This is a genomic window from Thiocystis violacea, assembly GCF_016583575.1.
Classification (GTDB): Bacteria; Pseudomonadota; Gammaproteobacteria; order Chromatiales; family Chromatiaceae; genus Thiocystis; species Thiocystis violacea.
Map to the genome: position 1 here is coordinate 1 of NZ_NRRG01000003.1, position 57671 is coordinate 57671.

50 protein-coding genes and 1 other RNA gene (1 of these 51 running past the window's edge) are annotated in these 57671 nt (G+C 64.6%); 32 read left to right on the top strand and 19 right to left on the bottom strand.

Annotated elements, in window-relative coordinates; translation table 11 throughout:
- The 3 genes from ftsY to ftsX all read left to right on the top strand — a co-directional run.
- Nucleotides 1-1104: signal recognition particle-docking protein FtsY (gene ftsY, locus CKO27_RS02320; RefSeq protein ID WP_242470685.1), on the top strand; the 1104-nt coding region annotated here is incomplete at its 5' end.
- 12 nt (nt 1105-1116) lie between these two features.
- Nucleotides 1117-1785, top strand: coding sequence for a cell division ATP-binding protein FtsE (ftsE, locus tag CKO27_RS02325; protein ID WP_200373268.1), 669 nt, complete (start codon nt 1117-1119; stop codon nt 1783-1785).
- Nucleotides 1786-1788: 3 nt separating this feature from the next.
- Nucleotides 1789-2754, top strand: a complete 966-nt coding sequence (gene ftsX / locus CKO27_RS02330; protein ID WP_200373269.1) for a permease-like cell division protein FtsX — start codon at nt 1789-1791, stop codon at nt 2752-2754.
- A gap of 24 nt (nt 2755-2778) precedes the next feature.
- On the opposite strand, the gene CKO27_RS02335 is transcribed toward ftsX, so the two are convergent.
- The 3 genes from CKO27_RS02335 to CKO27_RS02345 all read right to left on the bottom strand — a co-directional run bounded on the left by CKO27_RS02335 (nt 2779) and on the right by CKO27_RS02345 (nt 5289).
- Nucleotides 2779-3582, bottom strand: coding sequence for an endonuclease/exonuclease/phosphatase family protein (locus CKO27_RS02335; protein ID WP_200373270.1), 804 nt, complete (start codon nt 3580-3582; stop codon nt 2779-2781).
- A gap of 154 nt (nt 3583-3736) precedes the next feature.
- Nucleotides 3737-4360, bottom strand: a complete 624-nt coding sequence (locus CKO27_RS02340; protein WP_420825810.1) for a D-sedoheptulose-7-phosphate isomerase — start codon at nt 4358-4360, stop codon at nt 3737-3739.
- Nucleotides 4351-5289 carry a YkgJ family cysteine cluster protein gene (locus CKO27_RS02345; RefSeq protein ID WP_200373271.1) on the bottom strand — a complete coding sequence of 313 codons (939 nt, stop codon included), beginning with the start codon at nt 5287-5289 and terminating at the stop codon, nt 4351-4353. Before CKO27_RS02345 ends, CKO27_RS02340 begins: the two co-directional genes overlap by 10 nt.
- An 823-nt stretch (nt 5290-6112) precedes the next feature.
- On the opposite strand from CKO27_RS02345, the gene CKO27_RS02350 reads away from it, so the two are divergent.
- Complete coding sequence (locus tag CKO27_RS02350; RefSeq protein ID WP_200373272.1) at nt 6113-7321, top strand: porin; 1209 nt, start codon at nt 6113-6115, stop codon at nt 7319-7321.
- Nucleotides 7322-7429: 108 nt separating this feature from the next.
- Here the strand turns inward: CKO27_RS02350 and rpiA are convergent, their stop codons facing one another.
- The 5 genes from rpiA to CKO27_RS24375 form a co-directional block, all read right to left on the bottom strand.
- Nucleotides 7430-8089: a ribose-5-phosphate isomerase RpiA gene (gene rpiA, locus CKO27_RS02355; protein ID WP_200373273.1), complete on the bottom strand. Its 660-nt coding sequence runs from the start codon at nt 8087-8089 to the stop codon at nt 7430-7432.
- A 37-nt stretch (nt 8090-8126) separates the two neighbouring features.
- A complete protein-coding gene (locus tag CKO27_RS02360; RefSeq protein ID WP_200373274.1) occupies nt 8127-8762 on the bottom strand; it encodes a 5-formyltetrahydrofolate cyclo-ligase in 636 nt (211 codons plus the stop codon).
- 14 nt (nt 8763-8776) lie between these two features.
- A non-coding RNA gene (gene ssrS / locus CKO27_RS02365) (6S RNA) lies at nt 8777-8962 on the bottom strand.
- A gap of 15 nt (nt 8963-8977) precedes the next feature.
- A complete protein-coding gene (locus CKO27_RS02370; protein WP_200373275.1) occupies nt 8978-9352 on the bottom strand; it encodes a cell division protein ZapA in 375 nt (124 codons plus the stop codon).
- Nucleotides 9349-9558, bottom strand: a complete 210-nt coding sequence (locus tag CKO27_RS24375) for a TIGR02449 family protein (RefSeq protein ID WP_242470686.1) — start codon at nt 9556-9558, stop codon at nt 9349-9351. The genes CKO27_RS02370 and CKO27_RS24375 overlap by 4 nt, the downstream gene beginning before the upstream one ends.
- Nucleotides 9559-9661: 103 nt before the next feature.
- Here CKO27_RS24375 and CKO27_RS02380 point away from each other — a divergent pair, with 103 nt between their 5' ends.
- From CKO27_RS02380 to yihA, 9 genes are all read left to right on the top strand, one after another.
- The gene (locus tag CKO27_RS02380) at nt 9662-10237 is read left to right on the top strand and encodes a UPF0149 family protein (protein ID WP_200373277.1); all 576 of its coding nucleotides are present in this window, start codon (nt 9662-9664) and stop codon (nt 10235-10237) included.
- Nucleotides 10234-11538, top strand: coding sequence for a Xaa-Pro aminopeptidase (pepP, locus tag CKO27_RS02385; RefSeq protein WP_200373278.1), 1305 nt, complete (start codon nt 10234-10236; stop codon nt 11536-11538). Before CKO27_RS02380 ends, pepP begins: the two co-directional genes overlap by 4 nt.
- A gap of 60 nt (nt 11539-11598) precedes the next feature.
- Nucleotides 11599-12834 carry a 2-octaprenyl-6-methoxyphenyl hydroxylase gene (ubiH, locus tag CKO27_RS02390; protein WP_200373279.1) on the top strand — a complete coding sequence of 412 codons (1236 nt, stop codon included), beginning with the start codon at nt 11599-11601 and terminating at the stop codon, nt 12832-12834.
- The gene (locus CKO27_RS02395) at nt 12824-14041 is read left to right on the top strand and encodes a UbiH/UbiF/VisC/COQ6 family ubiquinone biosynthesis hydroxylase (protein WP_200373280.1); all 1218 of its coding nucleotides are present in this window, start codon (nt 12824-12826) and stop codon (nt 14039-14041) included. Before ubiH ends, CKO27_RS02395 begins: the two co-directional genes overlap by 11 nt.
- A gap of 137 nt (nt 14042-14178) precedes the next feature.
- Entirely contained in the window at nt 14179-14535 is a 357-nt protein-coding gene (locus CKO27_RS02400) for a hypothetical protein (RefSeq protein ID WP_200373281.1), read from the top strand.
- 97 nt (nt 14536-14632) lie between these two features.
- Nucleotides 14633-15886: a diphosphate--fructose-6-phosphate 1-phosphotransferase gene (locus CKO27_RS02405; RefSeq protein ID WP_200373282.1), complete on the top strand. Its 1254-nt coding sequence runs from the start codon at nt 14633-14635 to the stop codon at nt 15884-15886.
- A gap of 242 nt (nt 15887-16128) precedes the next feature.
- A complete protein-coding gene (gene ppa / locus CKO27_RS02410; RefSeq protein WP_200373283.1) occupies nt 16129-16677 on the top strand; it encodes an inorganic diphosphatase in 549 nt (182 codons plus the stop codon).
- The gene (moaC, locus tag CKO27_RS02415; RefSeq protein ID WP_420825811.1) at nt 16677-17168 is read left to right on the top strand and encodes a cyclic pyranopterin monophosphate synthase MoaC; all 492 of its coding nucleotides are present in this window, start codon (nt 16677-16679) and stop codon (nt 17166-17168) included. The genes ppa and moaC overlap by 1 nt, the downstream gene beginning before the upstream one ends.
- A gap of 1 nt (nt 17169) precedes the next feature.
- Nucleotides 17170-17835: a ribosome biogenesis GTP-binding protein YihA/YsxC gene (yihA, locus tag CKO27_RS02420; protein ID WP_200373284.1), complete on the top strand. Its 666-nt coding sequence runs from the start codon at nt 17170-17172 to the stop codon at nt 17833-17835.
- Between the two features lie 57 nt (nt 17836-17892).
- On the opposite strand, the gene CKO27_RS02425 is transcribed toward yihA, so the two are convergent.
- Nucleotides 17893-18687, bottom strand: coding sequence for a hypothetical protein (locus CKO27_RS02425; RefSeq protein WP_200373285.1), 795 nt, complete (start codon nt 18685-18687; stop codon nt 17893-17895).
- Between the two features lie 308 nt (nt 18688-18995).
- Here CKO27_RS02425 and hslV point away from each other — a divergent pair, with 308 nt between their 5' ends.
- From hslV to CKO27_RS02460, 7 genes are all read left to right on the top strand, one after another.
- Nucleotides 18996-19550 carry an ATP-dependent protease subunit HslV gene (gene hslV / locus CKO27_RS02430; protein WP_200373286.1) on the top strand — a complete coding sequence of 185 codons (555 nt, stop codon included), beginning with the start codon at nt 18996-18998 and terminating at the stop codon, nt 19548-19550.
- A 195-nt stretch (nt 19551-19745) separates the two neighbouring features.
- Complete coding sequence (hslU, locus tag CKO27_RS02435) at nt 19746-21077, top strand: ATP-dependent protease ATPase subunit HslU (RefSeq protein ID WP_200373287.1); 1332 nt, start codon at nt 19746-19748, stop codon at nt 21075-21077.
- Nucleotides 21078-21435: 358 nt separating this feature from the next.
- On the top strand, nt 21436-21798 hold the full coding sequence (locus CKO27_RS02440; protein ID WP_200373288.1) for a gamma-butyrobetaine hydroxylase family protein: 363 nt from the start codon (nt 21436-21438) through the stop codon (nt 21796-21798).
- Between the two features lie 126 nt (nt 21799-21924).
- A complete protein-coding gene (gene ubiE / locus CKO27_RS02445; RefSeq protein WP_200373289.1) occupies nt 21925-22674 on the top strand; it encodes a bifunctional demethylmenaquinone methyltransferase/2-methoxy-6-polyprenyl-1,4-benzoquinol methylase UbiE in 750 nt (249 codons plus the stop codon).
- A complete protein-coding gene (locus CKO27_RS02450) occupies nt 22671-23312 on the top strand; it encodes an SCP2 sterol-binding domain-containing protein (protein ID WP_200373290.1) in 642 nt (213 codons plus the stop codon). Before ubiE ends, CKO27_RS02450 begins: the two co-directional genes overlap by 4 nt.
- Nucleotides 23309-24952, top strand: coding sequence for a ubiquinone biosynthesis regulatory protein kinase UbiB (ubiB, locus tag CKO27_RS02455; RefSeq protein WP_200373291.1), 1644 nt, complete (start codon nt 23309-23311; stop codon nt 24950-24952). Before CKO27_RS02450 ends, ubiB begins: the two co-directional genes overlap by 4 nt.
- 81 nt (nt 24953-25033) lie before the next feature.
- Nucleotides 25034-26476: a putative nucleotidyltransferase substrate binding domain-containing protein gene (locus tag CKO27_RS02460; protein ID WP_200373292.1), complete on the top strand. Its 1443-nt coding sequence runs from the start codon at nt 25034-25036 to the stop codon at nt 26474-26476.
- A gap of 149 nt (nt 26477-26625) precedes the next feature.
- Here CKO27_RS02460 and CKO27_RS02465 read toward each other — a convergent pair whose 3' ends face one another.
- The 8 genes from CKO27_RS02465 to CKO27_RS02500 all read right to left on the bottom strand — a co-directional run bounded on the left by CKO27_RS02465 (nt 26626) and on the right by CKO27_RS02500 (nt 42539).
- Nucleotides 26626-29208 (bottom strand): DNA phosphorothioation-associated putative methyltransferase, encoded by a 2583-nt coding sequence (locus CKO27_RS02465; RefSeq protein WP_200373293.1) that lies wholly within the window; start codon nt 29206-29208, stop codon nt 26626-26628.
- 44 nt (nt 29209-29252) lie between these two features.
- Nucleotides 29253-30068 carry a DUF4435 domain-containing protein gene (locus CKO27_RS02470; RefSeq protein WP_200373294.1) on the bottom strand — a complete coding sequence of 272 codons (816 nt, stop codon included), beginning with the start codon at nt 30066-30068 and terminating at the stop codon, nt 29253-29255.
- A 69-nt stretch (nt 30069-30137) separates the two neighbouring features.
- Nucleotides 30138-31325: a hypothetical protein gene (locus CKO27_RS02475; protein WP_200373295.1), complete on the bottom strand. Its 1188-nt coding sequence runs from the start codon at nt 31323-31325 to the stop codon at nt 30138-30140.
- On the bottom strand, nt 31322-32839 hold the full coding sequence (locus tag CKO27_RS02480; protein ID WP_200373296.1) for an FtsK/SpoIIIE domain-containing protein: 1518 nt from the start codon (nt 32837-32839) through the stop codon (nt 31322-31324). The genes CKO27_RS02475 and CKO27_RS02480 overlap by 4 nt, the downstream gene beginning before the upstream one ends.
- Entirely contained in the window at nt 32832-34883 is a 2052-nt protein-coding gene (locus tag CKO27_RS02485; protein ID WP_200373297.1) for an AAA family ATPase, read from the bottom strand. The genes CKO27_RS02480 and CKO27_RS02485 overlap by 8 nt, the downstream gene beginning before the upstream one ends.
- On the bottom strand, nt 34880-36211 hold the full coding sequence (gene dndC, locus CKO27_RS02490) for a DNA phosphorothioation system sulfurtransferase DndC (protein ID WP_207280562.1): 1332 nt from the start codon (nt 36209-36211) through the stop codon (nt 34880-34882). Before dndC ends, CKO27_RS02485 begins: the two co-directional genes overlap by 4 nt.
- 274 nt (nt 36212-36485) lie before the next feature.
- On the bottom strand, nt 36486-36908 hold the full coding sequence (locus tag CKO27_RS02495; RefSeq protein ID WP_200373298.1) for an aminotransferase class V-fold PLP-dependent enzyme: 423 nt from the start codon (nt 36906-36908) through the stop codon (nt 36486-36488).
- 123 nt (nt 36909-37031) lie between these two features.
- Nucleotides 37032-42539, bottom strand: coding sequence for an alpha-2-macroglobulin family protein (locus CKO27_RS02500; RefSeq protein ID WP_200373299.1), 5508 nt, complete (start codon nt 42537-42539; stop codon nt 37032-37034).
- Nucleotides 42540-42837: 298 nt separating this feature from the next.
- On the opposite strand from CKO27_RS02500, the gene CKO27_RS02505 reads away from it, so the two are divergent.
- The gene (locus CKO27_RS02505) at nt 42838-43437 is read left to right on the top strand and encodes a hypothetical protein (protein ID WP_338115846.1); all 600 of its coding nucleotides are present in this window, start codon (nt 42838-42840) and stop codon (nt 43435-43437) included.
- A 181-nt stretch (nt 43438-43618) separates the two neighbouring features.
- Here the strand turns inward: CKO27_RS02505 and CKO27_RS02510 are convergent, their stop codons facing one another.
- Nucleotides 43619-44533, bottom strand: a complete 915-nt coding sequence (locus tag CKO27_RS02510; protein ID WP_200373300.1) for a sulfite exporter TauE/SafE family protein — start codon at nt 44531-44533, stop codon at nt 43619-43621.
- A gap of 197 nt (nt 44534-44730) precedes the next feature.
- On the opposite strand from CKO27_RS02510, the gene CKO27_RS02515 reads away from it, so the two are divergent.
- Together CKO27_RS02515 and CKO27_RS02520 are read left to right on the top strand one after the other, a co-directional pair.
- Nucleotides 44731-46272: a sigma-54-dependent Fis family transcriptional regulator gene (locus CKO27_RS02515; RefSeq protein ID WP_200373301.1), complete on the top strand. Its 1542-nt coding sequence runs from the start codon at nt 44731-44733 to the stop codon at nt 46270-46272.
- Between the two features lie 49 nt (nt 46273-46321).
- Nucleotides 46322-46762, top strand: coding sequence for an acyl-CoA thioesterase (locus tag CKO27_RS02520; protein ID WP_200373302.1), 441 nt, complete (start codon nt 46322-46324; stop codon nt 46760-46762).
- Nucleotides 46763-46805: 43 nt separating this feature from the next.
- On the opposite strand, the gene CKO27_RS02525 is transcribed toward CKO27_RS02520, so the two are convergent.
- Nucleotides 46806-47159 carry an acyl-CoA thioesterase gene (locus CKO27_RS02525; RefSeq protein WP_200373303.1) on the bottom strand — a complete coding sequence of 118 codons (354 nt, stop codon included), beginning with the start codon at nt 47157-47159 and terminating at the stop codon, nt 46806-46808.
- Between the two features lie 249 nt (nt 47160-47408).
- Between CKO27_RS02525 and CKO27_RS02530 the strand changes: the two genes are divergently transcribed.
- The 9 genes from CKO27_RS02530 to CKO27_RS02570 all read left to right on the top strand — a co-directional run.
- Nucleotides 47409-49241 (top strand): sodium:solute symporter family protein, encoded by a 1833-nt coding sequence (locus CKO27_RS02530; RefSeq protein WP_200373304.1) that lies wholly within the window; start codon nt 47409-47411, stop codon nt 49239-49241.
- A gap of 6 nt (nt 49242-49247) precedes the next feature.
- On the top strand, nt 49248-49418 hold the full coding sequence (locus CKO27_RS02535; protein WP_200373305.1) for a symporter small accessory protein: 171 nt from the start codon (nt 49248-49250) through the stop codon (nt 49416-49418).
- Nucleotides 49408-50787 carry an alginate export family protein gene (locus CKO27_RS02540; RefSeq protein WP_200373306.1) on the top strand — a complete coding sequence of 460 codons (1380 nt, stop codon included), beginning with the start codon at nt 49408-49410 and terminating at the stop codon, nt 50785-50787. The genes CKO27_RS02535 and CKO27_RS02540 overlap by 11 nt, the downstream gene beginning before the upstream one ends.
- Before the next feature lie 726 nt (nt 50788-51513).
- Complete coding sequence (locus tag CKO27_RS02545) at nt 51514-52050, top strand: VPLPA-CTERM sorting domain-containing protein (protein ID WP_200373307.1); 537 nt, start codon at nt 51514-51516, stop codon at nt 52048-52050.
- Between the two features lie 484 nt (nt 52051-52534).
- Entirely contained in the window at nt 52535-54163 is a 1629-nt protein-coding gene (locus CKO27_RS02550; protein WP_200373308.1) for a thiamine pyrophosphate-dependent enzyme, read from the top strand.
- Between the two features lie 52 nt (nt 54164-54215).
- Nucleotides 54216-54707 (top strand): 2-oxoacid:acceptor oxidoreductase family protein, encoded by a 492-nt coding sequence (locus CKO27_RS02555; protein ID WP_200373309.1) that lies wholly within the window; start codon nt 54216-54218, stop codon nt 54705-54707.
- A 12-nt stretch (nt 54708-54719) separates the two neighbouring features.
- Nucleotides 54720-55598 carry a DUF4351 domain-containing protein gene (locus CKO27_RS02560; RefSeq protein WP_200373310.1) on the top strand — a complete coding sequence of 293 codons (879 nt, stop codon included), beginning with the start codon at nt 54720-54722 and terminating at the stop codon, nt 55596-55598.
- A 52-nt stretch (nt 55599-55650) separates the two neighbouring features.
- Nucleotides 55651-56991, top strand: coding sequence for a phenylacetate--CoA ligase family protein (locus CKO27_RS02565; RefSeq protein WP_200373311.1), 1341 nt, complete (start codon nt 55651-55653; stop codon nt 56989-56991).
- 291 nt (nt 56992-57282) lie between these two features.
- Nucleotides 57283-57671: the 5' portion of an amino acid-binding protein gene (locus CKO27_RS02570; protein WP_200373312.1), read on the top strand. 49 nt of this gene lie beyond the right edge of the window; only the first 389 of its 438 coding nucleotides appear in the window; its start codon is at nt 57283-57285; its stop codon lies off the right edge, out of view.

Here is a 57671-nt window from a genome sequence, read left to right on the forward strand (position 1 = left end):
CCCGCGCCCCCGGCGGAAATCGACGCACCGCGACCAGCCGCCCCGGAGCCGACGGCCGAGACGCGCGCCGGTCTCGTCGAGCCGTCCGCGCCACCGGCGACCGGGAAGCCCGGACCGATCCAGACCCAGGAACGGCCGGTCGCCAGGACACCCGCGCCGGAGGAACCCGGCCTGGACGACGTCCCCGGACGCGGCGTCCTCGGCCGGCTGCGCGAGCGGCTCTCGCGCACACGCACCCAACTCGGCGGGGGGCTCGGCAATCTCTTCCTGGGGCGCAAGCGCATCGACGACGAGCTGATGGAGGAACTTGAAACGCTCCTCATCACCGCCGACGTTGGGATCGAGGCCAGCACCCGCATCATCTCGGATCTGACCGAGCGCGTGAAGCGCAAATCGCTGGCCGATCCACAGGCGCTGCGCATGGCCCTCAAGGTCGAGCTGCGCGACATCCTGCGAACCGCCGACGGGCCGGTCCGGCAACCGACGCCCGGCCGCCCCCAAGTGGTGCTCATGGTCGGCATCAACGGGGCCGGCAAGACCACCACCATCGGCAAACTGGCCAAACGCCTCCAGGACGAGGGCAACAGCGTCATGCTGGCCGCCGGCGACACCTTCCGCGCCGCCGCCGTGGAACAACTGGAGACCTGGGGCGAGCGCAACCGTATCCCGGTCATCGCGCAGCAGTCCGGCGCGGATTCGGCCTCGGTCATCTTCGACGCCCTGCAAGCGGCGACCGCGCGCGGCATCGACGTCCTGATCGCCGACACCGCCGGACGCCTGCACACCAAGACCAATCTGATGGAGGAACTCGCCAAGGTCGCGCGGGTGCTGAAAAAGATCGACCCCGAGGCGCCCCACGAGGTGATGCTGGTGGTGGACGCGACCACCGGCCAGAACGCGCTCAATCAGGCCGAGCACTTCCACCGTGCCGTGGGCCTCACGGGCATCACGCTCACCAAGCTGGACGGCACCGCCAAGGGCGGCATCCTGTTCGCCATCGCCGAGCGGGTCAAGGTGCCGATCCGCTTCATCGGCGTCGGTGAGTCCATCGAGGATCTGCGCGCCTTCGATCCCGATGAATTCGTCGAGGCCCTGCTTGGCTAGGAGCACCCGCCAGTGATTCAGTTCCAACACGTCTTCAAACGCTATCCAGAGCGTGGCGAGGCCCTCGGCGGCATCAATTTCGAGGTCCAGACCGGCGAGCTGGTGTTCCTGACCGGTCACTCGGGGGCCGGAAAGAGCACCCTGCTGCGTCTGATCGGACTGCTGGAGCGCCCCTCGCGCGGTCAGGTCGTGGTCAACGGACGCAACCTGCTCACCCTGCCACGGAACCAGATTCCCTACCATCGTCGCCAGGTCGGCATGATCTTTCAGGATCATCGCCTGTTGCAGGATCGCAGCGTCTTCGACAACGTCGCCCTGCCGCTGGTCGTCACGGGTCTGGGTCAGAAGGAGATCGGACGCCGGGTGCGCGCGGCGCTCGATCAGGTGGGTCTGCTCAAGCGCGAACGGGCGACGCCGGTCGCCCTCTCGGGTGGCGAGCAGCAGCGCGTCGGCATCGCCCGCGCCGTGGTCGGACGCCCGCCCGTGCTCCTGGCCGACGAGCCGACCGGCAACCTGGACCCGGACCTCTCGCGCGAGATCTTCGAACTGTTCGAGCGGTTCCAGTATGTCGGCGTCACGCTGATGATCGCCACCCATGACCTCGCCCTGGTCAACAGCATGCGTCACCGCACCCTGACCCTGGACGACGGGCGACTGATCAACGACACGGGATCCTGGTAATCCATGGCGAGGCCACCCATGCGCAAGGCGCGCACACCAAAACTGGTCGAACTGCCGGGAATCTGGCTCGGCCAGCACATCCAGACCATCGTCGCGACCCTGGGCCGACTGATGGACTCGCCGCTGCCTTCCAGCATGACTATGGCCGTGATCGGTATCTCGCTCGCCCTGCCGGCGGCGCTCTTCGTGATGACGGAGAATCTGCGGACCATGGCCGGCGGATGGGATCAAACCGCGGCGATCTCGCTATTCCTCAAGTTCGAGATCGACGACCAGGAGGCCGGGCGGGTCGCCGACGAGGTCAAGACCTGGAGCGAAATCACGCGCGTGCACCTGATCACGCGCGAGCAGGCCCTGGCGGAATTCCGCGACCTCGGCGGCTTCGAGGAATCGCTGGATAAGATCACCAAGAATCCACTGCCGGTGGTGCTCACCATCTACCCCGGCCCCGCCCACTCCAGCCCCGAACAACTGGAGGCGCTGCAAGGCAAGCTCATGAAGCGGCCCGAGGCGGACTTCGCGCGCATGGATACGCTCTGGCTGCAACGCTTCCAGGCCATCCTGGACTTGATCCAGAGCGGCTCGCTGCTGCTTGGCGTACTGCTGGGGATCGGCGTGCTGCTGATCATCGGCAATACCATTCGGCTCGAAATCCTCAACCGCCGCGTCGAGATCGAGATCATGGAACTGGTCGGCGCCACGGCGGCCTTCATCCGTCGCCCCTTTCTCTACACCGGGGCTTGGTACGGACTGCTCGGCGGACTCACGGCCTGGCTGCTGGTGACCCTGGCGACCCTGTTGCTGCAACAGCCCGTCTCGCGCCTCGCCAGTCTTTACCGAAGCGAATTCCAACTCTCCGGACTCGGATTCGCCGCCACCGGCCTCCTATTGGCCTCCAGCATCCTGCTTGGATTGATCGGGAGCCTGCTGGCCGTCAACCGCCACCTTCGCGGAGCGGAGCCGGGCTAGATCAGCGGGCGCCGGAGCCGGACGTCAAGCCAGGCTGGAACGTGGGGACAGGCCCGCCGAAGGCATCCAGGATTCGAGGAAGCGAACCCCGTCCGGCAGCTCGATGCGCATGCTGATCGGCAGATGATCGGAGAGCGCGTAGTCGACCACACGCGCCGACACTACATTGAGCGGTCGCGAGACCAGGATGTGGTCGAGATTGTGTCGCGGACGCCAGCTCGGAAAGGTCTTGAGCTCGCAATCCAGACCGCGCATTTCCGAGCGTCGGACCATGTTGCGCAGACCCTTGGAATCACAGCCGCAGTTGAAATCCCCCATCAGGACCAGATAGGGATGCCCGCGGGCGAGCAGCGCCAGATAGTCGAGCTGACGGCGCCGGGCGCGCCAGCCGAGGGCCAGATGCAGGATGGCGACGGCCAGCACCGCCCCGTCGGTGAGTGGAAATTCCGCGACGACCGCGCCCCGGCCCGGCAGCCCCGGCAGACGATGCTCGGTCACCCGCGCCGGCCGCAAACGGCTCAGCAGGCCGTTGCTGTGCTGAGCGAAGGGCCCCAGGTTGCGGTTGATCTGCCGATACCAGTACGGAAAGGCGCCCTGACGGGCGAGATACTGGATCTGGTCGACATAGGAACTGCGCAGACTTCCGGCATCCACTTCCTGCAGACCGACGACATCGAACTGGCGCAGCAGTTGAGCGATGCGCGCCAGGTTGATCAGGCGCTCCGGGTGAGGCAGCAGATGTTTCCAGCTATTGGTGAGATAGTCGCTGTACTGGCGCGAATGGATCCCCGCCTGCACGTTATAGCTCAGTAGATTCAGTTCTCGCATGATCGCCGCGTGATCAGCATTCGAGAGGCCATCCGAAGAGTGTGAGCGACCCTAGCACAGGGCCGACACCGGACCAAGCCGAAATCCGGCGGGCGCCGCTCGCCACCACCCCGCCCGGATACGACGACGCGCGATGGCGGCTCCGAGCCCGGAGTCATCCCATCTCGCGGGGACTCGCCGCGCTCGCGAGGGCCTCCACGACCTCGCACAGGAAATGCCCCAGCACCAGATGGATCTCCTGAATCCGGGGCGTCTCGCGCGAGGGAACCGCCAGGACGATGTCCGCGTTCGCGGGCCGCTCCGGATGCGCGGCGCCGGTCAGGAGCACCGTCAGGACGCCGCGCCCGGCGGCGGTCTCCAGCGCCCGCCGCACATTGGGCGAGCGGCCACTGGTCGACAGCGCCCAGAGCACGTCGCCCGGACGGGCCAGGGCGGCCAACTGACGGGCGAAGATCTCGTCGAACGAGAAGTCATTGGCCACGGCCGAGGTGGCGGCGGCATCGAAGCCCAGGACCATGGCCGGAAGCGGTCGACGGGTCTTATCGAGAAAGGGACCGATCAGCTCGCCGCTCAGATGGGTCGCCTCGCCAGCGCTGCCACCGTTGCCGCAGATGAAGAGGGTTCCGCCCTGATTGAGCGCCTCGGCGGTGCGCGTCGCCGCGCTCAGGGTCGCCCCGAGCAGTTCGGTATCGGCCTGAACGGCCGCGAGCAGTTCCAGGGTCGCGCTCAGCCGCCGTGTCAGCCGGTCGGCAAGCTCGGAGGCTTGGTTCATGGGCATGTACCGCATCGCATCATGAAATCGCCTCGGGCTCCGTCGCCACCCTCGGCATACTTACGGTCCTCGGCCGCCTGGCGGCGCTCGATCTCCATTTGCTTCCTCGCCGCCCAGACCTCCTGGCGCTGGACCACGCGCTGGTCCCAGGCATCGGCGACTTCCTGAACCGAGTGCTCGCCGAACAGGACCTGGCGCAAAAAACGGTAGGAAAAAGACAGCAGCGCCTCGTCGTCCGTTTCCACCTCGGCTTGGAAATCATCCGGAAGACTGTAGGTCTGGCGGAAATTCTCGCTCAGGACGAAACGCCGAAAGGTATCGATATCATAGGATGCCATGAAAAAGAGTCGCAGGCTCGCCTGGGGCGGACGACCGACGGCGGGTCCGGCGGACTTCTTCTTCAGGACCAACTGATACCACTCGCGATTCATGGCGTCGAAGGTCTCGCAATCCTGCTCCGCTCGATACTCGGCGACGCCGATCTCGCGCGGTTCCTCGTAGCCCCTGCAGTGATCCTCCTTGACCAGGGAATAGCGCTCCTCGGCGGTGGCGGAATCCTTCTCGCGCAGCGCGAGGAGCGCCAGCGGATAGTAGCGACAGACGGTCGGGCGATCCTCGTAGACACAGCAGCCGGCGTCTCCCGCGAGCTGGAGACAGGCACCCGACTCATCGGTCTTGAGCTTGATGCCGGGAAGCCCGTCGCCGTCCATCTGAAACGGCACCGTGAAGTCACGCACGAATTCCGTCGAGGTCAACCCGAGCCGGCGCTTGAGCCGGAGGACATCGTAGGGCGCCAGCGTGACATCGGTCTGTTTGCAGCAGGCATTGAAGCAGGAAATGTCCTTGTGGCAGCGGAACTGGATCCGACTGTCCGCCCGCAACGCCTCGGGCATGACGGCGCTCCGGAAGGGAATGGCGGGCCTGGTGTCGGTCATGGCGAAACCTCGATGCCGCTCGCGGGCGCGGCCGTGAACAGGGTTGGCTAGATGCGAAGCAACGATATGGAACCGCCATCGTATCGATCCCGCGCCAAACCACGGGGGATGGGGAATACGCGGGCGGCGATTCCGGCGGACCCCGGCAAGCCGCCAAGCACACAAAGGTTTTGAGAGAGTCGCTCAGTTTAACAGAACAAATCATCCGCCCAGGCTTGCCCGCGCGCGAACGGGTGCGACCAAAAGCGAGGCGTACCGACCGTTAGCCTTAGCTTGGGATGAACGGGAGCGAACCCCAACGCCCTCGCCTGAACGCTCCGGCAGCGCCGACACTTCGCGACAACAAGCGGGCTGAATCGCCCCATCGACAGGGCCATGCCCCTTGCAAACTGTGATCGATATGCAACAAACTGAGTTTTCGGTTCGACGCGACGGCCGCCTTGAACGATCGCGCGGACCAGGACAGGGCGGGCGAGGCCGATCATTGGCCTAAATTCATTGATCTCGATCAGGTTTCCATGTATTTACCCGATCCTTGCGCGGCCGTTGCCGGCACCAACGATGGCGCGGTGGCAAGTTGGGCGTGGATTCAGGTGTTGCGGATGAGGACGCGTTGGTGCGCGCGGATTCCCTTGATGAAATCCAGGATTGGCTCACGAGGGAACTCCCTATGAAGCAAAAATGCGACAAAGCCTATCGGTGTGTCTTTTTTCGCCCAATCTGTTGCAAAACGCCATTTCGTCCTCTATAGTTCACAGCGCAAAGCATGATTGCGTTCGGTTTCAGCAGTCAAACTGACAAATTCACAACAGCGGAGAACAGCATGAACAAGAAACTCCTTACCCTAGCGGTCGCCGCCGCAATGGTTGCTCCGACCGCCGCGATGGCCGAAGCTATTCTGTACGGCAAGCTGCACATGTCGATTGACTGGGCCGACGTCGAGGGCTTCACCACCGCGCCGGTCATCGACCCCGTCACTGGCCAGGTCGTCGGCGTCGTGCCCGAGGATTACAAGGGCTGGGGCCTGAACGGCGGCGCCGCCATCCCCGGCGAGAGTCGCGCCAACCGCATCGGCGTCAAGGGTTCCGAGGATCTTGGCAACGGTCTGAAGGCCATCTACCAGGTCGAGTTCGGCGTCAAGATGACCGAGGAAAGCACCACCGGCAACGCCGCCTCCGGCAGCAACGACAGCATCACCATGCGTAACAGCTTCGTCGGTCTGGCCGGCGGCTGGGGTACCTTCGTCGTCGGTCGTAACGACACCCCGTTCAAGACCTCCACCGGCAAGCTCGACCTCTTCGCCGACACCATGGCCGACAACAACGGCACCGTTGGCTTCGACGACGTTCGCGCCGACAATGCCGTCGCCTATGTCAGCCCAAGCATGGCCGGCTTCCAACTCGCGGCCGCCGTGCATGCGGGTGGTGCTTCCACCGCCATCGCTGCCGAGAACGTCAACTCCGACAGCATGGCCGAGGCGTACTCCATCGCCGGTATCTACAGCAACGGCCCCTTCTACGGATCCTTGGCGTACGAAGTGCTCGGCAGCGAACTCTTCATGAACTCGCGGACCAGCCAGCTCGGCGAAACCTTCCCGAACGGCTTCCCGCGCTCGGGTTATGTCGAGGACGACTACAGCAAGTGGCGCCTGGGCCTGGGCCTGCTCGACTGGAACGGCTTCACCCTGACCGGTATCTACGAAGAGCAGTCCAATCTGCCCGCCGGCCAGATCAACCCGCTCACGGAAGCGGAAAAGCTGAAGCTGTGGCAAATCCAGGCCGGCTATTCGTTCGGCAACAACATGGTCAAGGGCATGTACGGCAGCGGCAATCGTGATGGCCGCTTCGACGACAGCCGTAACCTCAGCGAGATCCGGGATGCCATCGAGGGTGACTACTACACCTGGGCCATCGCCTTCGATCACAACCTGAGCAAGCGCACCAAGGCTTACGTCCTCTACACCCAGGTCGACGATGACGCCCCGCTGTCCGATTGGTCCGGCTTCTCGTTGGGCATGATTCACAACTTCTAAGCCTCGCGCTCGAAGCTCGTGAAATAAAAACGGGATCCCTAGGGATCCCGTTTTTTATTGTCCGCGCCCAGGCCGCCAAGCCATGGCGACGAACGGAGGATTCTTACCTCAGGCGGCCCGGACGACCCTAGGTCCCTGCTCCGAACCCAGGATCAGCACATCCGCCGGCCGAAGCGCAAAGATCCCAACGGTCACGACACCCGCGATGTTGTTGATCGACTGCTCAAGAGCCACGGGATCCACGATCTCAAGATGGTGCACATCCAGGATCAGGTTGGCGTTATCCGTCACGAAGCCCTCGCGCCAGACGGGCGTCCCGCCCAACCGAACGAGCGCCCTGGCCACATGGCTCCGCGCCATGGGAATGACCTCGACCGGCAACGGAAAGCGACCGAGCACCTTGACCAGCTTGCTTTCGTCGGCGATACAGACGAACCGGTGACTGGCCGCGGCGACGATCTTCTCCCGCGTCAAGGCGCCACCACCACCCTTGATCAGTTGAAGCCGTTCATTGGATTCATCGGCGCCGTCGACATAGAGCGACAACTCGCCGGCGGCATTCAGATCCAAAACGGGAATACCCTGCCGTTTCAGGCGCTCGGTCGAAGCTTCCGAGCTTGAGACGGCACCCTCGATGCGCCCCTTGATTGTCGCCAGGGCATCGATGAAATGATTGACGGTCGATCCGGTGCCGACCCCGATCACGCCACCATCCACGTATTCGAGCGCCGCCCCGGCGGCCTGCTTCTTCAGGTCATCTTGAGTCATCGCCTGTCCTCCTGTCACCATGGTTGTCAGCGCCGCATCATATCAAAGCCAAGGGATCGGACCTCGACGCCATGGGTTTGATGTAGACACCTGATTCGGTGATGACGGCATCGAGAGGGATGTCCCAAGGGCGGACCTCGATCCGCTCCAGTCGCTGACATTCATGGGCCACGCCGAACAGACGCGGTCGACGCCAGCGCATGCCACGGCCCAGGTAGGCCAGGGTGCGATCATAAAAGCCGCCTCCCATGCCGATGCGACGGCAGTCCGCGTCGAAGCCAACGAGCGGCAGGATCATGAGATCGAGCCACCTGGGACGGATCAAATGCCGTCCGCGCCCGAGCGGCTCGGGGATCCCGAACCGATTCGGACGCATCGGAGCACCCGCGACGAATCGGGCGAACCAGAGCACACCCTTATTCTTGCGGCGTCTCAGGGGGTGGATCACGGGGAGATAAGCGGATTTACCGCTAGCACGGGCCAATTCCATCAAGGGACGAGGATCGATCTCGCCATCCGACGGCCAGTAGAACGCAATCCGCCTGGCACGAGAAAAGACAGGGTGCCTGGCCAATCTTTTGGCCAGCATCGCGCCATGGTGGCGCTGGTCACGAGGATCAATGAGACGGCGACGAGCGCGGAGCGCGTGCCTAATCGCGGTAAGTGATGTCATGCGGCGGTAAAGGGACACCCCCCATTGGTGCCGCCGCAGGCCTTTGTTCTTGAACCAAGAGGTTCAAGTGGGGACAGTCGACGTCGCTTCAGGCTTTCCGCTCGGTGGCGGACATGCTCAACCGCGGTGCTGTCATGTCCCCCGGGCAGCGATTAGGCTCAAGAAAATACCCAGGCCGCTTTCGAACACTACAGGGGGTGTCTTGGAAGAAGAGGCTATACCCTTTCGCTCGACGCGTCCAGCGGGGGCTGATTCCTCGCATCGGACTCGGGCGACGCGGGAACCTCGACCGGATCTCCGGCCAAGGCGGAATTCACTCGCTCCTGCAACTGACGCAGGCGTCGATTCGAGTCGCCTTCGGGGCTGGACCTGGCGCGCTGCATCTGGATGAGGTCGTTCGCGATATTGAGCGCCGCCATGACGGCGATGCGGTCCGTTCCAATCACGCGGCCGCTCTGACGGATCTCGCGCATACGGCTATCGAGAAGCCTCGCCGACGCCCTGAGGTCGTCCTGCTCATGGAATTCGCAGGCGATCCGATAGTCCTTTTCCAGGATCCTGATACTGACTTGCAACGGCTCTTCGATCACAGATTCTCCTCCATTGCGCGCAACCGGGACAACATGGCCTCGACGCGACTTCGTGCCTGTTCGGTCTTTTCGATCAATTCGCTGCGTTCCGCGACCAGGGTTTCCTGGCGGACACGCAGCGACGCATTCTCGTCCCTTAGCCTCTCGTTCAGACGTATCAAGGCATCGATCTGAAGTTCAAGCTGGTCGAGCTCAGAGTTGGCCAAAATCCGCGACTCCGTTGAAATTCCGTGCACTATAGAAGGGGCTTCGCGGGCGGTCAATCGCGCGAAAGCGCATGCTATGATCCAAAATCCTTGAATAGACCGAATGCCACCCTCGGGCCGGGAGGTTCCCACGAACATCGCGGATTCGCGAATCGGCCAGTACCTAGAGGCCAGCCCCTTGACCCCCACGCCGAGCGAAGCGCATGGCCTGCTGTGCGGCCTGGTCTGCGGCGGGGATCCCGACCCCGTGAACGCCTGGATCGACCAACTCCTGCCCCCGACCGACGCGAGCGACCCGCTCACGACTGAGTCGCGCAAGGCTCTTGGGGATTTCGGCACGGCGATTGAAAACCAGATCCAGAACCCGGATCTCGGCATCGAGATCCAGATTCCAGGCGATACGAGCCCGCTCGCCGAGCGCGCCGAGGCGCTCTATGACTGGGTGCGGGGCTTTCTTTTCGCGCTGGGCATTCTTGGTTTATCGGAACGCAACCTCTCGGAGCAGGGGCGCGAGATTCTGGACGATCTAGCCGCCATGACCCGGATGGATCTCGACGATCTCGATGAAACCGAGGAAAACGAGCAGGCCCTGACCGAAATCACCGAATTCATCCGAGTGGCCGCCATGCTGATCCACGATGAACGGGCAAGCGCGCGCGACGAGGCGCGGTCCTCATGACCCGATCCGAATACAAACGCCGACGCCGGTCGCTGGCGAGCCTGATCGGGGCCGATGGCCTCGCCATCCTGCCGGCGGCGCGCGAGGCGGTCCGCAATCGCGACGTGCATTATCCCTTCCGCCAGGACAGCGACTTCAACTATCTGACCGGCTTTCCCGAACCGGATGCCTTCGCCGTGATCGCCCCCAAACGCAAGGAGGGGGCCTTCGTTCTCTTCTGCCGGCCCCGCGACGAGGAGCGCGAGCAGTGGGACGGCGCGCGCATCGGCATCGAGGGCGCGACGGCGCGCTTCGGGGCCGATCAGGCCCACCCGCTGAGCGAGCTGGACGAGGTCATGCCGACCCTGATCGAGGGACGCAAGCGGCTCTATTTCCCGATCGGCACCGATCCCGCCCTGGACGCGCGGGTCATCGGCTGGGTCAATCAGGTGCGCGCCAAGGCGCGCAGCGGCGCCATCGCCCCCGACACCTTCGTCACCATCGAGTCCCTCCTGCACGAGCAGCGCCTGCACAAGAGCCAGGCCGAGATCGCGATCATGCGCCGCGCGGCGCGAATCTCCGCCCAGGCGCATGGCCGTCTGATGCGATCGAGCCGTCCGGGCCTGTCCGAGGCCGACCTGGAGGCCGAGTTTCAGCATGCCTGCGCCAGCCAGGGCGCGCGCTTCCTGGCCTACCCGACCATCGTCGGCGGCGGCCCCAACGCCTGCGTGCTGCATTACACCGAGAACGCCGACACCCTGCGTGAGGGCGATCTCGTCCTCATCGACGCCGGGTGCGAACTGGAGGGTTATGCCTCCGACATTACCCGCACCTTCCCGGTCAACGGACGCTTCACCCCGCCGCAACGGGCGGTCTACGAGCTGGTCCTCGAGGCGCAGCTGGCCGCCATCAAGAAGGCCCGCCCCGGATGCCGCTGGAACGAGCCCCATGAGGCGGCGGTGCGGGTGCTGACCAAGGGGCTGATCGGGCTCGGGATCCTCGAAGGTAAGGTCGGCGCCCTGATCAAGGACGAGGCGCACAAGCCTTACTATATGCACCGCACCGGCCATTGGCTCGGCATGGACGTCCATGATGTCGGCGCCTACAAGCGCGACGGCGACTGGCGTCGGCTCGAACCCGGCATGGTCTTGACCGTGGAGCCTGGCCTCTATCTCGCCGACACCGAGGCGGTCCCCGCGCCCTACCGGGGCATCGGCATCCGCATCGAGGACGATGTCCTGATCACGGAGGAAGGCCACGAGATCCTGTCCGCCGCCGCGCCCAAGGACCCGGACGCGATCGAGGCCCTGATGGCGGGCTAGCCTCCGCCGTCGGGCGGGTCGTTTCAATCTCGCGAATGCATGACAAAGCCGGAACTAGAGATGCCTGACTACGACCTGGTGATTATCGGCGCCGGCCTGGTGGGCGGCAGCCTGGCCTGCGCCCTGAGCGCGACGCCGCTGAGAGTCGCGCTGATCGAGGCGGCTCCCCCGCGCGCGGGATCGCGGCCGAGCTACGACGAGCGCGTGATCGCCCTGTCGCTCGGCAGCCGGCGGATTTTCGACGCCATCGGCGTCTGGCCGGACATGGCGCCGGAGGCCGAACCCATTCTGGAGGTCCAGGTCTCGGATCGCGGCCACTGCGGTTTCAGCCGTCTCCACCACGCCGAGGAAGGCGTGGAGGCGCTGGGTTACGTGGTGCCCGCGCGGGTCATGGGTCAGGCCATTCACGGGGCGATCCAGTACGCGCCCAATCTCGAGGTCTTCTGTCCCGCGCGTCTCGTCCATCACGAGGTCCGGGGCGACGGGGTGGACCTGGAGGTCCAGCTCGACGAGGAACGGGTGCGCTTCCGAACCCGTCTGCTGGTGGCCGCCGACGGTGGCGATTCGGCCGTGCGCGACCAGCTCGATCTGAAGATGACCGGCCACGCCTACGGCCATGACGCCATCATCACCACCGTCACCCCGGACCGGACGCGCCCCGGTCTGGCCTTCGAGCGCTTCACGGACTCGGGTCCGCTGGCGATGCTGCCCATGACCAGCGGGCGCTATTCGGTCGTCTGGACCTGCCGCGAGCAAGAAACCGCCGATCTGCTCGCGCTCTCGGACGCGGACTTCCTCGCGCGCCTTCAGACACGCTTCGGCTATCGGCTCGGTCGTCTGCGCGAGGCCGCCCCGCGCCACGCCTATCCGCTCAAGCTCGCGCTGATACGCGATTCGGTGCGGGAGCGTCTGGTGCTGATCGGCAATGCCGCCCATACGCTGCATCCGGTGGCCGGACAGGGCTTCAACCTGGGGCTGCGCGATGTCGCCGCCCTGGCCGAGGTGGTGACGCTGGCAGCCAATCGGAGCGACGACCCCGGCGCGGCGTCGACGCTGGCCGACTACCGGCGCTGGCGCCGGCGCGACCAGGTCGGCACCGCCCATCTGACGGATACGCTGGCGCGTCTCTTCGTCATTCCCTGGGCGCCGGTCCGGGTCGCGCGCAACCTGGGTCTGCTCGGGCTCGACCTGACCCCGGCGGCACGTCATCTGGTCGCCAGACGCTTCATGGGACTGGACGGACGTCTACCTCGATTGGCGCGGGGACTTTCATTGGAGCAGGCACATGTCCGATAGCCAGTCATCCTTCGATGTGGTCGTGGTCGGCGGCGGCATGGTCGGCGCCGCCTTCGCGGCGGCCATCGCGGACCTCGGGCTCTCGATCGCGGTCATCGAGTCGCGCGAGCCGCTCCGGACCTGGCCCGCCGGGGAGATCGATCTTCGGGTCTTGGCCCTGAGCCGGGCGAGTCAGCGCATCCTGGAGCGACTCGAGGTCTGGGAGCGCATCCGCGAGCTGGGGATCAGCCCCTATCGTCAAATGCGGGTGTGGAACGCGGTCGGCGGCGGACACATTCATTTCGACAGCCAGGATCTGGGCGAGGCCGATCTCGGCCATATCGTCGAGAACCGCGCCATCCAGCTCGCACTCTGGGAGGCCCTGGAATCGGCCGACGCCATCCATCTTCTCTGCCCGGCCTCGATCACCGACATCGAAATGCAGGCGTCGGGCGCGCGCCTCATCCTCACCGACGGACGCTCGATCGAGGCCCGGCTCCTGGTGGGCGCGGACGGCCGCGACTCGCTGGTACGTGCCCTGGCCGGGATCGAGACCGAGGGCTGGGACTATGATCAGCGCGCCATCGTCGCCAACGCGCGGCCGGCCGAATGGCACCAGGAGACCGCCTGGCAGCGCTTCCTCCCGACCGGTCCGCTGGCCCTGCTGCCGCTGGCCGATGGACGCTGCTCGATCGTCTGGTCCGCCGACGACGCGCGGGCGGCGGAGCTGATGGCGATGGACGAGGACGCCTTTTCCGTCGCCCTGACGGAGGCCTCGGAGGCCCGACTGGGCCGGCTCTCGCTGGATGGTCCGCGCGCCTCCATTCCCTTGCGCCTTCAGCATGCCAAGACCTATGTCCGGCCCGGCCTGGCGCTCATCGGTGACGCGGCCCATGCCATCCACCCGCTGGCCGGCCAGGGCGTGAATCTGGGCTTCCTGGACGCGGCCGAGCTGGCGGCGGCCCTGGATCTGGGCCTGGCGCGCGGACGCGACATCGCCGGTCTCTGGACCATCAGGCATTACGAGCGCGCGCGGCGCGGGGACAACCAGATGATGCTCGGCGCCATGGACCTGCTGAAGCGGCTCTTCGGCAGCGATCAGCCGGCCCTGTCCAGCCTGCGCGGTCTGGGCCTCAAGGTGGCCGACCAGTTGACGCCACTCAAGCGGCGTTTCATGGAGCACGCCCTGGGGCTCGGCGCCGATTCGCCACCCCTGGCCAGGCGTTGAGCCACGTCGCATCGACTCACGCATCCCCGAAGCGGCTTTTTCGATTTGGAGCCGCCGCCCGTTTTGGTTAGTCTGGCGGCCATTTCGAAAGGCCCGGACCCGGCACCACACCGCATCCTGATCGAGACGCGCGAACCATGGCGACCATCCCCGACATCACCGAGACCGAGCAATGGATCATGCGAACCACGCTCCGCGAGCGTTACGGCCGTGACCTGGAGATCCAGCTCGCCGACGCCGAGATCCGTCTTCACCCCTCGGAACGCGAGCTGACGAGCTGCCCGGTGATTTTCTGGCAGTCCGAGGACGGCTGCCACTTCATCATCTTCAAGGCCGGCGAGCGCGCCTATCGCTGCCAATTTTTCTACAAGCCCTACAAGCAGATGGGCACGGGCGTCGAGCAATACGACGATCTCGCCGAATGCGCCGTCGCCCTGCTGCAGGCCCAGGCCGACTTCGTCGCCGAGGAACGCGGCGACCTGCCGCAACGTTAGTCATCCGTGGCCAGTGGACCATTCGCCATGGCGTGCTCGCGCACCCTTCACTGACCATTCTCCACTCTCAACCCTCAACTGAAACGAGGAAGTCACCGTGTCAGCCAAGAACGCCTTCTATGCCCAATCCGGCGGCGTCACCGCCGTCATCAACGCCTCCGCCTGCGGCGTCATCGAGACCGCCCGCCGCCACACCGACCAGATCGCCAATGTCTACGCCGGGCGCAACGGCATCATCGGCGCGCTCACCGAGGATCTGATCGACACCAGCCAGGAGTCCGACGAGGCGATCGCCGCGCTGCGCTACACCCCCTCCGGCGCCTTTGGTTCCTGCCGCTACAAGCTCAAGAGCCTGGAGGCCAACCGGCGCGAGTACGAGCGTCTGATCGAGGTCTTCAAGGCCCACGACATCGGCTATTTCTTCTACAACGGCGGCGGCGACTCGGCCGACACCTGCTACAAGGTCTCGCAACTGTCCGAGGCGCTGGGCTATCCGGTGCAGGCGATCCATGTCCCCAAGACGGTCGATAACGATCTGCCGATCACCGACAACTGCCCAGGTTTCGGCTCGGTCGCCAAGTACATCGCCACCTCCGCGCTCGAAGCCTCGTTCGACGTGCGCTCCATGTCCAAGACCTCGACCAAGGTCTTCGTGCTGGAGGTCATGGGCCGCCATGCCGGCTGGATCGCCGCCGCCGGCGGTCTGATCGAGGATCACAATATCCCGGTCATCATTCTCTTCCCGGAGATCGAATTCGATCAGGAGCGCTTCCTCGCGGCGGTCAAGGCGAAGGTCGAGCGTTTCGACTTCTGCACCATCGTCGTCTCCGAGGGCGCCAAATATCCGGACGGCCGCTTCCTGGCCGAGCAGGGCACGCGCGACGCCTTCGGTCATGCTCAACTGGGCGGCGCCGCGCCGGTGGTCGCGAACATGATCAAGGACGCGACCGGCTACAAATTCCATTGGGCGGTCGCCGACTATCTCCAGCGCGCGGCCCGCCATCTGGCCTCCAAGACCGACGTCGAGCAGGCTTATGCCCTGGGTCGGGCCGGGGTCGAGTTCGCCCTGGCCGGGCACAATGCCGTGATGCCGACGGTCAAGCGTCTGAGCAACGACCCCTATGCCTGGGAGATCGGCGAGGCACCGCTCTCCGAGGTCGCCAACGTGGAGAAGTTCATGCCGCGCGACTTCATCACCGAGGACGGCTTCGGCATCACGCCGATCTGTAAGCAGTATCTGATCCCGCTCATCCAGGGCGAGGACTACCCACCCTTCGAGCATGGCTTGCCCAAGTACGTGACCCTGAAGAACGCCCCGGTGGAACGTAAGCTCGATCTCTTCGAGCTGTGATCGAGGCCCGTGCCAGGGCATGAGGCCGGGGCGCGACTATGGCGGAGTCGGGCGCTAGGGCCGGAGGCGCCCGGCTCACGCCGCGCGCCCCGAACCCGCGAAATCCCAAGGATTGAGATTTTCAAGAGCCCGATGGAATACAATTGACGATCAAAGGTCGCGACAGGCCCGACAGGGTTTTTCCACGGCGCTGGCGCGCGCTGACCGCGACCCCCGCTGACTGCATCACTAGAGGCCCATTCATGGACTTATCCAAGGTTTCACGGGGTGACAATGTCCCCTACAACATCAATGTCATCATCGAGATTCCCTCCCACTCCGATCCCGTGAAGTACGAGATGGACAAGGAGACCGGCGCCATGTTCGTCGACCGCTTCATGTCCACGGCCATGCACTACCCCTGCAACTACGGCTATGTCCCTCACACGCTCTCGCCCGATGGCGACCCGGTGGACGTGATCGTGGTGACGCCCTACCCGCTGATCCCCGGCTCGGTCATCAAGTGCCGCCCGGTCGGCGTGCTCAAGATGACCGACGAATCGGGCGACGACGCCAAGATCCTGGCGCTGCCGGTCGACAAGCTCTTCAAGGGCTACCGCAACGTCGAGAGCTTCCGCGACATGCCGCAGCACCTGCTCGACCAGATCGCGCACTTCTTCGAGCACTACAAGGATCTCGACGAGGGCAAGTGGGTGCGCGTCGGCGGTTGGGGTGATCGCGAGGAGGCCTGTCAGGAGATCCTGGCCAGCGTCAAGATGTTCGAGGACGCCCCCGAGAAACCGGCCTTCTGATGCCGCTGACCCACTTCACACCAAACGGCGAGGCCCGCATGGTGGACGTGGGCGACAAGGCCCCGACCCATCGGCGCGCGGTGGCCGAGGGTCGCATCCGGATGGAGCCGACGACCCTCGCGCTGATCGAGCAGGGTGGTCACGCCAAGGGCGACGTGCTCGGCATCGCGCGCGTCGCCGGCATCATGGGGGCGAAGCGCACGGCCGATCTGGTCCCGCTCTGCCACCCATTGAGCCTGACGCGGGTCGAAATCGAGCTGACGCCCTGCCCCGGGGACGCCGCGATCCAGTGTCGGGCGAGCGTCGAGACCAGGGGCCAGACCGGGGTCGAAATGGAGGCGCTCTGCGCCGTCCAGGTCGCCCTGCTGACCATCTATGACATGTGCAAGGCCGTGGACAGGGGGATGACGCTCACGAACATTCGACTCGTCGAGAAGGCTGGAGGTCGTTCCGGCCATTGGACTCGCGATCCGAACGGATCCCCGGACTGATATGAACCCCTTCTATCAAGGCGCCCATTTCCTCACCGCCGCCGCCAAGCTCCATCAAGCCCCCGACGACGAGGGGCGCGAGGTCGCCTTCGCCGGCCGCTCCAACGCGGGCAAGTCGAGCGCCATCAACGCCATCTGTCACCAGAAGGCCCTGGCGCGGACCAGTAAGACACCCGGTCGCACCCAGCAGATCATTTTCTTCGAGTTGGACGAGGAACGCCGACTGGTTGATCTCCCCGGCTACGGTTACGCCAAGGTGCCCGAGAGCATCAAGCGCGAGTGGAATCGCCAACTCTCGCTCTATCTGGAAAAACGCCTGTCACTGGCCGGTCTGGTCATCCTGATGGATATCCGTCACCCCCTGACGGACTATGACCGCCAGATGCTGGCCTGGGGCCGACGCGGCGATCTGCCAGTGCTGCTGTTGCTCACCAAGGCCGACAAGCTCAAGCGAGGCCCCGCGCAAGCGGTCCGACTGGCCGTGGAGCGCGACGTGGCGGCCGACGCCGACAAGGTCTCGGTGCGGCTGTTCTCGGCGCCGGAACGTCTCGGCGTCGACGTCGTCCAGGCCACCCTGGATCGCTGGCTCCAGGTGCCGGACAGTCAGACACCAGGGAACGAGGACCGAACCTCCGACCCGACCCTCGACTCCGAAAACGACAACTGAGCCAAAGGTCGCGCGGCTCGGATCCATCGAATCCGGGCGACCCTCTCCAGGTCCGAGTCAGCGGCCGCTCGACCCCGCGGGCGGCGGAGGCGGACCCTGGTCGTATCCAGGCGCGTCGTAGACATGAGGTCTCATCGGCGGATAGGGCATCCCCTGGGCCTCGCCCTGGCATGGATGATCCCAGCCCTCATATCCGTAGTGGTGCATCCGTGGCGCGCCTTCCCAAGGCATCGCCCGGCGACCGCCGAAGAGCGCCCGAGCCGCCTCGCGCTGTTCATCCGTCATTTGCTCGATCGCCCGACGATAGTTCTGGAAACGCTCGGCCATCTCCTGGCGGCGCTTCCCGGCCTCTTCCCATGGCGGCGTATCCGGCATCTCGATGCCCCGCGCGGCGGCCTCTTCGCGCATCCTCTCCCAGCGCGCCGCGCGCATCGACTCCCGCTGCTGGCGCATGGCCTCCATGTCCTCGGGCGTCCCGCCCAGTCGCGACGGATAGTCGGGCGGTTCCGGCAAGCTTGGCCCGGCGGCGCGGGCCGACTCCCAGGGCGGCGTCTCCGGCAGTTCGACTCCAAGCTCGGCGGCACTGGCGCGCAGTTCCACGTAGCGCTTCGCGCGCTCGGCATCCATGGCCGCGCGGCGGTCCTCGGCCTTGGCGCGCCCCGTCATGACTGGCGCGGGTGTCGCCGCCGGCTCGGTGGGCACCGGCTCCGCCGGCGCGGCGGTTTGCGCGGACGGCACCTCGGGCGCGCCCGAATCGGCGGCGAGGGCGGTGATCGGGACGAGCGTCTGGCTCAGGGCCATGGCCAGGACGGCGGCGGAAGCGAGGGTCACATGGGTTGGCATCTCGAACATGGTCACTCCTGGGTTGGGTCTCGTTATCTGGTCGATCGTAGGAACTCGGATATCGCGCGAGCCGTCACGACCCGCCGGCCAGGAGGCTGGCCGCGTTCTCTATTTCGGGACGGCGGAAGGCTTTTCGATGACCAGCGTCAGTTTATCGTTGGATGGGAGGCATCGACCAACCCTCTTCACCTCGAGTCCGGACATCCCCAGGAGGCGACAAGACGCGGCCATGCCGGTACGCGAACCTTGCCCATCCGAGGAACAACCGGAGAGGATCGTATAGAATGGCCTTATCCAATCGGTAACACAGGCTGAGCATGGAAAACTTTCGCGGCACCACAATCCTCTCGGTCCGGCGCGGCGGCCGGGTCGTGATCGGCGGCGACGGCCAGGTCTCGCTGGGCTCGACGGTCATGAAGGGCAACGCCCGCAAGGTACGCCGGCTCTACAAGGGGCAGGTGCTGGCCGGATTCGCCGGTGCCACGGCGGATGCCTTCACCCTGTTCGAGCGCTTCGAGGGCAAGCTGGAAAAACATCAGGGTCACCTGACCCGCTCGGCGGTCGAACTGGCCAAGGACTGGCGCACCGACCGCATGCTGCGCCGCCTGGAGGCGCTGCTGTGCATCGCCGACGCCACCACCTCGCTGATGATCTCGGGTACCGGCGATGTGATCGAGCCGGAGCAGGATCTCATGGCGATCGGCTCGGGCGGCTCCTTCGCGCTGGCCGCGGCGCGCGCCCTGATGGAGAACACCGACCTCGGCGCCCGCGAGATCGTCGAGAAGGGTTTGCACATCGCGGCCGACATCTGTATTTACACGAACCATAACCTGGTGCTTGAGGAGTTGGAGGCGACTTCGGACACCCCATGAACCCTGGGCGGAATAAGGAGGCCCGACGGCAGGAACGGTCAACTCAGCCCGTCGCGCGTCTGGAACCTCGGATTCCCGCCTCAATATGGCAACTGTCCCCCGATCACTGTCCACTCAGTGACCGACCACCGATAGCCGCCCGACACTGTTTCCCGAGCCGCCCGTCCCGGACGGCCCATTCGACGGACAGGCCCAATGTCTGAAATCACCCCCCAACGCATCGCCGCCGAACTCGACAAACATATCGTCGGCCAGCACGAGGCCAAGCGCGCCGTGGCCATCGCCCTGCGCAACCGCTGGCGTCGCGCCCAGATCGCCGAGCCGATGCGCTCGGAGATCACGCCGAAGAACATCCTGATGATCGGCCCGACCGGCGTGGGCAAGACCGAGATCGCCCGGCGCCTGGCCAAGCTGGCCAACGCGCCCTTCCTCAAGGTGGAGGCGACCAAGTTCACCGAGGTGGGCTATGTCGGGCGCGATGTCGAATCCATCATCCGCGACCTGGCCGACATCGGCGTCAAGATGGCGCGCGAGCAGGAGATGGCCAAGCTGGCCGATCAGGCCGAGGCGGCCGCCGAGGAGCGCATCCTCGATGTCCTGCTGCCCCCACCTTCCGGCTTCGAGGAGGACAGCCGCTCCAGCACCAGCACGGCGACCCGCGAGAAGCTGCGCGAGAAGCTGCGCGACGGCCAGTTCGACGACCGCGAGATCGAGATCCAGGTCTCGGCCTCGCCCCTGGGCGTGGAAATCATGGCCCCGCCCGGCATGGAGGAGATGTCCAACCAGCTCCAGGGGCTCTTCCAGAATCTCGGGCAGGGCCGGATGAAGCGCCGCAAGCTGCGCATCCGCGACGCCCGCAAGCTCCTCAAGGACGAGGAGGCCGCCAAGCGCGTGAACGACGAGGACATGAAGCTGCGCGCCCTGGAGAACGTGGAACAGAACGGGATCGTCTTTCTCGACGAGATCGACAAGGTCGCCAAGCGTGGCGAGGGCTCCACCGGGGCCGACGTCTCGCGCGAGGGCGTGCAGCGCGACCTGCTGCCGCTGGTCGAGGGCAGCACGGTTTCGACCAAGCACGGCGCGGTGCGCACCGACCACATCCTCTTCATCGCCTCGGGCGCCTTCCATCTCTCCAAGCCCTCGGACCTGATCCCGGAGCTGCAAGGCCGGCTGCCGATCCGCGTGGAACTCAAGGCGCTGACCACCGAGGACTTCGTGCGCATCCTCACCGAGCCGGACGCCTCTCTGACCGATCAGTACCGCGCCCTGCTGGGGACCGAGGGCGTGGGGCTGGAATTCACCGAGGACGGCATCCGGCGGATCGCCGAGATCGCCTTTCAGGTCAACGAGAAAACGGAGAACATCGGGGCCAGGCGGCTGCACACGGTCCTGGAGCGTCTGCTGGAGGACGTGTCCTACAATGCTTCCGAACTGGACCGGGTGACCGTGACCGTCAACGCCAACTATGTGGATCAAAACGTGGCGGGGCTGGCGGCCGACGAGGATCTGTCCAGATACATCCTGTAGGATGGGCAGAGCGATGCCCATCCCGTACGCCCCGAGGCTCAAGATACATAGGGTATGCCTCGCGTACCCTCGCCACTGTACGCCGCGTGCACCCTCGCCACTTCGAGCATTAAAAAAGCGGTAGCGCCCCAATCGATAGGGTTTCGTGGGAGCGGCGTTTAGCCGCGATGAGCGCCAACGCGAGGTTTTTCGCGGCTGTAAGCCGCTCCACGGGTGCGCTCGTTTGTCGTCATCCTACGAATCGAGACACTACCAAAAAGCGCCGTTCCGCCCCAACGCGGCCGATCCGAGATCCAAGCATGGCGGGTGCGCGAGGCGTACCTAGGGTTCCGACCACTGACCACTGGCTGTTTTCATTATGCCCACACCAACCGAACTGAATCTCCATCGCCAATCCCGCGTGCTGGCGGTGTCCTACGACGACGGCTCCAGCTTCAACCTGCCCTGCGAATATCTGCGCGTCTATTCCCCCTCGGCCGAGGTCCAGGGTCACGGACCTGGGCAAGGCGTCCTCCAGGTCGGCAAGGAGGACGTGGGGATCGACAAGATCGAGCCGGTCGGCAACTACGCGGTCTGTCTGCATTTCGACGACGAGCACAACACCGGCATCTACTCCTGGGACTACCTTTATCGCCTCGGCACCGAGCAGGAACGGCTCTGGAAGGCCTATCTCGACGAACTGGAGAAGGCCGGCCATCCACGCAAGACGCGGCCATCCTGAATCCGAACGCGGCCCGACGCGCGCGTCGTGACGGCCCGTCCGGGAAGCATGGTGTTAAGATAGCGGCCCACAGGTTGGGCGCCACCCGCGCGCCCGTGAACCCAAATTCGAGACGCGGTAAATAGCATGTCCGACCAGAAGACCACCCATTTCGGATACAAGCAGGTGCCGGTCGATGAAAAGGCCGCGCGGGTGCGCGCCGTCTTCGACTCGGTCGCGTCGCGCTACGATCTGATGAACGATCTCATGTCGCTCGGCATCCATCGGCTGTGGAAGCGTCACGCCATCGAGCTGTCCGGCGTGCGCCGGGGGCAGCGGGTGCTGGACCTGGCCTCGGGGACCGGCGACCTCGCCTATCGCTTCTCCGGCATCGTCGGACCCGACGGCCTTGTGGTCATGACCGACATCAACGCCGCCATGCTCGGCGAGGGCCGCGAACGCATGCTCGATCGCGGGCGGGTCGGCAACCTGCATTACAGCCTGGTCAACGCCGAGAAGATCCCCTTCGCCAGCGACCTCTTCGACTGCGTCACCATTGGTTTCGGGCTGCGCAACGTCACCGACAAACAGTCGGCCATCGACGAGATGTTTCGCGTGCTCAAGCCGGGCGGACGCGCACTGATCCTGGAGTTCTCCCATCCGGTCAGCAAGTCCCTGAGCAAGGTCTACGACCTCTACTCCTTCTCGGTGCTCCCGACCCTGGGCCGACTGGTGGTCAACGACCCCGAAAGCTACCGCTATCTGGCCGAATCCATCCGCATGCATCCGGATCAGGAGACCCTGCGCTCCATGATGGAGGTCGCCGGCTTCGAGCGCTGCGACTACTTCAACCACACGGGCGGCATCGTCGCGATCCACCGGGGGTACAAGCTGTGACCGAGGGCATCCAGATTCCGGACGCCCTGCTCGCCGTCGTCGAGCAGGCGATCAATGGCTACATCGCGCTCGACCCCGAGGGCGCGGCGGATTTCGGCTCGCTGTCGGGACGCATCATCGCGGTGGAGATCAAGGGCTTCGGTACCCGCGTCACCATCATCCCGGCCGAGCGCGGGCTCCAGCTCTTCGGCGACTATGACGCCTCGCCCGATTGTCTCATCCGCGGCACCCCGCTGGGACTGGCGCGCATGGGCATGGCCGAGCGCAAGGAGACCCAGCTCGTCCTGGGCGAGGTCGAGATCACCGGCGACACCGCGCTCGCGCAAGCCTTCAGCGCCGCCTTCGCCCGGCTGGATGTGGATTGGGAGGAACAACTGGCGCGAATCATTGGCGACCCCTTCGCCAGACAGGTCGGCAACCGGTTTCGCGCGGCCGAGCGCTGGGGCCAGCGGACCTCCGAGTCCATGACCGCCAACCTCACCGAGTATCTTCAGGAAGAGCGCCGCTTGCTCCCGACACGCTACGAGGTCGAGGCGTTTCTCGCCCAGGTCGACACCCTGCGCGACGACGCCGAGCGCGTCGCCGCCCGCGTCGAGCGACTCGTCAGGCAGGCCAGGGAGTCCGGCATCCAGCCATGATCGGTCCCCGGCAGGCACTGCGTCTCTTCCGTATCAATTGGGTTCTTCTCCACCACGGTCTCGACGAGGTCATCCTCGCGACCCATCTGTTCCGCCCGCTGCGCTGGGTCAAGTATCTGCTGCCCTGGCACTGGGTCCGGCGCGATCTGCCGGCCTACCCGGTGCGGGTGCGGCTGGTTCTGGAGGATCTGGGACCCATTTTCGTCAAGTTCGGCCAGATTCTCTCCACCCGCCGCGACCTGCTGCCGGACGATCTGGCGGTCGAACTAGCCAAGCTCCAGGACCGCGTCCCGCCGTTCGACGGCGCCGAGGCGCGCGCCCTCATCGAGAAGGCCTGGGGCTGCTCGGTCGACGATGTGCTGGACCATTTCGATCCCATCCCCCTAGCCTCCGCCTCCATCGCCCAGGTCCACACCGGACGTCTCAAGGACGGCACCGAGGTCGTGGTCAAGGTGCTGCGCCCCGGCATCGAGCGCACCATCGGCCAGGATCTGGGGCTGATGTACACGGTCGCCCATCTCGCCGAGCGCTACTGGAAGGACGGCAAGCGCCTGCGCCCGATCGCCGTGGTCCGCGAGTACGAAAAGACCATCTACGACGAACTCGATCTCCAGCGCGAGGCCGCCAACGCCTCGCAGATCCGGCGCAACTGGATCAACAGCGAGATGCTCTACATCCCGGAGGTCTTCTGGGACTGGACGCGCTCCAATGTCATGGTGATGGAGCGTATCTACGGCACGCCGGTGAGCGATGTCGGCAAACTCAAGGCGCAAGGCGTCAGCATGAAGCAACTCGGCGAGCGCGGGGTGGAGATCTTCTTCACCCAGGTGTTCCGCGACAACTTTTTCCACGCCGACATGCACCCCGGCAACATCTTCGTCGAGCCGTCCGGGCGCTATATCTCGATCGATTTCGGCATCGTCGGCACCCTGACGACCGAGGACCAGCGCTATCTGGCCGAGAATCTGCTCGCCTTCTTCGAGCGCGACTACCGCCGGGTCGCCGAGCTGCATGTGGAATCCGGCTGGGTTCCGCCCGGCACCCGGGTCGATGAGTTCGAGTCCGCCATCCGCACCGTCAGCGAGCCGATCTTCGAGAAGCCGCTGGCCGAGATCTCCTTCGGGCACTTCCTGGTGCGCCTCTTCCAGACCGCGCGGCGCTTCGACATGGAGATCCAGCCCCAACTGGTGCTGCTGGAGAAGACCCTGCTCAACATCGAGGGACTGGGTCGCCAGCTCTATCCCGAGCTCGATCTCTGGACCACCGCCAAGCCCTACATGGAGCGCTGGATGAGGGATCAGGTGGGCTTGAAGGGCCTGTTCGACCGCACCAAGCGCAACATCTACTCGGTCGCCGACCAGGCGCCGGAACTGCCGCTGATCGCCTATCGCATGCTGATGGCCTACGACAAGCGCCTGCGGACCACGGACCCGGCTCACGCCTCGACGCCCGGCGCGCGCCCAGTCTCGGCCAGCACCTCCATCAAGATCGTCGGAGGCGCCACGGTCCTCGTCTGCGGCACGCTGGTGCTCCTGCTTGGCCCTGGTCACTGGCTGCCCGAAAGCGCGGGCGTCACCCTGGTCGCGGGCAGCTATCTCTCGGGAATCTGGCTCTTCGTCTCCGCCGCGCGGCAGTCCTGACGACCGAGCCCGCGAAACCGGACCGCGACCATCGACCGGAAATCGGCGCAAGCCACTCATCCAGCAGGCAGCCAGGCACGCATGTCCGTCGAGAACATCTTCTTCACCCCCGTCAGCCAGCTTTGCCATCGCGATGTCGTCACCTGCGAACAAGAGGCTCCTCTGGTCGAGATCGCCGCGACGATGCGCGCCCACAACATCTCAAGCGTCGTGATCCACGCCGACGGAAAGCCCGTCGGGATGGTCACGGATCGCGATCTGCGCAACAAGGTCGTGGCCGAGGGGCTGAACCCACGCGAACACCAGGCGCGCGACATCATGAACAGCCCGCTGGTGACGATCCGCGAGGACGACTATCTCTTCGAGGCCCTCTACCTCATGGGGCGGCGGCGGATCCACCGACTCTGCGTGGTCGACGCCGAGGGCACGCTGCGCGGCATCCTCACCGACTCCGATGCCCTGCGTCTGCAAAGCCGCTCGCCCCAGCAACTCATGAAGGAGATCGAGGAGGCCGAGAGCCCGGAGGATCTCAAGACGCTGCGCGACAAGATGGAGCGGCTGGTGGTCCATCTGACCGGAACCGGGGTCGCGACCACGGATCTGGTCCAGACCGTGGCGCTGCTGAACGACCGTCTCCTGATCCGTCTGATCGAGCTGATCCGCGCGGCGCGCTACCCCGACCTGACCGACCGCTTCGCCTTCCTGGTGCTGGGCAGCGAAGGGCGCCGGGAGCAGACGCTCGCCACCGACCAGGACAACGCGATCGTCCACGCGGACGATCTCTCGGCCGACGAACTCGATCAACTGCGCGCCTTCAGCGTCGACCTCATCGACAGCCTCATCGGCATCGGCGTACCCGCCTGCACCGGCGGCATCATGGCCAAGAACGAGGACTGGCGGCGCGGCCTCGGAGCCTGGAAGAAGGTACTCGACAAATGGCTGCAAACGCCGACACCCGCGAACATTCTCTCGGGAAGCATGTTCTTCGACCTGCGCACGCTCCATGGCGACGAGCGATTCGAACAGGAGCTGAAGACCCATATCATCAACAGGCTTCGGGGCAATAGCCTCTTCCTCGTCCATAGCGCCGCCAACGCGGTGGGTTTCAAGCCCCCGCTCGGTTTATTCGGCCAGCTCAAACCGGAGCGAAGCGGTCCAAACCGCGGCTGTATCGAAATCAAGAAGGCCGGTATCTTCGCCATCACCGAGGGCATCAAGGCCATGGCGCTCCAGGCCGGCATCCAGGATGGCCGAACCCGCGACCGCCTCCTGGGACTCCAGAAGGCCGGCATCCTGGAACCGGGGCAGACCGCCAACCTGATCGCCGCCTTCGACTTCCTCGTCAGACTGCGGCTGCGCGCCCAGCTACTCTCGCTCGACCAGGGAGTCTCCCCCAGCAATTACCTGCCGCTGGACCGCCTGAACCGCATCGAGGAAGGGCGCCTGCGGCTCGCCCTGGAAGAGGTCAAGAACTTCCAGGGATTCCTGCGCGGCCGATTCCATCTCCACCAGGTCAGTCGCTAACCGGGATCCCAGGCGCCCGACCCATCCAAGGGCGTAGCCATCGGGTGGTAACCCAATCGAGAGGATCGGCGCGTGGCGCTACCCACAATCCAACGCGACTAGAAAACGCTTTTCTGGAGACGGATGAGGCCTCCGTGCAAGGAGGCCCATCACCAGGGTGCCCCAGCGATCATCCGCAGGAACGCCTCCTCCGACAGCCGCCGCGGCACCAGTCGCCCGGACTGGCCCGCGACCATCCAGACGATCTGGCGATCCCCATTCGGCCCATGGCTCACATGAACCGGCAGGTCGTCGCCGTAGAAATAGAGCCGATCGAAAGGCGTGTTGGCGACGATCCATTGGGCCACCTCCAGCATGTTTTCATCCTCGACCAGGAAGTCCACCGCCGCGCCCAGACGCTCGCACACGGGTTTGCCGAGGCGATTGCGCTCATGGGCCGCGTGCTGATCACGCTTCGGGTCGATGCGTCCGGGAATCCGTTTAGCCAGCGCCGGCGAGCAGAAGCCATAGGTCAGCCGGATCATGCCGAAATACTCGATCACCGGATCCAGCACCCGTTCCGCCAACGCCAGCAGGGCGTTGTAGCTCTCGGGCTGGACAGGCCGATTGGGCAGCCCCGTGCTGGCCTGGGTCTCCCCGCACTCAATGAGTTGACGAAAGGTCAGGAACCGACCGCAGGGGTCATCCAGCTCCGTCAGGGTCCGGGATCGGACCAGTTCGAAGCCCTCGATGCACCAGCGATGCCGGGTCAGGCCGTCCAGGAAGGCGTCTGGCGGTGGCCCATAGCCGGACGGATCGAACAGCCCCGAATCATCGAGCGCCTGCTCGAACGCGACCTGTTCGGGGTAGTTCGGAAACTCCTCGTTGATAAAGCGGGATTTGTGGAAGAGAAACGGCGGCGCGAACGCCTCGCCATAGGCGAAGTAGTCGATATCCAAGTCCCGCAGCTTGATCTTGACCCGTTCGATGAGACGCGGCAGCGGTTGCCCCTCGAAGTCGTCATAGCGCATCAGACTGACCTTGCCGGAGCCGATGTGGATCTTCACCAGATCGGCGTGGCGGTAGTCGCCATAGAGCACGGCGGCGCAGCCCACGTAGATGCGCAGCAGCGGCGGCAGTTGCTCGACCAGGCTCGCATGCAGTTGCAGCGAGCGGCCCGGATCGAGCCAGCCCAGGCCATGCTCGGCGGCGGCCCGGCAGGCGTCCTCGATGGCCGCCAGGTCGGCGATCTGGAACAACCGCTCTAGGGATCGCGCCTTCGCGCTCGCGTAGTCCCCGAAGAAGACCTTGATATCCTGTTGCAGCCCGCGCTCCAGATGGCTGTAGGGTTGGCGTCGCTCGAACGACTGGAGGGCGAAATAGACCTCCAGGTCGGCCAAGCGGGCGGCGGCGGCGCGCTCGATCGCATCGGGATCCTGGCGTTCCGCCAGGAACCGCAACGCCTTGGGCAAGGAACCGAAGCCCTCGGTCAAGGCCGGGAGATCCTCCACCTCGGACTTCTCCGGCGTGCGTCCCAGTGTCAGCCAGAGTTCCCAGAGCCGCTCCAGCGGCTCCCGGAAGGCCGCGTAGCGTTCCGCCGCGCGATCGCGCCGCTCTTTGGGCGCGCGCTCGCGCGCATGCCGGGACGGCTCGCGCAACCGGTCGCGGCGACCGCGATAACGATCGACCAGAAAGCGCTGCTCGGCATCCTTGTCGCGAAAGACATAAAGCACCCCAGGCGCGACCGGGATCGCCTCCGCGTCGAGCGCCTGTTCCAGAAAGGTCTTGATCTCCGCCTGCCCGAAATACTTCTGGAAGGTCCCGCGCTGGGTCATGACCCCATCGCGAAAGCGCTCGCCGCGCGGATCGTTCCGATTGGTCAGCATCACCGAGACCACCAGCAGCCGTTCCGCCAGCGACCAGGCGCGGGTCAGGGCCTCCAGACGCTCGTCGAAATCCTCGATGACATTGATGACGAAGCCGAGATTGACGATGTCAGCGGTCTGAATGGGCTGATCCGGGGCATGGTAGGGATCCCAGCCGGCGGCGCTCAGGCCGTTCTCGACCAGCCCCCGCACATCGTCACCGCGCCCGCAGCCATAGTCGAACAGCCGATAGCGCCCGTCGAGAAAACCAGAGCGGGCCAAGGATTGGACCGGCGCGGAAAAGCCGTAGCGCACCAAGGCGGTCAGATGGCGGGAGGCATCCCAGCCAAGCGGTCGACCGACGCCCTGCTCCGCTACCGCCGTGCCCGAATCATCGTTACCCAAGGGCACCAGCCTGTCCCCGTCGAGGCGATAGCCGCTCTCCCGGATCAAGGCCAGCCATTGGCGTCGATAACCGATCCGCCGAGGATCATCGAACAGCCCGACAGCCTCGCAGGCGGACGTGAGGGCCAGGGCCTCGGCGCGACCTGGATGCTCAACCGCGAGCAACAGCTCCTTGCGGTGCAGAATCGGTGGATTCAGAGAATCGGCATAGGTGCGATAGCTCACCGTCCCCTGGTCTAGGTCAACCAGCCAGCTCTCACGCAAAGCTGGAAATGGATCATCGAAGAAGGCCGGGTAATTGAGCAGGGCGATGCAAGCGCTCCTCTCGTCGATCCTGACCAGGTTGAAATGCCGCTCTCGGCTCACATTCGCAAGGCGTTCAGCATCAGCGATGCGCCGGGCATCTTCCGCGTTCAAGTCCAGAAGAAAGTCCACGTGCACATAGGTCTTGCTGGCGACCGTCTTGTTCGGAATCGCGCCCATAGTGAGAGAGACTCGGCACCCAGCGGCACCATTCTCGTGTATCGCTAGGTGTTGACCAGCTTGAAGAAGAAATCGTCCAGCACCGCTTCGAGCACTCCGCGGTTTCGTGTCAGGCTTGCCAGATGAAAACGAATCTCCCTGGTCTTGCCGAGCTGATAGTGGTGTATCAGCCAGACCACGAATCGCTTGCCGTCGATTCCACGAATCAGCTCCAGCCAGTGAGCAGTGCTTCGATCATGGTGTGCATCGCCGAAGCCGACGATATGCTCGATGCAGGTATCCAGCGACTCCGCTGCCTCGGGTGACAGTCGACTCTCGATCTGCTGGGCGACTTGCGCATAATTGCCGAGAAAGGTTTGATTCAGACCAAAGCCCTTCTCGAGGGTGCGCTGTCCGTAGGAGGTCAGCACCAGACTCCCGGCAACCACAGGGACCAGATCGCAAAGGATGTCGAACAACTCCCGGTTGACATCCGCCTCCGGTCGCTCACTACGACCTTTCTCATCGGCGAGAAAGGATTCGATGACAACTGGGTGCAGTAGATAATTCTCGATCTCCCAGCAGCGCAGCACGTAGATCCGCTCACCGAAAGGAGATCGGTTGGAGCACGACGCATCGGCCGCATCGAAAAAGGCATCCCAGTGGGATCGAGCCGCCAAGCTATCTCTGTCGAGAATCCCAACGGCATCGATACCATTCTCGACATCTTTGTCGACCTGAGCGATGACGCGGTTACATCCTCCCCCCAGATCATCCCCAGCGGCCTGGAACTCGACCTTGGCGCCTCGATCGTTGAACCAACGCTCCGCGAGGATCTGGACGTCCTCCTCGGATTCCAGGTAGACATAGCGCTTGGCCACATAGCGCCGCTCGGCGAGATCGCCGGATTCTAGGTTCTTCAAGCTCGCCACAGTTCCCTCTCCGGAGCGTCAGGCGACGCCCTCCTCAATGATGTGTCCACCCTTGCGCAGTCCCTTCTCCGGGATGTCGTGACCAAAGGCGGGGATCAGTTCCCGGGCATGCGTGCTCGCGATGATGGTCAACCCCGGATGATCGACGGCCAGTTGTTTGAAGACGGCGAGCGTTCGATGCTGCCAGATCGAATGCAGGTGGATGTCAAGCTCGTCCACCAGCAGCAGGGTATTGCGCGTCATGTGGATACCAACCCGCAGGTAGAGCTGCACCAGACTCTTCTCGCCGCTGCTGAGCCGATCCAGGCGATGCGGATGCTTGCCGTTGACGACCACTGCCTCCGGCGGCTGTTTGCGCACACCTCTCAAGAACTTGGGACTTTCCGCGAAGACGCGGGCGTTGATCACCTCGATTGCGCGCTCGTAGCGGCCGTCGTCGAGCCATTTGAGCCAGACCAGCAGGTTGTCCAGCGAATCCTGCCAACCCCGACTCTCGGTGCCGAAGCTGTGCAGGGGACGATATCCCCAGCTCGGGGGCTGCATGACACCACGGTTCCAGTCCTCAATCTTCGAGATGTCCCGATAGGCCGAGAAATGCAGCAGGGTGGGCATGGTCAGCGGATCGTCCTCGAAGGCGATCGGGGCTTGGTCCATGTGCGCGCGCATTGCCGCGAGCAGATCCGCAACGAAGCCGTCATCATCGAGCCCGTCGACCCCAGTCCCGCCGAGCCGTAGCCCCGTGGTCCGATCGCCCACCAGCGACAGCCGCCCGCTGGTGTGTCGCACGTATCCAAACACGCTGCGCGATCCTGCACCGAATTGACCGAGCCTCGTCTCGCCCCAGGGATTGAGCGTCCAGGGCTCGTCGCGGCCCGCCACCAGTGAAAGCACCCGGGTCTGCTCCTGGCCTTCGCTGCGCGTGCGGACGAGAAAATCCCACTGCGCCTGTCCGCTGCCCGAGTCCAAATCCTCGAATCCAAGATGGTCTGGGTCTCGTAACTCGAACAGCCTCATCAAGGCCGCCATGAGGTCGAGCAAGGTAGTCTTGCCCATCCCGTTCTTGGAAAGCAGCAGATAGAAGTTGCAGGGCTCGTCGTCGGCGTCCGTGAAGTCGAGCTGGAAAGGCTCGGAGCGAAAGGGTCCGATGCCCTCGACGGTCAGGAACAGGGGTCTGAAATCGAGTACCAGGAAGTTGTCATCGATCATCGGGCTACCCCATTGAACACGGCCACAGCCGCAGCGATGTCATCCGCCATGACGCGCACACCATGAACCCTCACCGGCTCGGCTTGTCCTGTGGCAACCAGCATGTCGCCCAACCCGGTCAGTCGCTCGGCCCCGGTGCGGTCTAGGATGATCTTGGATTCGGACGCCTTTTGCACGGTCAGGGCGATGCGCGCCGGAATGTTCGAGCGCAAGAGACCGGAGAAGGTGGCCGCATCCGGGCGCTGCGTAGCGAGCACCAGATGGATTCCGGTGGCCCTGGCCTTTTGTGCGAGCCGGACCAAGGGCTCCTCGGTCGCGCGCGACTGCATCAGAAGATCGGCAAGTTCCTCGACAAAGACCGCGATGTAAGGCAGATTCTTGGCGCCTTTGGCATGGGCCTCGGCGATATCCCGAGCCCCCAGCTCGGCGAGCCGGACGATGCGCTCGTCCATTTCGTCGACCAATGCCTGAAGCGTGCTCAGAGCAGACTCGCTGTCGCTGAAGACCTCCTCACCGTAAAGCCCCCGCAGACCCTTGTATGCCTCGAATTCCACCCGTTTGGGGTCGATCAGGCAGAGCTGCAGTCGATCGCGGGAGGGCCCTCGCAGCAGCGACACCAGCAGCGCGTGCAGACAGACGCTCTTGCCGCTGCCCGTGGTGCCGCCCACGAGCAAGTGAGGGGCACACGCCAGATCGAGCATGACGGGCTTCCCCAGCACGTCCACCCCGGGCCAAACCGGAAGCCCACCTTCGGGTCCATGGGATGCGATCCATTCGACCAAACGGCTGCCTGGGATGGTCTCCCAGGTATCTCGTGGTCGCGGCACATCGAGACCGATGACCTTGGACTCCCTGGTCGGGGCGGTGAAGATCCCCTGCTCCTGGAGCCCCAAGGAGAAGCTCAGTTTTTCCAGTCCGCGCTTGAGCCGGTCCAGGTCGTTGACGTCCGGCAGGTGGAGCTGAAAGCGGGTCAGCCTGGGGCCATGAAGTGTCTTCTGGATCTCCCCACGAACGCCGATCTCCGTCAGCCCTCTCTCCAACTCTTCAGTCAGGGTGAGCTCCTGCGCGAGGGAGCCTTGGTGCTGAGAGAACAGCTCTTGGTAAAGAAAGTCGTGAAAGTCGTGGCCGACCCGCCAGCCGGTGCGAAACTCGCGCAAACCCCGCCGGATATGACGCTGTAGCAGACGCTTATAGGCGTTGGTGTCTGCGAACAGATCCGTCTCATGGTAGACGCTTAGCAGAGCGCGAGTTGCCGCATCGTAATCTTGTGTAGCCTCGTGATCGGCACCCGAACCGAGTCCGCGCCCGGTAACCTGCTCCAGGTGGTACTCGGAGCCGTTCTTTCGGTCCTCGATTCGGTCCAGGGCCTCGCTCGGTGGCGTTGTGATATGCAGGGAATGGGCAAGTGCCAAGCGCAGCACGCTCCACTTGGGCGCAGTCCGCACGGCCAAGCCCTTTTCCAGCACGAGACGGATGGTCTCTTCGTCATCGCCTCCGGTGTAGATGTCAGCCATTCGCGACAGTCCCCAGCACCCCGTACATGGGCGCTTCTTCTAGTCTGGTATCGACGCCCGTTGGGTTGTCCAGTCTGTACTCTCGATAGAGGTGCGGCTCGATCAGGGCGTACTTCTCTCTGTCAAGCTCGGCGTCCGTTGGCAGCACGATGACCTGCTCCGCGACCTGGGGATAGTAGCGGCGCAACAGGTTGTCCTGATGCTGTCGATCGATTCGCGCCAGAGGCGTATCCACGATCAGGGGCACATCCTTCCCTGAGACTTCCATCAGCGCCCAGAACAACGCAGTAACTGCCAACTGCTTCATGCCCGCAGACAGATTTCCCAAAGCGATGAGCTTCCCATCTCGATCCAGATAATGGATACCAAAATGGTCGTCGACCTGGATCCGATTGATCAGATCATGAGAGGTCATCAGCTCCTTGAACCGGCGGTTCACCGCATCCTCGACCGCCCCACGCTTACGGCGCTTGAGCTCTTCCTTGTAGGCGATGAAGAGCTCTCTAGCCTCTTGGGCAAGCCGCAACCGACGCTCCGCCTGAGCACTCAGCGTCACCTGCTCTTCCTGCGAGCGAATCTCCTTCTCCTTGGATTCGATGGCATTCCTCTGATCGTTGCGCTGCTTCTCGGCTTGCCGCAATTCGACATCAATGGCCCCGATTCGCTGACGACGCTCATCGTTCGCGGCTCTTCTGCGTCGATATTCCTCCCGCTCTTCGGCAGGGAGAGTGCTCAGGTTCTCCAATCGATCCTCGACTTCGGCAAGACTGCGCTTGCTTCGGCTGATGCTCTTGAGGCGCTCTCCCTGTCCTCGGCGCTCTTCGTCCGACAGCGCGAAGTGCCCTAGGAGCGTACGGAGTTCACGTGCCTCGCTGCGGTCCAGATGCAACAAGCCGTCCCCTAAATCCTCTAGTGCTGGGATGAAGGCGCGCAACAGCAAATCGAGCCGTCCCTTGTAGAAGCGTGTTTGGCCATCGGTCAGTCGCGGTTGAGGAAAGGGGGGCCTGTCGAACAGATCCTGCGGCAGACTGGCAAGCACCTCCCGAAGCGCATCCGCCTGGACTCCAGCCTCGCTATCCAGCAGTTTCTTGAGCTCCTCCATCGTCCGGCGAACCAGGGCCGGATTCAGCAATAGAGGGGCCGTGACGGGCAGTGTTTCGGCCAACCAGGACTGTTCGTGCTCCACCTGCTTGATCAAGCGCTTGCGCTCACCCGAGAGATGGGCCTCGTTTTGCGCCAAATTGGCGACCCGCCGCCCTTCCAGATAGGTATCTTCCTCTCGGACCAGGCGCTCAAGATCCCGTCGCTCCATCGCAAGCACCTCGATCGTCTCGTCGGCGGCAAACAACATCGCCTCAATGTGAGTCTGATCCTTTTCCAGCTTTGCCAACTCCGCACGTGCGGCACCTGGCATGGCTTCCTTGCGCCAGCCTTTACTGACTTGAGCCAACTGATCGACGAGGGTCTCGACGTGGGAGATGTTGAGCAAGCGCTCGATGTGACGGCTGGAGTGGGCACGATTGACCTCCGCTAAACGCAGAATCTGCTCGCCATCGAAGAAGAAAAATGGAAGGTACTCCTCGGGCAAGCGCTCATTCAGAAACTGCTGGGCCTCGTCACCTTCCAAGTGTCGGGAAGCATCTGCTCGCAGATCGATCTGAAGGCGCTCCTGGTATCCGTCTCTCTCGATTCGCCAACTGCGCACGGCCTCGACCTCGCCGATTGGCTCATCCCAGGTGATAGCAACGAAGGCATCCCGTTCGCCCGCGGCTCGAGCTACTCGATTGAAGATGCCCATCCAGTCTTCACCGACACCCAGGACATATTGCTTAGGCCGTAGCTCGCTTCCTTGCTGCACGGCGGAGCACATGTCCTTATTGGGACCGACGAAGAGTAGCTTGACCGCATTGATGAAGCTGGTCTTCCCGTACCCGTTGCGACCACTGATCAGCGCGATGTTTCGACCGGGGACGGCACCCTCAAGGTCGATCCGCGTATCCCGATAGGAGAAGAGGTTCTTGAGATGGATGTGGCGGAACCTCACTGGCTCGTCTCCGCAGCCTCGAAGTTCCTCGCGGACGCTTGAATTGCCTGCTCGATATCGCGCTGAAGTGCTGCCTTGCTTCCCCAGACGCGAAGATCCGGGTATTCATGCAGCACCAGGCCCAAAAGCTTATCGACCAGCTCAGGATCCAGGTCGCGCTCGGCGAGCAAGTCGTCCAAGACCTCCTGCTCCAGCGGGGGTAAATCAATGTTCGACATGGGGTCGACCCTTCTTCCATATAAGGACGCGATCTCCAATGCGCTCTCCTTCAGATCGAAGTCGGCGCTCCATAGGGTCTGAATATACGCAATTTCCTCGTCCGAGATCAGCGCTTCGCCGACCTTCAGCTCCAATGCCAAGAGGTCTCCGAGCAGACGCTGCCGGACCTCGGGCCGGAAGGGGCCTGGCCCCTTGGATCCGTCCTTCCGATGAGGCATGCGTTGCCCGTTATCCTCTCGGATCGCCTTGAGTTCGTCTCGAAACCGCTTCAGCGGCTCGAAACGCTCCTCGCCGGACGCAATGAAACCCTGCATCGATTTGTCCTCCTTGACGACGGTACAAGTCCAGCACCCGAAACGACTGCCACCACAGGATGGCGTCGAGAGATCTAAGACCACCGGACACTCACCACCAGATGCCTGGCGATAAAGATTCAGAAGGAAGTCGTGATTGCCATCCCAGGGGGGCGGATTGTGGGCGACCAGATACTCCCAGACGTCGTCCGTGGTCCAGTCGACGATCGGCGTGGCCACCAGGGCGTTCGGGATCTCATGGTGGGGATTGAGGCCGCGCGCGGTCTGCTCGCGCGCATTGATACGTCGCCCGCGCTCCGCACTCTCCTCAATGCGCGTACCCAGCAGGAGGACCACACTCCCGTGCCGTCGTGTAATGCCCTCGATCAGCCGGCGACTCGGCTTGATCTTCATGTTGGTCGTGCACCAACGGAACCATCGTGTCGGAGATGGATAACCCTGACCGATCAGCTTGCTCCAGAAGGTCTGATCGACCTCGGGCTTGACCAGATGCACGGTCAGATTCGGCAGCGAATCGCGGGCACTGGCGCGAATCGCTGCCAGGGTGTCCGCCAGATAGGCGCTGACATTGGGTGCCTCTACTCCCGTATCGGAAGCGATCACGAAGACCGGCTTCCCGTCCTTGTCATCGAGATCCAGCAGCAAAGAGTAGACGAGCTGCAGCAGAGCCGTGGAATCCTTTCCCCCGGAGAATGCCACGACCCAAGGCCGACGATCCTGGCGATAGAGTTCTTCGAGGCGAGCATAGGCTCGTTCCTTAGGCGACGGCCCAACATCTTCTGGCGCGGCGTTCAATATCTACTCCGAAGGGACTGCAATTTCCGAATCTTAAACCCTAGCCAGAGCAGGATACGTAACTCTTGATGGTCATCTCCAGCATGCGCTCGTCCTTGATGACAAAATACATTGCCGCGTCGAAACCGCTCGCAGACGGGCTTGCCCAAGCGGTTCAGTTCATGCGCGGCGTGCTGGTCACGCTTGGGGTCGATGCGACCCGGGATCGCCTTGACCAGCTCCGACGAGCAGAAGGTAAAGGTATGAGTCAGGCGCATCATACCGGAGTACTCGATCACGGAGTCGAGCACCTGCTCGGCCAGCTCCAGGAGGGCGTTGTAGCTCTCGGGCCATTTGGGCAACCCGGTGCTCCAGCGCGGCGCAGCAAGCGAGCGTGGCGGCGTGTTCGATCCGCGATGTGGCGGCCGTGGCTTGCGTAGCCTCGCGTGATCCCCTGCAACGCCAGGTTGATGCTCTCGGTCGCGCCGGAGGTGAACAGGATCTCCTCGGCCGAGACGCCGAGTTCCCGGGCGATGCTTGAGCGGGCCGCCGCGATGGCATTCGCGACTTCGCGCCCCGGAAGATGCTCGGCGGAGGACGGGTTCGCGAACGCCGTCGAGCTTTCCAGCGCCTCGACCATGGCGGCGAGCACCTCCGGGGCGACGCGAGTCGTCGCGGCGGTGTCGAAGTACAGCGGCATGATCTCGGTTTTTCCCACGGTCGTTCCATCCACCATTCCCGAGATTGTCGCCAGTGATGGCTATATCCGGTTTCTCGGGGTCTGTCTAGGCATCATGACCACGCCACCCAGACCAAACCCCGCGCGACAACGGACAACGGTTCACCGCCCGACATCCTCTCGTACTTCCAGCCTCCCGGTCCCGGTCCAGGCCCTTAGCCCTGGGCGATACATGTCCTCCACCGTCGCCGCCGGATGGGCGAAGTGGCCGGGAGAGACGGCGCGTAGCCGGTAGGCAAGTTGGAACTGGGCGGACGCGCCCGCCGAGCGCGTCACGGCGGCGACGAAGCGGTCGGCCCTGAACTCGGTGTGCGCGGCCGTTTCCTCCAACCCCAGCCAGGGGATGTCGGCGATGTCGCCGGCCTTGATGAGATTGGGGTTGTCGATCTCCAGCCCGGCCGGCAGCGGGTCGTCGACGATCAGACGCGCCTGACGGGGCTCGCTCGCCGTGACGGTGACGACCGCGACCAGACGCTCGCCCTGGGCCAGGCTGGATGGATCGATGCGTCGCCCGTCCAAGTCGTAGTAGGCCCGCTCGATCCGATAGCCGTTGCCTCCCGCCGATTCCGGCTCGCGCGGCACGCCGGTGACCGTCACCAGGATCTCCAGGGCGGTCTCGCCCCGGTTTTCGACCAGCAGGGCTCCCTCGGCCAGGGCCGAGTCGTCGAGGCGCCGGTAGAGTGGCCCCGGTCTGGGTTCGCCATCAATGGCTAGCTCGGGTTGGCCCGCGCCCTGGATCAGGGCTTGCGCGGCGAGCAGCAGCCAGGCCGCTTCCTGGGTACTGGTGTGACGGGCGCCGGACCATTGGTCCTGGAGACGGCGCGCGAGTGCCTGGATGTCGACCGCCGCCGTGCCGGTCTCGGCGGCGAGGGTCAGGAGACCGGCGCCGTCACGCAGGGCCGAGCCGTAGTCGGAACGCCAGCCGCCATCGTCCCCAGTCGTCGAGAGCATTTCCAGGGCGTCGCGGAACAGGGCGTCCGCGCGCGGACGGTCGCCCTGGAGCGCCAGCCCGGCCGCGAGTTGGGCCTTGGCGAGCGGGGTGGCGAAGGCGTCGCGCTTGGTGTCGGCGTGGTAGCGCAGATCACCGATCGCGGCGCGTCCATTGCGGGCCAGCACATAGAGGGCATAGGCGATGTCCTCGCCGCCCGAGCTGAAGTCCGGGGCATAGGCCAGGGCGTTGCGCAGGTTGTCGAGCGCCATGTCGAAGGGGATATCCGCAACCTCGTAGCCCTTCTCACGGGCGCGGGTGAGGAAGTCGGTGATGTAGGCGTCGAGCCAGGTGTCGTCGGCGCCACCGCTGCCCCAGAGCGCGAAACTCCCATTGCTCGACTGCTTGGCCAGGATCTCGCCGATCGCGGCGCGGACCCGCTCGCCGGCCGCGCCCTCGCCCGCGAGCCCAAGCGATCCGGCGACCTCGTTCAGATAGAGCAGCGGCAGGGCGCGGCTGGTGAGCTGCTCGGTGCAGCCGTAGGGGTAGCGGTCGAGCGACATCAGCAATCCGGCGACATCCAGACGTCCGGCGCCGCCGATGGAGACCAGCAGCGAGCCGGTTCCGGGCAGCCGGTCGGAGAGCCGGCTGCCGTCCAGTCGCCGTTCGCCGCCAGGCGCCAGCGTCACCCATTCCGTGCGACTGGTGCGCGGGGCGTTGGAGCGAACCGGAACCCTGAGGGTCTTGCGCAGGGTCTGGCCGTCGGGCGCGCGCAGATCGATGGTCAGGCGGTCGTCGCCGACCGTCTCGGCCTGAATCGGCACGGTCGCCTGATCGCGTCCGCCCTCGCTCAGAACGAGGTCGAACCGCGCCGATTCGGGCGGGATGCGGACATGGGCGTCCAGGGTGGCGACCTCCAGTCCAACCTCCCCGGCCGGACCCTCGACATGCGCCAGCCCAAGTCGCACGCGGGACTGGTCCCCCGGCGCCAGGAAGCGCGGCAGCGAGGGCGTGACCACGACCGGGTCGCGCACCAGCAGATCCTGGACCGCGTGTCCGACCCCGGTCGCGCTCCAGGCCATGGCCATGACCCGGACCGTGCCGTTGAAGTCCGGGATCTCGACCGAGACGCTCGCCCGCCCCTGGTCGTCGAGTTTGAGGATGCCGGAGTGGTAGGCGAGCAACTCCTCGGTCGGCGGCGGACCTTCCACCGAGAGCAGTCCGCCATCGCCGCCCGAGCGCACCACGCCGGGCACGCCCTGCATGCGATCAATGAGCTGACCGTAGAGATCGCGGATCTCCATCCCGAGCCGGCGCTGGGCGAAGTACCAGCCGTCCGGCGCGGGCGCCTGGTAGCGGGTGAGGTTGAGAATTCCGACATCGACCGCCGAAACGGTCACGTAGGCCGGCTGTCCGGCCGCGAGGTTACCGACGGCGACCGGGATCTCGATGGTCTGGCGCGGCCTCACCGCACCCGCGGCCGGCGGGCCGAGATCAAGCGCGAGCCGGCGCGAGCCGGGATCCACCCCGGCCCAGGCCAGACCCAGGGCGCGCGCCGGCATGCGGCGCGCCTCCAGGTCCATGGGGCGATAGAGCGTGGCCGTGACATAGGCGCCCGGCCCCCAGTCAGCGGTCACGGGCAACTCCAGGGTGGCACCGGACTCGGGCACCTCCAGCGCCTTCATTGTGATGAGACGGTCGTCGATCACCATCACCAGCGCCAATCCTGGGAAGCGCGGCTCGATCCGAACCTTCGCCCTGTCGCCGACCCGATAGCTCGGTTTGTCGAGCGAGACCTTGAGCAGGTCGGGCGTGTCCTGGGCATTCGGCTTGACGTACCAGCCGGCCTCGAATTCCAGATCCACCGGCAGCACCCCGCCGTCCTGGGTCTCCAGGGCGAGACGGTAGGCGCCCCAGTCCACGGGCGACTCGATCCGGGCGACATTCTCCGACCCCAGATCCAGCGCTCCGTCGGCGACACGTTGGCTGGAGGTGATAGGTTCGTAGTCCCAGGTTCCGTCGGAGCCATACCACTGAAAGCTGGTCTGGATCCGCGAGAGCGTCCAGCGCACACCCCGAAGTTCGGTCCGCTGGCCGTCGGGGCCGATGGCGATGACCTCGAAGCGGGCCTGGCCGCCCTCCTCGACCGAGCCATCGAACAGCGGCTTGAGACCGAGGCGCGCCTGTCGGGAGGCGAGCGGGAGCGAGAGCTTGCGCTCGACCGGTCGTCCGCTCTCCTCCAGCACCCGCACCTGGATGTCCGCCCGCAGCAGCTTGCTGGTGGGCGGTATCTCGGGGAGATCCAGGGCGACCTCGGCCTGGCCCGCCGCGTCCGTGCGACCCGCCGGCAGGGGGCCGCCGATCGGCTCCAGGGTCTCGCTATCCAGTCCGAACCGATAGCCGGGGAAGGCCGCCAGGCTGTCGATGGGCTTCAACTGGATCTCGCCCTCAAGCGCCAGCCCGGAGGCCGGAGCGCCATAGAGGAAGCGGGCATCAAGCGCGAGTCCAGCCGGATTCTCGGGATCGATGGACTCGGCCGGCGCGCCCAGATCGAAGGTCAGGCGCTCCGGTGTGAAGTCCTCGACCAGAAAGGCCAGATCCGCCAGCGCCGGCCCCTTGGGATCGGCGTGGATCGAGGCACGCCAGGTGCCGCGCGCCGCGGTCTTGCCGAGCGCGACGTCGGCCGCATGTCCGCCCTGCCCCTGGTCCTGGATCAACGTCCTCAGGAATTCAACGCCGTCCGGGCGCTTGACCACCAGGGTGATGGGCAGGTCGGTGACGGCATTGGCTCGGGCGTCGCGCACCAGCGCGGTGAGATGGACCGTCTCGCCGGGACGATAGGCACCGCGCTCGCTGACCAGATAGACATCCAGCGGCTTGGGCGAGGGGCGCCCATCGACGCCGCGATCGCTCAGATCGAAGGGCGTCTGGGTCAGATCCAGGAAGGCATAATCGCCATCCGCCCCCTCGGCGACCAGCAGCGCCGGGGCATTGCCGCCGGTGCCGCGCAGTAGTCCGGGATCGAAGCGGGCGTGTCCCTGACCATCCGTGGTGGCGCGCCCCAGGATCTCGTTGTTGACCGCGACCAGGCGCAGCTCGACCTGGCCGACCGGCCGCGCGCTGGAAAGCGAGCGCGCCAGGCCATGCAATCCGTCGTTGCCGGCGAAGGAGGCCAGCCCCAGGTCCGAGACCAGGAACCACTGGGTGGCGCGATCCTCGCCGTCCTTGGCCGCCTCGCTCGGACGCGCGGTCATGGCGTAGACGCCTGGCTCCAGATCCTCGATCAGGGCACCGACCGGGACCGCCGTCGTGACCTCCCGGTTCAGCTCCGACTTGACCTCGATCGTTCCCTTCCAGATCGACTCCCCGGTTCGCTCCTGGATGCGATCGACATCCCAGCGGCCCAGCGACTTGCGGAAGGTTCCATCCTCGATCGCCTGGGTCAGCGAACGGTCGCCGATCCGGTAGACCTCGGCGTCGAGCCGGCCGCTATTGACCGAGACGACCGGGATCGCCGCCTCGCCACCCTTGGGCAGCACATAGGCACGCCCCAGGAAGCGCGCCATGGGCGATCGGTCGCGTACATAGATCTCCAGATCCGAGCCCTTGAGCAGACGCTCGCCATCGGCGGCGGGTAACTCGGCGCGAACCTGGACGCGGTAGCGCTCGCCATGCCTCACGCCGTCGACGCAGATCTGTTTGGCCTCGGCCTCGATGGGGAGATCGGTGCGGTCGGCGACACGGACGAAGTCGGTCAGGTTGGGTGACTTGATCGCCAGTGGATCGCTGAACTGGATGCAGATCCGGGGGCTGGCGGCGTCCGAGTCGACCTCGTGACCCGTGACGCGAAAGCCGTGCTCCGCGACCAGTTCGTCGTAGGCTCGACGTACCTCGGCCGACTCGATCAGGACCAGAGACGCACGGTGGGCGCGGATTGCCGGTCGCCACTCACTCCGTCCGGCCAGGGTGCGCCCGACGAGCGCCAGGTCCGAGGCGCGGGCCTGCTCGTCGTCGGCGCGCAGATAGGCGTTGATGGCCGCCGCCGTGGCCTGGACCCGGTAAGCCTGCTGGGCCTCCCAGTCCGAGGATTTGGCGATCAGCGAGGATTGCGCGAGCGCCGCCCAGAGACGCCGGTCATCGGGGGCGAGTCGCAACGCCTGGGCCTGGAGATCGGCGGCCGCTCCGGGCTGTTTGGCCGCCAGGGCGGAGCGCGCCTGTCCGACCAGGGCCTCAAGCCCGACAGCGGGCCACTCCGCGGCCGCGAGACGCTTCGCGAGCTTACCCGCCTCGTCCAGCTCGCGCCGTGGGAGGAAGCCCAAGTCGGCGGCGCGTCTGGTCGCCAGGTCCGGTCGCGACTCGACGCCCTCGACCAGATAGCCCGAGATGGCGCCATCGAACGGGCGGGAGTCGCCGTGGCTCTCCTTCAGAAAACACCATTCGGCCTTGACGTTATAGGTGAAGGCACGACACCTGGGATCGTCCCGGCAGGCACTCTTGCAGTTCTCCAGCGTCACCGATTTGAGGGTCGCGTAGTCGCGGCCGAAATAATCGAGTCCAGGCGTCACCTGGATCTCGCGTTCGGCGGCGTGGGCGGACAGTGAAATCCCGCCGATGACCAGGGGAAGGGAAAACAGCAGCCCAGCCAGCAGGGCGCGACGGACGACGGGCAAGGAAGCGAGCATGACGACGACCTCCTTCGACGGTGGACCTCGGAGAGGCCACTCTAGTGCCTTGGCCAAACCCGGTAAAGACGGCCCGCGAGAACCGCTCCGGCGCCCAGGCGCCGAGCGCGTCGGACCCCGATCGCACACGCTTCGACCAGGCCCGTGACAGACAATAATCAAGAGGTGCTCGTTTTACCCTTAACACGCAGTTTCAGTAAGGGTTAAGATCCCCTGGCTGGACCGAATCGCTGGTCTCGCTCGCAGTTACCAAGGCAATCGGCCATTAACCACACCAACCCAATCAGGAGGGTTCGTCGTGACCAAATCGACAGGAAAACAACAAAGCTCGCTGATGCTCGCACTGCTTCCACTGGTGCTTCTCTACGCCTGCACCGTCACCCTCTACGCCCTGACCCGAGACGATCTCGGCGGCACCAGCGCCTATTGGGGCTATTTCGTCCCGGTGGTCGCCTTCATCTCGCTCATCACCGCCTGGGGTAACGCCTATGCGCGTGGCGATTCGCGTCTGTTCTATCTGATCAAGCAGATCATCATCTGGGGCGCCTTCATCTGGGTGCTCATGCTGCTCCAGAAGATCGGCGCCGACACCGCCCTCGGCGGCCAGAAGGCCACCGTCGCCATCGTCCTCATGACGGCCCTGGTGTCGCTGCTGGTCGGTCTCTATCTGGATTCGAAGATGTTCTTCTATGGCGCCTATCTGGGCCTGTGCGGCTATCTGCTCGCCGATCCGAGCCATTCCGCCGTCCTCGCCAAGATCGGCGAAACCTTCAAGGTCGTCGACGCGCCGAACAAGCCATTGACCATGATGATCGCCATCGCTGTCGTGGCCTTCCTCGTCAGCGCCTTCCTCCTCATGAGCACCCGCGGTTCCGTGGCGGCGAAACGCGCCTCCTGATCGACGTCGGAATCAGGTCGCTCGCACGACACAGGGATGTGTCGACGAGGATGACCGGCCAGCCGGAGCCTCTCGACCGACCGATCGCGGACTGAGCGATTCAAGGAGGCCATCGCCCGGCCTCGCCCGAGGACGGCATCCCGACAGCACTTCGTCCGACTCCCGCCACTCCAGCCCCCTATCAGGCCAGCAGCTTGGCCAGCAGCACCAGGCCCAGGATCAGGGTCATCCCACCCACCGCGCGTCGCAGCCAGTTCTCGGGAAGCCCCTTGACGGTCGCCGTGGCCAAGGGCACCGAGAGTAGTGCCCCCGCGACCAATGGCAGCGTCAGCGACCAATCGATCGCCCCGCCGAACACCAGATAGGCACTCAGGCCGACCAGACAGGTCAGGGCCTCGGCGATCGAGGTGATGGCAACGGCCGATTTCGCGGGCACCCCCGAGACCAACTGACCCGAGGTCACCAGCGGACCATAGCCTCCGCCACTCAGCCCCTTGTTGAAGGCGGCGACCAAGCCGACCGCCAGGATGGCGCCAGGACGATAGGCGATGCGGCGGCGCGCCGTGACGAGCGTCACCAGGCCCATCGCCAGGACGATCGTGACGATCGACAGCGAGAACCAGAAGGCGGAGATCTTGACCGCGATCGCCACGGCACCGATCGCGCCCACGGCGCTGAGCATGGCCAGCAGCATCAGGGTCCGTCGCGCTTGGCGGTCGCTCGGGAGATCGAGGTTGCCGTCCCGATGATGCATCGCGCCAGCGGCAAGGCCCGTGAGGAGTTCGGAGAAGAGCACCGCCGGAACGATCTGGAGCGGCTCGAATCCGGCGAGCAGCAACAAGGGCGTCAGGGTGGTTCCATAGCCCATGCCCAGACTCGAATCCATGTATTCGCAAGCCAGCGCGGCCAGGAATACGGCCAGCAGCACGCCGGTCGAAAGGGCCTCGGGAGCCAGAGCGATCAGACCGGCATCGACGAGGATCTGGCGCAGAGGAAAGATCGCCAGCGTGACGAGGACCAGAAGCCCCCAGAGCTTGAAACGACGACGATGCCCCAGGTAGAGGTTTCCGATGGTGGTGATGGCGGTACGGACCATGATCGAGGACTCCCAAGGTTGAGGATGGATGACCAGCAACCCCCCATCATCAACTCCTGTGCCAAATCATTCTAAGCCCTGTTTTTCATATATTTTCTCCATCGCCTGTGGAGCAGGATCCCGACCGTCACGGCCATCCCCGCGAATATCCCGGATTTTCCGGATCAATTACCAGAAAAGCCGTTATTCTTCACGGCATGGAAGACTTCCAACCCATCCTGCTCGAGGTCTGGCGACGCGCCTGCCGTCAACCCCGGCTGTCCGAGGCGGCCTCGGGGATCGCCGAGATCCTGCGGCGCAGGTTTCCATTGGATCGCCTGCTGGTGCTGGCGCTCGATCACGAACGTTCCCGGCTCACAACCGCCGCGATGGCGGGCGGCGAGGGCGCGGATCCCGAGCCCGATTCGCTCGAGATCCAGGCGAATCTGCCGCGCTGGTGCCTCGGCGAATCCCTGCTGCGCGGACCGGCGCACGAGGTGAAGCACGAGTTTCCGGGCCTGCTCCCGCCGGATTGGCCGGGGGACGTCCTGGCCTGCGGTCTCGGGCTCGACGATGAACCACTGGGCGCCCTGATCCTGGGAGCCAGCCAGCCTGGGGCCTTCCAGCCGGGACACGAGCCGCTCATGAGCGCCCTGCGCGAGCCGCTCGCGGTCGCGCTGCGCAACGATCGTCGACTGCGCGAACTCACCCGACTGCGCGAGGCGGCGGAGGCGGATCGCCGCTCGCTCCTGTCCCGGCTCGGTCGGCAGGACATCTCGGACACATTGATCGGAGCCGGATCCGGGCTCCGGGAAACGCTGCGAGGCGTCGATCAGGTCGCGCGCTCAGACGCCCCGGTCCTGATCCTCGGTGAGACGGGCTCCGGCAAGGAGGTGATCGCGCGCGCGATCCACGCCCGCTCGGCGCGAGCCGCCGGCCCCTTCCTGCGGGTCAACTGCGGCGCCATCCCGCCGGAGTTGGCCGACTCGGAACTCTTCGGGCACGAGCGCGGCAGCTTCACCGGGGCCGCCACGCGCCGCAAGGGTTGGTTCGAGCGCGCCGACGGAGGCACCCTTTTCCTTGATGAGATCGGAGAGCTGACGCCCGCGATCCAGGTGCGGCTGCTGCGGATCCTGCAGGACGGCACCTTCGAGCGGGTCGGCGGACAACAGCCGTTGCGCGTCGAGGTGCGCCTGATCGCGGCCACCCACCGAGACCTCCATGGCATGGTCCGCGACGGGCGTTTTCGGGAGGATCTCTGGTACCGGATCAACGTCTTCCCACTGACGCTGCCGGCGCTGCGCGAGCGCCGCGAGGACATCCCGGCCATGGCGACCCACTTCGCCCTGCGGGCCGCCGAGCGGCTCGGGCTGACGCCCCGGCTACCCTCGACGGAGGACATGGCGCGCCTGATCGCCTACCCTTGGCCAGGCAATGTGCGCGAGCTGGCGGCGGTGATCGAGCGCGCGGCCATCCTCGGCGAGGGACGCCGACTCGAGATCGAGCGAGCGCTGGGGGTCGGTTCCGTCATCGCACCGGCCCAGCCGAGCGCGCCGGCGGAAAGGATCCAGGAGCGGATCGAACCGCTCGACACCGCGGCTCGACTCCACATCGAGCGCGCGCTCGCCATGACCCTGGGTCGGATCGAAGGCCCCTTCGGCGCCGCTCGCCTGCTGAAGATCCATCCAGACACCCTGCGCGCCCGGATGCGCAAGCTCGGGGTCGACTGGAGGCGCCATCGAGCGACGGATCCGGGATGAGCCAGCCACCAGCACCTTCGATCAAGAGCCCCGTCCGGAGCCGCGAACCATGACCTCGGAACCATTCGAATACGCCTTCAGAATCCGCCTGCACGACACCGACGCGGCGGGGCGCCTCTTCTTCATGCACATCTTCCGACATGCCCAGGACGCCCTGGAGGCCTTCATGGAGCACATCGGATTCCCGATCGACCGGATGATCCGCGCCGGCGACATCCTCCTGCCGCTGACCCACGCGGAGGCGGACTATCGTCAGCCGATGCGCCACGGCGACGCGGTTCGGGTCCAGGTCTCGGTCAGGGATCTGCGCCGACGTTCGTTCGCGGTCGGCTATCGCTTTCTGGATGAAGCGGGAGAGGAAGCGGCCACGGCGACCACGATCCATGTCCTGGTGACCGATGAGACGACCGTCGGTGAGGCCCTGCCCGAAAGATTGCGCGCGGGCCTGGCGGCGCATTGGATCCAGCCCGGCGGCCATCAGGGGCACTAGCCCGCGAGCCTTTGGATTCGGCGTCCGCCCCGGCCGTCGAAACTCAGGACAGTGGAATCTTCCGTCCCTGCTCGTCGAGTCGCACGAAGGTGATGCAGGTCGAAAAGATCGCCTCCTCCCGCCCCGTCTCCAGATCATCGGCGAACACGCTCACCCCATAGGTCAGCGAGGTGCGCCCCCGGCAGCTCTCCGTCGCGTCGAAGCGCAGCACGGCGCCCTGATGCACCCCGCGATGAAACTCCACCCGGTCCATGCCGATGGTGACGAAACGACAGCCCGGATTGTCCCGGCTGGCGGCGATCCAGGCGATCTCGTCCACCCATTTCAGCAGACAGCCCCCGAACAGATGACCGTAGTGGTTGAGGTGCTCGGGTCGGACGACCGTGTAACTCTCCATCTAGCCTCCTAAAAAGACTCGCCAAACGGTCACTAAACCGTCGTTTTACTGCGCTGGATCTATATAACAACACCGCAAGCCAGGGTATTTTCGGCCACCGCGACCCGACCGGCCCCCATCGGGGAAGCATCGGCGGTCGGTTCTCCGGGCGCTGCGGGGTCGCGTGGACATCTGGCTCGACAAGCAAACAAAAGCTCGAACAACGACAAGACATCGCCTTTCGATATCGCAATTCTCGCAGGGGGAAACATGCCCGGACAATCCTCGGTGGGCTGGATCGACATCGTCGTCATTCTCGCCTACCTGCTCGCCACCGGCTACCTTGGCTGGCTTGGCTATCGCGGCACGCGCTCGGCGGCCGATTTCCTGGTCGGCGGACGCTCGGCGCACCCGATCATCATGGCGGTCTCCTACGGCGCCACCTTCATCTCCACCGCCGCCATCGTCGGTTTCGGCGGGGTTGCCGGACTCTTCGGCATGAGCCTCCTGTGGCTCACCTTTCTCAATATCGGCGTCGGCATCCTGATCGCCTTTATCGTCTTCGGCGAGCCCACGCGCCGGCTCGGCCACCACCTGGGCGCCCATACCTTCCCGGAACTGCTCGGGCTGCGCTATCAGAGTCGCGGCATCCAGATCTTCGCCGGGGCACTGATTTTTCTCTTCATGCCGCTCTATTCGGCGGCGGTCATGACCGGCGGCAGCATCTTCGCGGCGACTCAGTTCGGCATCGACTTCGAGGTCGCCCTGCTCATCTTCGCCCTCATCACGGCGGCCTATGTGATCCCCGGCGGACTCAAGGCGGTCATGTACACCGACACCTTCCAAGGCTTTATCATGGTCATCGCCATGATCATCTTGCTGGTGGTCACCTACTCAAGCCTGGGCGGCGTGACCGAGGCCCACCGCTATCTGACCGACATGGCCGACATGGTGCCGGCCCCGCTGGCTCAGATGGGCCACCAGGGCTGGACGGCGATGCCGGCGTTCGGCTGGGGCGCGCCGACCTACGATCTCTGGTGGACCGTCATCACGGCCATCATCCTCGGCGTGGGGATCGGCGTGCTGGCGCAGCCGCAGCTCATCGTGCGCTTCATGACGGTGCGCAGCCGACGCGAGCTGGACCGTGCGGTGCCGATCGGCGCCGTTTTCATCATGCTGATGACCGGCACCCCCTTCCTGGTCGGCAGCCTCTCGAACGCCTGGTTCGCGCAGCATGGACCCATCCTGAACGGCAAGGTGGTCCAGGAGATCAGCGCCGAGAAGGGACGCGCCCTGGTCGAGCTGATGAAGAAGGACGACTCTGGCGCCTGGACGCCGATCCTGAACCCCAAGACCCAGGCCCCCGCCACGGCGGCCCTGATCGTCAGCGAGCGAACCCCGGCCCAGGACGCCTCGGGCGCGCCCTTCGAACTGGTCGGCGGACGCTCGGTAGCGGTGACCTACGTCAAGGGCGATCCGGACAAGATCATTCCGGTCTTCATCGCCTCGGCCATGCCTCACTGGTTTGGCGTCATCTTCTTCCTGGCCCTGCTGGCGGCGGCCATGAGCACCATGTCCAGCCAGTTCCACACCATCGGCACCGCCGCCGGACGCGATCTTTACGAGCGCATCGGCAACAAGGGCCAAGCCCGCGAGCCGAGCCTGCTGGTCATGCGACTGGCCATCGTGGTCGGCCTACTGATCGCCGTCACCATCAGTTACATGGTGCGTCAGGAATACATCATCGCCCGTTTCACGGCCATCTTCTTCGGGCTGTGCGCGGCCAGTTTCCTGCCGGCCTACATCGGCGGACTCTTCTCGCGGCGGGTGACCAAGGCGGGAGCACTGGCCTCGATGACGGTCGGACTGGCGGTATCGCTGTTCTGGCTGCTGCTGGTCAAGGCCAAGGAGGCGAGCGCGATCGGGCTGGTGCAACTGGTCACCGGAGGCAAGACCAGCCTCCTGGCCGACTATCCCAATTGGCCCTCGGTCGATCCCATCGTAATCGCCCTGCCGGCCGCGGTCCTGACCCTGATCCTGGTCAGCGCCCTGACCCGCCCGCCAGCGGCCGAGCACCTGAACCGCTGCTTCCCGGAGAGGTAACCAATCATGCTGGGTATCGACGATCCGTTCGTACTCTTTGCCTATCTGGGCATCATCGCCCTGGCCATCCTGAGTCTGATTTATGGGCTGGCTCGCCGCAACGCGGCGCGCGACGATGTGACGCCGGAAGACCGCCAATGGGCCATCGAAGAAAAGAAGGTGGACGATGAATTCTAAGCAAAACAAAATCTTGGCGGTGGGACTGACCGCCGCCCTCGCCTGGTCGACCGCGCCCGCCGAGGAGACCGCCCTGCCCTATAAGTGGGGCGCGGATCTGCGTCTGCGCCAGGTCTTCATCGACAACGTGGGACTGAACGCCGACGCCGCTACCGCCGACCGGACCTTCCAGCGCTACCGCGCGCGGCTCTGGGGCTCCTACGCCATCAGCGACCAACTGGAAGCCAGCGCCCGGCTCATCTGGGAGGGGCGGCACTACCAGGATCCCGATCCATCCAACTGGCCCGCGCCCGGTCTGGAACAGTGGTACAGCGGCGGGGTTCTCTTCGATCAGCTAACCGTCGACTTCAAGCGCATCGGCGGTTCGCCGCTCTCGATCAAGCTCGGCCGTCAGGACATCATGCTCGGCAACGGCTGGCTGGTGCTCGACGGCTCGCCGATCGATGGCTCGCGCAGCATTTACTTCGACGCCGCCCGCGCCACCTACCTGGCCGAGGGGCTAGGCACCACGCTCGACCTCATCTACCTCGACCAGAGCGCCGACACCGGCCGCTTCCCGCAAGCGCTCAATGGCGAGGTCGAGGACCAGACCGAACAGCACGAGACCGGCGCCATCCTCTACGCCCGTAACACCGCCCTGGTCAAGGACGCGAATCTCGACGGCTATTTCATCTACAAGCACAACGAGCCGAACCTCACGCCGCGCAATATCCGCATCAACAACGGCGCGCCCTTCACCTCCACCAGCGACTCGGGCGACATCTACGCGCTGGGCCTGCGGGCGGACGCCAAGCTCACGCCGAGTTGGTCTCTGCGGGCCGAGAGCGCCTATGAATGGGGCACCCGTAACGATCGCGACCTGAGCGCCTTCGGCCTCAACGGGCGGCTAACCTACAGCTTCAACGACAGGCTCAAGAACCAGCTCCACGCCGATTTCGAGTATCTCTCCGGCGATGATCCCGACAGCCGGAGCGATCAGGCGTTCGATCCGCTCTGGGGCCGCTGGCCGCAATGGAGCGAACTGATGATCTACCAGTGGCCGCTGGAGACCCGCGTCGGCGAAGCCACCAATCTGCAACGCTTCAATGTCGGCTGGATCGCCCAGGTGCATCCGACCACGCAGCTTCTGGTCGACTACCACGCCCTCTGGGCCGACGAGATGAACACCCGCACCACCGCTCAACTGGCCAACATCAGCGGCGACGGCGATTTCCGCGGCCACCTCTTCACCACCTGGCTCAAGAGCAAGTTCACCAAGCATGTCTCGGGTCATCTGGTCGCCGAGTATCTGGCACCGGGGGATTACTATGCCGACAACCGGCGTAATGACTCATTCTTCGTGCGGGCGGAGGTGGTGCTGACCTGGTAAGCCACTCATCCATGCAAGGGCGCCGGTTTCACTGGCGCCCGCCGCGCTCCGCGCCACCACCTGGCGCGAGACGTACCCCTGCCCAACCCCATCGCCGAAAGCCCTAGAGCCCGCGCAGGGTGTCACACGGAAAAACACGCACGCTCAGGTAGGATACAAGACGTCACATCCAGGTGACATCAAGCGTCGATTATCCTAATTCAAGGCGATGGACAATCGCCGCCGAAATGTACACGGCGTTCACAATAACCCTTATAGCTCCACCTGACCTTGGCCGCCCCCAGCATTACTCTTATCCATCTGATATCGGGGATCACGAGAAGCGCTCGCATTGGCAAGGCGCCCCACCATCAAAACTTAATGTGTGCGTCGCTTCGCCAGAGCGCTATACGGCCCGATATTTGCTTTACATTAGATCAGGTAAGTTTCGCTCAGGCACTCGAAAGCGAGCACCATGAACGCGGAATCGGCACGAATGATCGCCGACTGGACGTTTAGTCAGAGGACAAACGAAGCGAGGAATGGCTTTTCGTCGGCACACGACCAAGGAAGGCGCGCTCCATGACCATCGTTCCGGATGAGTAACAGCTAGCGTCGATCCTTTGGGGCTTGTCAGACGACTGGATTTTAGTGAATCGCGAGACCTGACGGCGGTGCCCGATCAAGGAATCACGCCACGACAATAACCCACTAACAATCAATGCACCGACACAAGAGGGAAGCGCTATGAATCCACGTCGATTTTGCATCGCCATAACCGCGCTCGCCGCTATCGGCTTATCGAATCAATCATTCGCCGCCACTTGCATTGGCAGTGATGTTACCTGGAATGGAGAAAACTCTACTACTTGTCAGGTCGGCGTTGGAAAAAATGATAAGCTTCAATCACCCCTTACCGTTAACGAAGAAAAATTTTTCGGTTTCGAAAATTGGAGTTACATTGCAAAATCCGATGGGGGTGGGCTAAGCGACGGCCTGTCCTATGATTCCGATGGCTCCTGGACCTTCAGTGGTGATCTTAGCGGTTACACCAACGTCATGATGGTTCTCAAGCAATCCAACGAGTTCTCTGGATATCTAGCCCCCAACACCGATTCAACCTTTGGCACTTGGCGGACGACCCTGAATCTAGGAGGCGATCTGTCGCACATGACGATTTACGGACGAACCGCCGTTCCACTCCCGGCCGCCGCCTGGCTGTTTGGCTCCGCCCTGCTTGGCATCGTGGGCATTGGCTATCGGCGCAAACCCGGCTTGAGCTAAATCGGATCAGCGATGGCGACCTTACTTATTAATGGCCGCCATCGTTTTCACCCAACGAACTCACCCAAAAAGCGCCACGATTACCGAAGGTAGCCCAGGCAGTACGCCGGAGCGCACGAAATCCGTCGCGCCACTTATCCATCAACGACCGATCAAGACGTGACGAGCATCGTCGCATAAGAATCCTGTAAAGCTTGTGAAATCCTGTTAATCCTGCCTAGTTAAACGCTTTATCTTTGGTATGGGCATTTCCGGAAAACGCCTTAAAAGATCATAGCCACCCACTCCGACATGATCGCCCCCTGGAGTGTCCACCCCCGAAACGCATCCTCGAAGCGAATTTGCCTGTTGACTCATAACCGAGGATCGGAGAGTCAGATGGGCTAACGGAAGCGCGGATGCCGCCTTCTCCGGTTGCTGCCACGCAGCCGTGGGGCGGATAATGCGCCCCGCGATATCCTGCAAGCGAGAGCAAGCGAAGACCATGACCGGAGAACGGCTTTTACTGAGCGGCGATGACGCCGTGGCGCTGGCGGCCCTGCATGCCGGGGTTCGACTGGGGACGGGATACCCCGGCACGCCCTCCACCGAGATCCTTGAGACCTTCGACCGTCTCGGCGGTCAGGCGCAGTGGTCGCCGAATGAAAAGGTGGCCCTGGAGGTCGGTCTGGGAAGCGCCTTCGCCGGCGCCCGCACCCTGGTGACCATGAAGCACGTCGGACTCAACGTGGCCGCCGATCCGCTTTTCACCGCCGCCTATACCGATATCCTGGGTGGACTGATCGTCGTCTCGGCGGACGATCCCGGCATGGCCTCCAGCCAGAACGAGCAGGACAACCGTCACTACGCGCGCGCGGCGGCCCTGCCGATGCTGGAGCCGATCGACTCCCAGCAGGCCTATGACTTCACCTGGCTCGGCTTCGAGATCTCGGAGCGCTGGAAGATTCCGGTCATCCTCCGCGTGACCACGCGCGTCTGTCACGCCAAGACGATCGTGCGCCCGCGCGCGACCGCCCAAAGCAGCCCCCAGCCAAGCTTCCAGCGTGATGTCCCGGCGCGGGTGATGATCCCGGCCTATGCCAAGCCCGCGCATCAGCGGCTGCGCCAGAAGCTCGCCGACATCGCGGCCTGGAACGAGGCGGAGGGACCAGTCCGGTTGGACGCGGGCGATTCCAAGCTCGGCATCGTCGCCACCGGCATCAGCGCCGTTCACGCCCGCGAGGCCGCACCAGAGGCGAGCCAACTGACCCTCGGCCTGACCTATCCCCTGCCGCTGGAGCGCATCCGCACCTTCGCGGCGGGCGTCGAGCGCCTGCTGGTGATCGAGGAAGGCGATCCGGTCCTGGTCGATTCGCTGCGCGCGGCTGGCATCCCGGCCGAGGGCAAGCCGGAGATGTACCGCTTCGGCGAGCTGAACGTCGCGCGGGTACGCCGCATCCTCGCCGGCGACACCAGCCCGGAGCCGGCCCCGCCAAAAGGCAAGCCGCCGGAGCTGTGCCAGGGCTGCTCGCATCGCGGCGTTTTCGAGGTTCTGCGGGATCTGAATTGCATCGTCGCGGGAGATATCGGCTGCTACACCCTGGGTGTGCTGCCTCCCTTCTCGGCCATGGACACCTGTGTCTGCATGGGCGCGAGCATCGGCGTCGGGCTCGGGATGCGCCATGTGCTGCCGGAGGAACAGGCGCGCCGGGTGGTGAGCGTGATCGGCGATTCGACCTTCGTGCATTCCGGCATCACCGGCCTCGCCGAGATGGTCTACAACCCGCCTTCGACCGGCCATCTGGTTCTGATCCTGGATAATGGCACCACGGCCATGACCGGACAGCAGGAGCATCCCGGAACCGGGCGCCTGCTCGATCATTCGCCAACCGGCAAGATCAGCTTCGAGGCACTGGGCCGGGCCATGGGGATACAGAATGTCCATGTGGTGAGTTCCCAGGACAAGGAACAGTCATTGCGCGATCTGATCACCGGTCTACTGGCCAAGTCCGAGACCTCGCTGGTGGTGACCCGTCAGCCCTGCGTCCTGGCGGCGCCCAAGATCCGCTTCTACGAGAAGGCCGCGACGGGGCAAACGACCCCAGACAGTTGCGCGGCGGATGTCGTGGATTGATAAGCAAGCGTCCCGTCCCGGATCGGGAAATCAAGAGCAGGATCGAGCATAGATGAAAGTCAAGAATGTGGTCATCGCCGGACTCGGCGGCCAGGGCGTCCTCAAGGCGTCGGACATCCTCGCCGACGCGGCCTTTCGCGCCGGGTTCGATGTCAAGAAGAGCGAGTTGCATGGCATGAGCCAGCGTGGCGGTTCCGTGAGTAGCGACGTGCGCTATGGCGATGCGGTGTTGAGCCCCATGGTTCCACCGGGCGAGGCGGATGTGCTGGTGGTGCTGGAAGCCACCCAGGTCGAGATCAACCGTCCGACCCTGCGCGCCGGTGGCGTTCTGATCGGGCCGGATCTGCTCGATCCGGAAGCGTTCAAAAACAAGAAGAGCCTCAACGTCGCGCTGCTCGGCGCGGCCTCGACGATCCTGGAGATCCCGGAGGAAGACTGGCTCGCGGCCATGCGCGCCAACCTGGCCGAGAAGCTGCACAAACTCAACGAGCAGTCCTTCGCGACCGGCCGCGCCGCCGCGCTCGCGCGGTCATCGGCGACCTGACCGACTGGTCGCATGAGCCACGACCAGAACTTCAAGAATCTGATCCTCGACTACCCGCGCGAGGCGATCGCCTTCTTCGCGGCGGCGGAGTCCGCCGCGCTCGACCCCTCGGTCAGAATCCTGCCCGTGCGCCAGGAGCAATTGCAGGAGCGGCTTGGCGAGCGCTTCCGCGAACTCGATACGCCGCTACTGCTGGAATGGCCCGATGGTCGGCGCGCGGCCTTGCTGTTCGTGCTGGAGGAGGAGACGGATCCAAGCCGTTTCTCGATTCATCGTCTGGCGCACTATTGTCTGGATCTGGCGGAACTCTTCTCCACCGAGCGGATCGTCCCGGTGGTGATCTTTCTCCGGAAGGGGGCGTTCGCCACCCGGTTGCGGCTGGGCGGCGATGTCCGGACCTATTTGGATTTCCGTTATCTGGACTACGCCCTGTTTCGAACCCCCGCGCGGGAGTATTACGACAGCCCCAACCTCGTGGCGCGACTCAACCTGCCCAACATGGCCTATGAGCCAGCGGACAAGATCGAGACCTATGCCCAGGCCGTGCGCGGCCTCCTCACACTGGAACCGAACCCCGAGCGTCGACTTAAATATCTCGATTTCATCGATATTTATGCGCATCTCGACGAGCGTGAACGCCATCTCTACCAACAGCATTACGCCCAGGAGGCCGAAGCCATGAGCGGATTCGCGGACCGATTCATCCAACAAGGCATCCAACAAGGCGTCCAGCAAGGCGAGGCGCGGCTGTTACTGCGACTGCTATCCAACCGCTTTGGCGAGCTTCCCGAGGAGACCCGCCGGGCGGTCGAAACCGCCGATGCCGAGACGCTGCTGCAATGGTCCGAACGGGTGTTCACCGCGCGCACCCTGGACGAGGTCCTACACTGAACCGCGCGGACCATCCCCTTCATTCAACCGAACACCGACAGACGAGGACAGCATGCTGACTGAGCTCTGGAACGACGCCGAGGGCGGCTTCCACCCCGCCAGCGCCCCCGATTTCCTGCCTGGATCGGCCCTCCGGGAGGTCCAACTGCGACGCCTGCGCGCCGTCGTGGCCCGCGCCTACAAGAACGTGGCCTTGTTTCGCAGTCGCATGGAGGAGCGCGGACTGACGCCGGAGTCGATCCAATCGCTCGCCGATATCCAGCATCTGCCCTTCACCGTCAAAACGGATCTGCGCGACACCTATCCCTTCGGCCTCTTCGCCAGCCCCATGAGCGACGTGGTGCGTCTGCACGCCTCGTCCGGCACCACCGGTAAGCCGATCGTGGTCGCCTATACGCGTGAGGATGTCGAGGTCTGGTCCGAGGTGATGGCGCGCACCCTCGCCTCCTGCGGGTTGCACCGGGGCGATATCCTGCAGAACGCCTTCGGCTACGGGCTTTTCACCGGCGGACTCGGCGCTCATTACGGCGGCGAAACCCTGGGCGCGACCGTGATCCCCATCTCGGGCGGCAACACCGACCGTCAGATCATGATCATCCGCGACTTCAACGTCTCGGCCCTCTGCTGCACCCCCAGCTACTTCACTCACATGATCGAGCGCGCTCGCGAACTCGGCGTGGATCTGCGCGAGCTGCCGCTGCGTATCGGCATCTTCGGCGCGGAGCCCTGGACCGATGGCATGCGCCGGCACATCGAGGCCGAGGCTGGGATCAAGGCGTATGACATCTATGGGCTCTCCGAGATCATCGGCCCCGGCGTCGCCAGCGAGTGCTCGGCTCAGGAAGGGCTGCATCTCTTCGAGGATCATTTCTATCCGGAGATCATCGACCCGGAGACCGGCGAGGCGCTGCCCGACGGCGAGGAAGGCGAGCTGGTGCTCACCACCCTGAGCAAGAAGGCGATGCCGATGATCCGCTATCGCACGCGCGACATCACCTCGCTCATCACCGAGCCCTGCGCCTGCGGACGCACCCTCCGGCGCATGCGTCGCATCGGTCGGCGTTCGGACGACATGTTCATCATCCGCGGCGTCAACGTCTTCCCGTCCCAGGTCGAGGCCGCGCTGCTCGCGGTCGAGGGGACGCTGCCGCACTACCGGATCATCCTCACCCGCGATCAGGGACTGGATCGGATGGCGGTCGAGGTCGAGGTCACGCCCGAGGTCTTCAGCGACAAGATCAAGGCGCTGGAGGATGTCCGGACGCGGCTGGCCCAGGCGATCGAGCATATCCTCGGGATCCGCGTCGAGCTGCGACTGGTGGAACCGCGCAGCCTCGCGCGCAGCGAGGGCAAGGCCAAGCGCGTGATCGATCGGCGCAACGAGGGGAAATAGGGTCGACGTCACTTCGGACGGATCCCCCTGAATCCAAACCTGATTCAAAAGTTCTTGCGTGCTTCGAGCCTGGCCGGTTCGAATGCGCCTTAGGCGATTTCCGGGCAACCTTGTACCCGCGATTCGCCCCGTCATAGACAGGATTAGCAGGATTTCTCAGGATTGAAAGGATTTATAAACCTCTGTTTTTAATCCTGTAAATCCTGAAACATCCTGTTAATCCTGTCTATTCAGACGCGGACCAGGGGTACAAGGCTTCCCGGAAATCACTTTAGTCGAGGGCTCAAGGCTATGAAACTGCAACAACTCTCGCTCTTCCTCGAAAATCGGCCCGGTCGGCTGGGCGCTCCGCTGGAGGCCATCGCGGCCGAGGGCATCAATATCCTCACCCTGTCGCTGGCCGACACCGCGCAGTTCGGCATCCTGCGCCTGATCGTGCGTGAGTGGGACAAGGCCAAGCGCGTCCTTGAGGAGGCGGGCTGGGTAGTGAACCTGACCGAGGTGGTGGCGGTCGATCTGCTGGACCGACCCGGCGGACTCGCGCAGGCGCTCAAGATCCTGGAAGGCGCGAATCTCAACATCGAGTACATGTACGCCTTCTCGCTGCGGCGCGGCGACAAGGCGATCCTGATCTTCCGCTTCGAGGATCCGGATCGGGCGATTCAGGTCCTGCTCGACAA

Excerpts from the sequence above, each read along its gene's own strand:
- ftsX (WP_200373269.1), top strand. The coding sequence starts at position 1,789 with ATGGCGAGGCCACCCATGCGCAAGGCGCGCACACCAAAACTGGTCGAA.
- CKO27_RS02335 (WP_200373270.1), bottom strand. The coding sequence starts at position 3,582 with ATGCGAGAACTGAATCTACTGAGCTATAACGTGCAGGCGGGGATCCAT.
- CKO27_RS02340 (WP_420825810.1), bottom strand. The coding sequence starts at position 4,360 with ATGCCCATGAACCAAGCCTCCGAGCTTGCCGACCGGCTGACACGGCGG.
- CKO27_RS02345 (WP_200373271.1), bottom strand. The coding sequence starts at position 5,289 with ATGACCGACACCAGGCCCGCCATTCCCTTCCGGAGCGCCGTCATGCCC.
- CKO27_RS02350 (WP_200373272.1), top strand. The coding sequence starts at position 6,113 with ATGAACAAGAAACTCCTTACCCTAGCGGTCGCCGCCGCAATGGTTGCT.
- rpiA (WP_200373273.1), bottom strand. The coding sequence starts at position 8,089 with ATGACTCAAGATGACCTGAAGAAGCAGGCCGCCGGGGCGGCGCTCGAA.
- CKO27_RS02360 (WP_200373274.1), bottom strand. The coding sequence starts at position 8,762 with ATGACATCACTTACCGCGATTAGGCACGCGCTCCGCGCTCGTCGCCGT.
- CKO27_RS02380 (WP_200373277.1), top strand. The coding sequence starts at position 9,662 with ATGCCACCCTCGGGCCGGGAGGTTCCCACGAACATCGCGGATTCGCGA.
- pepP (WP_200373278.1), top strand. The coding sequence starts at position 10,234 with ATGACCCGATCCGAATACAAACGCCGACGCCGGTCGCTGGCGAGCCTG.
- ubiH (WP_200373279.1), top strand. The coding sequence starts at position 11,599 with ATGCCTGACTACGACCTGGTGATTATCGGCGCCGGCCTGGTGGGCGGC.
- CKO27_RS02395 (WP_200373280.1), top strand. The coding sequence starts at position 12,824 with ATGTCCGATAGCCAGTCATCCTTCGATGTGGTCGTGGTCGGCGGCGGC.
- CKO27_RS02400 (WP_200373281.1), top strand. The coding sequence starts at position 14,179 with ATGGCGACCATCCCCGACATCACCGAGACCGAGCAATGGATCATGCGA.
- ppa (WP_200373283.1), top strand. The coding sequence starts at position 16,129 with ATGGACTTATCCAAGGTTTCACGGGGTGACAATGTCCCCTACAACATC.
- moaC (WP_420825811.1), top strand. The coding sequence starts at position 16,677 with ATGCCGCTGACCCACTTCACACCAAACGGCGAGGCCCGCATGGTGGAC.
- yihA (WP_200373284.1), top strand. The coding sequence starts at position 17,170 with ATGAACCCCTTCTATCAAGGCGCCCATTTCCTCACCGCCGCCGCCAAG.
- CKO27_RS02425 (WP_200373285.1), bottom strand. The coding sequence starts at position 18,687 with ATGTTCGAGATGCCAACCCATGTGACCCTCGCTTCCGCCGCCGTCCTG.
- hslV (WP_200373286.1), top strand. The coding sequence starts at position 18,996 with ATGGAAAACTTTCGCGGCACCACAATCCTCTCGGTCCGGCGCGGCGGC.
- hslU (WP_200373287.1), top strand. The coding sequence starts at position 19,746 with ATGTCTGAAATCACCCCCCAACGCATCGCCGCCGAACTCGACAAACAT.
- CKO27_RS02440 (WP_200373288.1), top strand. The coding sequence starts at position 21,436 with ATGCCCACACCAACCGAACTGAATCTCCATCGCCAATCCCGCGTGCTG.
- ubiE (WP_200373289.1), top strand. The coding sequence starts at position 21,925 with ATGTCCGACCAGAAGACCACCCATTTCGGATACAAGCAGGTGCCGGTC.
- ubiB (WP_200373291.1), top strand. The coding sequence starts at position 23,309 with ATGATCGGTCCCCGGCAGGCACTGCGTCTCTTCCGTATCAATTGGGTT.
- CKO27_RS02460 (WP_200373292.1), top strand. The coding sequence starts at position 25,034 with ATGTCCGTCGAGAACATCTTCTTCACCCCCGTCAGCCAGCTTTGCCAT.
- CKO27_RS02465 (WP_200373293.1), bottom strand. The coding sequence starts at position 29,208 with ATGGGCGCGATTCCGAACAAGACGGTCGCCAGCAAGACCTATGTGCAC.
- CKO27_RS02475 (WP_200373295.1), bottom strand. The coding sequence starts at position 31,325 with ATGATCGATGACAACTTCCTGGTACTCGATTTCAGACCCCTGTTCCTG.
- CKO27_RS02480 (WP_200373296.1), bottom strand. The coding sequence starts at position 32,839 with ATGGCTGACATCTACACCGGAGGCGATGACGAAGAGACCATCCGTCTC.
- CKO27_RS02500 (WP_200373299.1), bottom strand. The coding sequence starts at position 42,539 with ATGCTCGCTTCCTTGCCCGTCGTCCGTCGCGCCCTGCTGGCTGGGCTG.
- CKO27_RS02510 (WP_200373300.1), bottom strand. The coding sequence starts at position 44,533 with ATGGTCCGTACCGCCATCACCACCATCGGAAACCTCTACCTGGGGCAT.
- CKO27_RS02515 (WP_200373301.1), top strand. The coding sequence starts at position 44,731 with ATGGAAGACTTCCAACCCATCCTGCTCGAGGTCTGGCGACGCGCCTGC.
- CKO27_RS02520 (WP_200373302.1), top strand. The coding sequence starts at position 46,322 with ATGACCTCGGAACCATTCGAATACGCCTTCAGAATCCGCCTGCACGAC.
- CKO27_RS02525 (WP_200373303.1), bottom strand. The coding sequence starts at position 47,159 with ATGGAGAGTTACACGGTCGTCCGACCCGAGCACCTCAACCACTACGGT.
- CKO27_RS02530 (WP_200373304.1), top strand. The coding sequence starts at position 47,409 with ATGCCCGGACAATCCTCGGTGGGCTGGATCGACATCGTCGTCATTCTC.
- CKO27_RS02535 (WP_200373305.1), top strand. The coding sequence starts at position 49,248 with ATGCTGGGTATCGACGATCCGTTCGTACTCTTTGCCTATCTGGGCATC.
- CKO27_RS02540 (WP_200373306.1), top strand. The coding sequence starts at position 49,408 with ATGAATTCTAAGCAAAACAAAATCTTGGCGGTGGGACTGACCGCCGCC.
- CKO27_RS02545 (WP_200373307.1), top strand. The coding sequence starts at position 51,514 with ATGAATCCACGTCGATTTTGCATCGCCATAACCGCGCTCGCCGCTATC.
- CKO27_RS02550 (WP_200373308.1), top strand. The coding sequence starts at position 52,535 with ATGACCGGAGAACGGCTTTTACTGAGCGGCGATGACGCCGTGGCGCTG.
- CKO27_RS02555 (WP_200373309.1), top strand. The coding sequence starts at position 54,216 with ATGAAAGTCAAGAATGTGGTCATCGCCGGACTCGGCGGCCAGGGCGTC.
- CKO27_RS02560 (WP_200373310.1), top strand. The coding sequence starts at position 54,720 with ATGAGCCACGACCAGAACTTCAAGAATCTGATCCTCGACTACCCGCGC.
- CKO27_RS02565 (WP_200373311.1), top strand. The coding sequence starts at position 55,651 with ATGCTGACTGAGCTCTGGAACGACGCCGAGGGCGGCTTCCACCCCGCC.